Source organism: Pseudomonas sp. Q11 (assembly GCF_024494355.1).
Classification (GTDB): Bacteria; Pseudomonadota; Gammaproteobacteria; order Pseudomonadales; family Pseudomonadaceae; genus Aquipseudomonas; species Aquipseudomonas hefeiensis.
Genome location: NZ_JAKNQY010000017.1, coordinates 81,667 through 136,961 on the forward strand (window position 1 = coordinate 81,667; position 55,295 = coordinate 136,961).

56 protein-coding genes, 1 tRNA gene and 1 pseudogene (1 of these 58 running past the window's edge) are annotated in these 55,295 nt (G+C 60.2%); 30 read left to right on the forward strand and 28 right to left on the reverse strand.

Annotated elements, in window-relative coordinates; all coding sequences use genetic code 11:
- The 12 genes and pseudogenes from MA884_RS18255 to MA884_RS18310 form a co-directional block, all read left to right on the forward strand.
- On the forward strand, positions 1 to 588 hold the 3' portion of the coding sequence (locus tag MA884_RS18255; protein WP_256231814.1) for a putative urea ABC transporter substrate-binding protein. Its footprint begins 480 nt before the window's first position; only the last 588 of its 1,068 coding nucleotides appear in the window; its start codon lies off the left edge, out of view; it ends in the stop codon at positions 586 to 588.
- A 15-nt stretch (positions 589 to 603) separates the two neighbouring features.
- The gene (locus tag MA884_RS18260) at positions 604 to 1,419 is read left to right on the forward strand and encodes an ABC transporter permease (protein ID WP_256231815.1); all 816 of its coding nucleotides are present in this window, start codon (positions 604 to 606) and stop codon (positions 1,417 to 1,419) included.
- A complete protein-coding gene (locus MA884_RS18265) occupies positions 1,416 to 2,204 on the forward strand; it encodes an ABC transporter ATP-binding protein (RefSeq protein ID WP_256231816.1) in 789 nt (262 codons plus the stop codon). The genes MA884_RS18260 and MA884_RS18265 overlap by 4 nt, the downstream gene beginning before the upstream one ends.
- Positions 2,205 to 2,217: 13 nt before the next feature.
- Complete coding sequence (locus tag MA884_RS18270) at positions 2,218 to 2,943, forward strand: urea amidolyase associated protein UAAP1 (RefSeq protein ID WP_256231817.1); 726 nt, start codon at positions 2,218 to 2,220, stop codon at positions 2,941 to 2,943.
- Positions 2,944 to 2,954: 11 nt separating this feature from the next.
- On the forward strand, positions 2,955 to 3,596 hold the full coding sequence (locus MA884_RS18275) for an urea amidolyase associated protein UAAP2 (protein WP_256231818.1): 642 nt from the start codon (positions 2,955 to 2,957) through the stop codon (positions 3,594 to 3,596).
- Positions 3,597 to 3,894: 298 nt separating this feature from the next.
- Positions 3,895 to 7,575: an urea carboxylase gene (gene uca, locus MA884_RS18280; protein ID WP_256231819.1), complete on the forward strand. Its 3,681-nt coding sequence runs from the start codon at positions 3,895 to 3,897 to the stop codon at positions 7,573 to 7,575.
- Positions 7,576 to 7,597: 22 nt separating this feature from the next.
- A complete protein-coding gene (atzF, locus tag MA884_RS18285) occupies positions 7,598 to 9,382 on the forward strand; it encodes an allophanate hydrolase (RefSeq protein ID WP_256231820.1) in 1,785 nt (594 codons plus the stop codon).
- A 333-nt stretch (positions 9,383 to 9,715) separates the two neighbouring features.
- A pseudogene (locus MA884_RS18290) lies at positions 9,716 to 10,321 on the forward strand (GGDEF domain-containing protein); the annotation flags it as partial.
- Entirely contained in the window at positions 10,314 to 10,532 is a 219-nt protein-coding gene (locus MA884_RS18295) for a cysteine-rich CWC family protein (RefSeq protein WP_256231821.1), read from the forward strand. The pseudogene MA884_RS18290 and the gene MA884_RS18295, both read left to right, overlap by 8 nt.
- A 36-nt stretch (positions 10,533 to 10,568) precedes the next feature.
- A complete protein-coding gene (locus tag MA884_RS18300; RefSeq protein ID WP_256231822.1) occupies positions 10,569 to 11,261 on the forward strand; it encodes a pseudouridine synthase in 693 nt (230 codons plus the stop codon).
- Positions 11,262 to 11,570: 309 nt separating this feature from the next.
- Positions 11,571 to 12,455 carry an alpha/beta fold hydrolase gene (locus tag MA884_RS18305; protein WP_256231823.1) on the forward strand — a complete coding sequence of 295 codons (885 nt, stop codon included), beginning with the start codon at positions 11,571 to 11,573 and terminating at the stop codon, positions 12,453 to 12,455.
- A gap of 162 nt (positions 12,456 to 12,617) precedes the next feature.
- Positions 12,618 to 12,691: transfer RNA gene (locus MA884_RS18310), tRNA-Gly, on the forward strand.
- A gap of 209 nt (positions 12,692 to 12,900) precedes the next feature.
- On the opposite strand, the gene MA884_RS18315 is transcribed toward MA884_RS18310, so the two are convergent.
- Both MA884_RS18315 and MA884_RS18320 read right to left on the reverse strand, forming a co-directional pair.
- Positions 12,901 to 13,233 carry a type II toxin-antitoxin system HicB family antitoxin gene (locus MA884_RS18315; protein ID WP_256231824.1) on the reverse strand — a complete coding sequence of 111 codons (333 nt, stop codon included), beginning with the start codon at positions 13,231 to 13,233 and terminating at the stop codon, positions 12,901 to 12,903.
- Positions 13,230 to 13,484 carry a type II toxin-antitoxin system HicA family toxin gene (locus MA884_RS18320; protein ID WP_256231825.1) on the reverse strand — a complete coding sequence of 85 codons (255 nt, stop codon included), beginning with the start codon at positions 13,482 to 13,484 and terminating at the stop codon, positions 13,230 to 13,232. Before MA884_RS18320 ends, MA884_RS18315 begins: the two co-directional genes overlap by 4 nt.
- A 1,138-nt stretch (positions 13,485 to 14,622) precedes the next feature.
- Between MA884_RS18320 and MA884_RS18325 the strand changes: the two genes are divergently transcribed.
- Positions 14,623 to 14,985 carry a DUF6124 family protein gene (locus MA884_RS18325; protein ID WP_256231826.1) on the forward strand — a complete coding sequence of 121 codons (363 nt, stop codon included), beginning with the start codon at positions 14,623 to 14,625 and terminating at the stop codon, positions 14,983 to 14,985.
- A 46-nt stretch (positions 14,986 to 15,031) separates the two neighbouring features.
- Here the strand turns inward: MA884_RS18325 and MA884_RS18330 are convergent, their stop codons facing one another.
- The 5 genes from MA884_RS18330 to MA884_RS18350 form a co-directional block, all read right to left on the reverse strand.
- Positions 15,032 to 15,478: an NUDIX hydrolase gene (locus tag MA884_RS18330; RefSeq protein ID WP_256231827.1), complete on the reverse strand. Its 447-nt coding sequence runs from the start codon at positions 15,476 to 15,478 to the stop codon at positions 15,032 to 15,034.
- A 267-nt stretch (positions 15,479 to 15,745) separates the two neighbouring features.
- Positions 15,746 to 15,931, reverse strand: coding sequence for a hypothetical protein (locus MA884_RS18335; RefSeq protein WP_256231828.1), 186 nt, complete (start codon positions 15,929 to 15,931; stop codon positions 15,746 to 15,748).
- A 132-nt stretch (positions 15,932 to 16,063) separates the two neighbouring features.
- Complete coding sequence (locus tag MA884_RS18340) at positions 16,064 to 16,258, reverse strand: hypothetical protein (protein ID WP_256231829.1); 195 nt, start codon at positions 16,256 to 16,258, stop codon at positions 16,064 to 16,066.
- Between the two features lie 213 nt (positions 16,259 to 16,471).
- Complete coding sequence (locus MA884_RS28085) at positions 16,472 to 16,909, reverse strand: hypothetical protein (RefSeq protein ID WP_371134787.1); 438 nt, start codon at positions 16,907 to 16,909, stop codon at positions 16,472 to 16,474.
- 51 nt (positions 16,910 to 16,960) lie between these two features.
- Positions 16,961 to 17,437, reverse strand: a complete 477-nt coding sequence (locus MA884_RS18350) for an Lrp/AsnC family transcriptional regulator (RefSeq protein WP_188252090.1) — start codon at positions 17,435 to 17,437, stop codon at positions 16,961 to 16,963.
- A gap of 147 nt (positions 17,438 to 17,584) precedes the next feature.
- On the opposite strand from MA884_RS18350, the gene MA884_RS18355 reads away from it, so the two are divergent.
- The 3 genes from MA884_RS18355 to MA884_RS18365 all read left to right on the forward strand — a co-directional run bounded on the left by MA884_RS18355 (position 17,585) and on the right by MA884_RS18365 (position 19,095).
- A complete protein-coding gene (locus MA884_RS18355) occupies positions 17,585 to 18,214 on the forward strand; it encodes a LysE family translocator (RefSeq protein WP_256231830.1) in 630 nt (209 codons plus the stop codon).
- A gap of 253 nt (positions 18,215 to 18,467) precedes the next feature.
- A complete protein-coding gene (locus MA884_RS18360; RefSeq protein ID WP_256231831.1) occupies positions 18,468 to 18,683 on the forward strand; it encodes a type II toxin-antitoxin system HicA family toxin in 216 nt (71 codons plus the stop codon).
- Position 18,684: 1 nt separating this feature from the next.
- Entirely contained in the window at positions 18,685 to 19,095 is a 411-nt protein-coding gene (locus tag MA884_RS18365; RefSeq protein WP_256231832.1) for a type II toxin-antitoxin system HicB family antitoxin, read from the forward strand.
- Between the two features lie 143 nt (positions 19,096 to 19,238).
- Here the strand turns inward: MA884_RS18365 and MA884_RS18370 are convergent, their stop codons facing one another.
- Positions 19,239 to 19,385, reverse strand: coding sequence for a hypothetical protein (locus MA884_RS18370; RefSeq protein ID WP_177193336.1), 147 nt, complete (start codon positions 19,383 to 19,385; stop codon positions 19,239 to 19,241).
- Positions 19,386 to 19,551: 166 nt separating this feature from the next.
- On the opposite strand from MA884_RS18370, the gene MA884_RS18375 reads away from it, so the two are divergent.
- Positions 19,552 to 19,965, forward strand: coding sequence for a low affinity iron permease family protein (locus MA884_RS18375; protein WP_256231833.1), 414 nt, complete (start codon positions 19,552 to 19,554; stop codon positions 19,963 to 19,965).
- Positions 19,966 to 20,014: 49 nt separating this feature from the next.
- Here the strand turns inward: MA884_RS18375 and MA884_RS18380 are convergent, their stop codons facing one another.
- From MA884_RS18380 to fos, 5 genes are all read right to left on the reverse strand, one after another.
- Positions 20,015 to 20,923, reverse strand: a complete 909-nt coding sequence (locus tag MA884_RS18380; RefSeq protein ID WP_256231834.1) for an SDR family oxidoreductase — start codon at positions 20,921 to 20,923, stop codon at positions 20,015 to 20,017.
- 76 nt (positions 20,924 to 20,999) lie between these two features.
- Positions 21,000 to 21,503, reverse strand: a complete 504-nt coding sequence (locus tag MA884_RS18385) for a DUF4142 domain-containing protein (RefSeq protein ID WP_256231835.1) — start codon at positions 21,501 to 21,503, stop codon at positions 21,000 to 21,002.
- 290 nt (positions 21,504 to 21,793) lie between these two features.
- Entirely contained in the window at positions 21,794 to 23,143 is a 1,350-nt protein-coding gene (locus tag MA884_RS18390) for a diguanylate cyclase domain-containing protein (protein WP_256231868.1), read from the reverse strand.
- A gap of 68 nt (positions 23,144 to 23,211) precedes the next feature.
- A complete protein-coding gene (locus MA884_RS18395; RefSeq protein ID WP_256231836.1) occupies positions 23,212 to 23,850 on the reverse strand; it encodes a LysE family translocator in 639 nt (212 codons plus the stop codon).
- A 58-nt stretch (positions 23,851 to 23,908) separates the two neighbouring features.
- Positions 23,909 to 24,325, reverse strand: a complete 417-nt coding sequence (fos, locus tag MA884_RS18400) for a fosfomycin resistance glutathione transferase (RefSeq protein ID WP_256231837.1) — start codon at positions 24,323 to 24,325, stop codon at positions 23,909 to 23,911.
- A 267-nt stretch (positions 24,326 to 24,592) separates the two neighbouring features.
- Here fos and MA884_RS18405 point away from each other — a divergent pair, with 267 nt between their 5' ends.
- Positions 24,593 to 25,828, forward strand: coding sequence for an aminotransferase class I/II-fold pyridoxal phosphate-dependent enzyme (locus tag MA884_RS18405; RefSeq protein WP_256231838.1), 1,236 nt, complete (start codon positions 24,593 to 24,595; stop codon positions 25,826 to 25,828).
- Positions 25,829 to 25,840: 12 nt separating this feature from the next.
- Entirely contained in the window at positions 25,841 to 27,004 is a 1,164-nt protein-coding gene (locus MA884_RS18410; protein ID WP_256231839.1) for an MFS transporter, read from the forward strand.
- On the opposite strand, the gene yiaY is transcribed toward MA884_RS18410, so the two are convergent.
- The gene (gene yiaY / locus MA884_RS18415; protein WP_256231840.1) at positions 27,001 to 28,149 is read right to left on the reverse strand and encodes an L-threonine dehydrogenase; all 1,149 of its coding nucleotides are present in this window, start codon (positions 28,147 to 28,149) and stop codon (positions 27,001 to 27,003) included. The two genes, MA884_RS18410 and yiaY, sit on opposite strands and share 4 nt — an antisense overlap.
- Positions 28,150 to 28,290: 141 nt before the next feature.
- Here yiaY and MA884_RS18420 point away from each other — a divergent pair, with 141 nt between their 5' ends.
- Positions 28,291 to 29,310, forward strand: coding sequence for a DUF4917 family protein (locus tag MA884_RS18420; RefSeq protein ID WP_256231841.1), 1,020 nt, complete (start codon positions 28,291 to 28,293; stop codon positions 29,308 to 29,310).
- A gap of 178 nt (positions 29,311 to 29,488) precedes the next feature.
- Here the strand turns inward: MA884_RS18420 and MA884_RS18425 are convergent, their stop codons facing one another.
- The 6 genes from MA884_RS18425 to MA884_RS18450 form a co-directional block, all read right to left on the reverse strand.
- On the reverse strand, positions 29,489 to 29,833 hold the full coding sequence (locus MA884_RS18425) for a YegP family protein (protein WP_256231842.1): 345 nt from the start codon (positions 29,831 to 29,833) through the stop codon (positions 29,489 to 29,491).
- Between the two features lie 68 nt (positions 29,834 to 29,901).
- Positions 29,902 to 30,483: a DJ-1/PfpI family protein gene (locus MA884_RS18430; RefSeq protein ID WP_256231843.1), complete on the reverse strand. Its 582-nt coding sequence runs from the start codon at positions 30,481 to 30,483 to the stop codon at positions 29,902 to 29,904.
- A gap of 344 nt (positions 30,484 to 30,827) precedes the next feature.
- Positions 30,828 to 32,045: an SAM-dependent methyltransferase gene (locus MA884_RS18435; RefSeq protein WP_256231844.1), complete on the reverse strand. Its 1,218-nt coding sequence runs from the start codon at positions 32,043 to 32,045 to the stop codon at positions 30,828 to 30,830.
- Between the two features lie 214 nt (positions 32,046 to 32,259).
- Positions 32,260 to 32,877 (reverse strand): TPM domain-containing protein, encoded by a 618-nt coding sequence (locus tag MA884_RS18440; protein ID WP_256231845.1) that lies wholly within the window; start codon positions 32,875 to 32,877, stop codon positions 32,260 to 32,262.
- A gap of 28 nt (positions 32,878 to 32,905) precedes the next feature.
- Positions 32,906 to 33,625: a YgcG family protein gene (locus tag MA884_RS18445; protein WP_256231846.1), complete on the reverse strand. Its 720-nt coding sequence runs from the start codon at positions 33,623 to 33,625 to the stop codon at positions 32,906 to 32,908.
- 95 nt (positions 33,626 to 33,720) lie between these two features.
- Positions 33,721 to 34,329, reverse strand: coding sequence for a LemA family protein (locus MA884_RS18450; protein WP_256231848.1), 609 nt, complete (start codon positions 34,327 to 34,329; stop codon positions 33,721 to 33,723).
- Positions 34,330 to 34,591: 262 nt separating this feature from the next.
- On the opposite strand from MA884_RS18450, the gene bglX reads away from it, so the two are divergent.
- Complete coding sequence (gene bglX, locus MA884_RS18455) at positions 34,592 to 36,883, forward strand: beta-glucosidase BglX (RefSeq protein WP_256231849.1); 2,292 nt, start codon at positions 34,592 to 34,594, stop codon at positions 36,881 to 36,883.
- Between the two features lie 127 nt (positions 36,884 to 37,010).
- Here bglX and MA884_RS18460 read toward each other — a convergent pair whose 3' ends face one another.
- The 5 genes from MA884_RS18460 to MA884_RS18480 form a co-directional block, all read right to left on the reverse strand.
- Positions 37,011 to 38,168: a phosphatidylserine/phosphatidylglycerophosphate/cardiolipin synthase family protein gene (locus MA884_RS18460; RefSeq protein WP_256231850.1), complete on the reverse strand. Its 1,158-nt coding sequence runs from the start codon at positions 38,166 to 38,168 to the stop codon at positions 37,011 to 37,013.
- A gap of 1 nt (position 38,169) precedes the next feature.
- Complete coding sequence (locus tag MA884_RS18465) at positions 38,170 to 38,760, reverse strand: YceI family protein (RefSeq protein WP_256231851.1); 591 nt, start codon at positions 38,758 to 38,760, stop codon at positions 38,170 to 38,172.
- Positions 38,761 to 39,010: 250 nt separating this feature from the next.
- Complete coding sequence (locus tag MA884_RS18470) at positions 39,011 to 39,322, reverse strand: amidase (RefSeq protein WP_256231852.1); 312 nt, start codon at positions 39,320 to 39,322, stop codon at positions 39,011 to 39,013.
- A complete protein-coding gene (locus MA884_RS18475; RefSeq protein WP_256231853.1) occupies positions 39,319 to 40,413 on the reverse strand; it encodes a serine hydrolase in 1,095 nt (364 codons plus the stop codon). Before MA884_RS18475 ends, MA884_RS18470 begins: the two co-directional genes overlap by 4 nt.
- A gap of 173 nt (positions 40,414 to 40,586) precedes the next feature.
- The gene (locus MA884_RS18480) at positions 40,587 to 41,471 is read right to left on the reverse strand and encodes an acyl-CoA dehydrogenase family protein (protein ID WP_256231854.1); all 885 of its coding nucleotides are present in this window, start codon (positions 41,469 to 41,471) and stop codon (positions 40,587 to 40,589) included.
- Positions 41,472 to 41,616: 145 nt separating this feature from the next.
- On the opposite strand from MA884_RS18480, the gene olsB reads away from it, so the two are divergent.
- Together olsB and MA884_RS18490 are read left to right on the forward strand one after the other, a co-directional pair.
- A complete protein-coding gene (gene olsB, locus MA884_RS18485) occupies positions 41,617 to 42,372 on the forward strand; it encodes an L-ornithine N(alpha)-acyltransferase (protein ID WP_256231855.1) in 756 nt (251 codons plus the stop codon).
- The gene (locus tag MA884_RS18490; protein WP_256231856.1) at positions 42,372 to 43,163 is read left to right on the forward strand and encodes a lysophospholipid acyltransferase family protein; all 792 of its coding nucleotides are present in this window, start codon (positions 42,372 to 42,374) and stop codon (positions 43,161 to 43,163) included. Before olsB ends, MA884_RS18490 begins: the two co-directional genes overlap by 1 nt.
- Positions 43,164 to 43,312: 149 nt before the next feature.
- Here the strand turns inward: MA884_RS18490 and MA884_RS18495 are convergent, their stop codons facing one another.
- Entirely contained in the window at positions 43,313 to 43,897 is a 585-nt protein-coding gene (locus MA884_RS18495; protein WP_256231857.1) for an ACP phosphodiesterase, read from the reverse strand.
- A 156-nt stretch (positions 43,898 to 44,053) separates the two neighbouring features.
- Here MA884_RS18495 and MA884_RS18500 point away from each other — a divergent pair, with 156 nt between their 5' ends.
- From MA884_RS18500 to MA884_RS18515, 4 genes are all read left to right on the forward strand, one after another.
- On the forward strand, positions 44,054 to 44,356 hold the full coding sequence (locus tag MA884_RS18500) for a helix-turn-helix transcriptional regulator (protein ID WP_256231858.1): 303 nt from the start codon (positions 44,054 to 44,056) through the stop codon (positions 44,354 to 44,356).
- A gap of 17 nt (positions 44,357 to 44,373) precedes the next feature.
- A complete protein-coding gene (locus tag MA884_RS18505; protein ID WP_256231859.1) occupies positions 44,374 to 45,540 on the forward strand; it encodes an MFS transporter in 1,167 nt (388 codons plus the stop codon).
- A 33-nt stretch (positions 45,541 to 45,573) separates the two neighbouring features.
- On the forward strand, positions 45,574 to 46,623 hold the full coding sequence (locus MA884_RS18510) for an alkene reductase (RefSeq protein WP_256231860.1): 1,050 nt from the start codon (positions 45,574 to 45,576) through the stop codon (positions 46,621 to 46,623).
- 329 nt (positions 46,624 to 46,952) lie between these two features.
- Positions 46,953 to 47,459, forward strand: a complete 507-nt coding sequence (locus tag MA884_RS18515) for a hypothetical protein (RefSeq protein WP_256231861.1) — start codon at positions 46,953 to 46,955, stop codon at positions 47,457 to 47,459.
- Positions 47,460 to 47,670: 211 nt separating this feature from the next.
- On the opposite strand, the gene MA884_RS18520 is transcribed toward MA884_RS18515, so the two are convergent.
- Positions 47,671 to 48,303: a TetR family transcriptional regulator gene (locus MA884_RS18520; protein WP_256231863.1), complete on the reverse strand. Its 633-nt coding sequence runs from the start codon at positions 48,301 to 48,303 to the stop codon at positions 47,671 to 47,673.
- Between the two features lie 264 nt (positions 48,304 to 48,567).
- Between MA884_RS18520 and MA884_RS18525 the strand changes: the two genes are divergently transcribed.
- The 3 genes from MA884_RS18525 to adeC are packed head-to-tail and all read left to right on the forward strand — an operon-like array spanning position 48,568 to position 54,347.
- Positions 48,568 to 49,725, forward strand: a complete 1,158-nt coding sequence (locus MA884_RS18525; RefSeq protein ID WP_256231864.1) for an efflux RND transporter periplasmic adaptor subunit — start codon at positions 48,568 to 48,570, stop codon at positions 49,723 to 49,725.
- A gap of 3 nt (positions 49,726 to 49,728) precedes the next feature.
- Positions 49,729 to 52,893, forward strand: coding sequence for an efflux RND transporter permease subunit EmhB (emhB, locus tag MA884_RS18530; protein ID WP_256231865.1), 3,165 nt, complete (start codon positions 49,729 to 49,731; stop codon positions 52,891 to 52,893).
- Complete coding sequence (adeC, locus tag MA884_RS18535) at positions 52,890 to 54,347, forward strand: AdeC/AdeK/OprM family multidrug efflux complex outer membrane factor (RefSeq protein ID WP_256231866.1); 1,458 nt, start codon at positions 52,890 to 52,892, stop codon at positions 54,345 to 54,347. Before emhB ends, adeC begins: the two co-directional genes overlap by 4 nt.
- A 191-nt stretch (positions 54,348 to 54,538) precedes the next feature.
- Here adeC and MA884_RS18540 read toward each other — a convergent pair whose 3' ends face one another.
- Complete coding sequence (locus MA884_RS18540; RefSeq protein WP_256231867.1) at positions 54,539 to 54,892, reverse strand: DUF6124 family protein; 354 nt, start codon at positions 54,890 to 54,892, stop codon at positions 54,539 to 54,541.
- Positions 54,893 to 55,295: the final 403 nt, after the last annotated feature.

Genomic DNA, 55,295 nt, shown 5'->3' on the forward strand with positions numbered 1-55,295 from the left:
GACCTCAAAGTCGTCAACACCTCCGATGCCGATATCTCCGCGGCCTTCAATACCGATCAGGTCAAGGCCGTCACCACCTGGAACCCGATGCTCTCGGACATTAAGGCCCAGCCCGGTGTGAGCGAGGTGTTCAATTCCAGCCAGATCCCGGGGGAGATCATGGACATGATGGTGGTCAACACCCGGACCCTTCAGGACAACCCGGCCCTGGGCAAAGCGTTGACCGGTGCCTGGTTTGAAGTGGTGGCGCTGATGAACGCAAAAAACGCCGCCAGCAAGACGGCACTGGAACATATGGCCAAAGCGTCGGGCACCGATCTCAAAGGTTTCCAGGCGCAACTGGACACCACCAAATTGTTCGCCACTCCCAAGGAAGCGCTCAACTTCGCCACCAGCGAGCAACTGCCCGCCACCATGCGCAAGGTCGCCGAGTTCTCGTTCCAGCACGGTTTGCTCGGCGAAGGCGCCAAGGACACCGATGCGGTCGGCATGGCGTTCGCCAATGGCGTGACCCGCGGCGACAAGGCCAACCTCAAGCTGCGCTTTGACCCGACCTACGTGCAACTGGCCGCCGACGCCAAGTTGTAAACCTGAGGAGCTGGCATGCGCCTGATCAACCGCTACCCGGATCGTCCCAGTCGCCTGTTGTTGGTGATCCTGCCCTTCGCACTGGTGCTGTTCGCCTACTTCATGGGCTCGGCCGAACGGTTGACGGACAACCCCAACGACAAGCTGCTGCCCAGCGCGGTGCAGATGGCCGATGCGGTGAAACGCCTGGCCTTCACCGCTGACGTGCGCAGTGGCGATTACCTGCTCTGGCAAGACACCGCGTCGAGCCTGCGCAGACTGGCAATCGGCCTGGGCATCAGCGCCTTGGCCGGCCTGTGCCTGGGCATTGCCGCCGGTACGTTGCCGCTGTTCGGCGCGCCGCTGTCGCCTTTGCTCACCGTGCTGTCGATGGTGCCGCCGCTGGCGATCCTGCCGATTCTGTTCATCGTCTTCGGCCTGGGGGAATTGTCGAAAGTCATGCTGATCGTCATTGGCATCACCCCGTGCCTGGCCCGGGACCTGGAACAACGCGCCCGGGAAATTCCGGTCGAACTGCTGATCAAGGCCCAGACCCTCGGCGCTTCGACCTGGACCCTGATGCTGCGGGTGGTGCTGCCGCAATTGCTGCCACGCCTGTTGATTTCCCTGCGGCTGATGCTCGGTTCGGCCTGGCTGTTTCTGATCGCCGCCGAAGCCATCGCCTCCACCGATGGCCTGGGCTATCGGATTTTCCTGGTGCGGCGTTACCTGGCGATGGACGTGATCCTGCCGTACGTGGTGTGGATCACCTTGCTCGCCTGGCTGATGGACTGGGGTCTCAAGCGCCTGACCCGCCAGGCGTTCCCCTGGTATGAGGGGGCGAAGGCATGAGCTTCATTACAGTGAACAACGTCTGGCAACAGTATGGCGATCAGGTGGTGCTCGAACGCTTGAACCTGAGCGTCGCCGAAGGCGATTTCTGTACGCTGGTGGGGGCGTCGGGTTGTGGCAAGTCGACCTTCCTGCGCTTGCTGCTGGGCCAGGAGCGCGCCAGTCGCGGACAGATTCTGCTGGATGGCGAGCCCCTGGCCGGCGAGCCGGATGCCAGCCGCGGTGTGGTGTTCCAGCGCTACTCGGTGTTCCCGCATCTGACGGTGCTGAACAACGTAGCCCTGGGCCTGGAACTGCCGCGCTCGCCGCTGCTGGGACGTCTGTTCGGCAGCGCCAAACGCCAGGCCCGCGAAGAGGCCGCGCACCTGCTGAACAAGGTCGGCCTCGGCCACGCGCTGGACAAATACCCGGCGCAGTTGTCCGGGGGCATGCAACAGCGGCTGGCCATCGCCCAGGCGCTGATCATGAAACCCCGTGTCCTGCTGCTGGACGAACCCTTCGGCGCCCTCGACCCGGGCATTCGCAAAGACATGCACGGCCTGTTGCTGGAGCTATGGCGCGAAACCCGCTTGACGGTGTTCATGGTCACCCATGACCTGTCCGAAGGATTCAGCCTCGGCACACGCCTGCTGGTGTTCGACAAGGTTCGCGTCGACCCTCATGCCCCCGGCGCCTATGGCGCGCGCATCACCTACGACATTCCACTGAACAGCGACCGTCGCACCGCCCGTGCCGCCGTCGACGCCCTGCCCGCCGAACTGGCCGGCACGTTGCGTATCGCTTGAAAGGAGTTTTCCCATGACCGATTCGACCCCATTGTTTCCGCCCTTCGCCGAAGAACTGCTGCCCGGTGGCGGCCACCGTTCCTTCGTGCTCAAGCGCGGCCAACTGCTGCGTCTTACCGACCTGCGCGGCGGGGCCAACGTGAGCCTGACGCTGCTCAATGCCAACGAAAAAACCGAGCGCCTGAACCTGCCCGACAGCCTCAAATGCCAACACACCGCCAAACTCACCACCGGCCATTGCCTGTACTCAGACATGGGCCGGGTGCTGGCGGCCATCACCGCCGACACGTGCGGCTGGAGCGATAGCCTTGGCGGTGTGCTCTGCGCCGAAGAAGTTGCCGAAAAATACGGCCAGGGCCGCTATCAGGAACTGCGCAACGGGTTCTTTCGCAACGGCACTGACAACCTGTTGGTGGAACTGGGCAAATGGGGGTTGGGCCTGTCGGACTTGCTGATGACCCTCAACCTGTTCAGCCGGGTCGATGTCGATGAAGCCGGCAACTTTCACTTCGTTGAAGGCCATTCCAAGGCCGGCGATTACATCGAGCTGTACGCGCCGATGGATACCCTGGTGGTCCTGACCGCGCTGCAACACCCGATGGACCCGAACCCGCAATACGCCCCGCAACCGCTCAAGCTCAGCTGGATGAACGCCGAGCCCAGCGTCGCTGAGCACTGTCGCAACTCGCGCCCGGAAAACCAGCGCGGCTTCATCAACACCGACCGCCTGTTCGCCTGAGGATCGCTGCCATGTCATTTGCCATCGCCACCCTGCAAAAGCTGCCTGACACCGCCATCTACCGCGCCACCATTCCCGCCGGGGAACCCTGGCTGGTGGAGGTCAAGGCCGGCCAGACCCTGCGCATCCTCGACCTGGAAGGCAACCAGGCGGTCGATACGCTGTTCTACAGCCTGGCCAATCCCAAGGAACGCTACGACGTGCAGCGCACCCTGCGCCGGCAGAACAGCGTGTACCTGGGCACCGGCAGCGTGCTGTATTCCAACCTCGGCCAGCCCATGCTGACCATCGTTGAAGACACCTGCGGGCGCCACGACACCCTCGGTGGCGCCTGCGCCCAGGAAAGCAACACCGTGCGCTACGCCCTGGAAAAACGCTACATGCACAGTTGCCGCGACAACTACCTGCGGGCCTGCGCCCACGATGGCCGTCTGGGCAAAGGCGACATCGGGCCGAACATCAACTTCTTCATGAACGTGCCGGTCACCGCCGACGGCGGCCTGACCTTCGAAGACGGGATCTCGGCCCCGGGCAAATACGTCGACCTGCGGGCCGAAATGGACGTGATCGTGCTGATCTCCAACTGCCCGCAACTGAACAACCCGTGCAACGCCTACAACCCCACGCCAGCGGAGCTTTTGATATGGAACTGAAACTCGCCCGCTTGCGCCGCTGGCTGTTTGCGTTGTGCCAGAGCCGGTCGGGGCAGTGCATTAAATAATTATATGAACACCTATGCCCTCCTGTGGGAGCGAGCCTGCTCGCGATGGCGTCGGATCAGCCAGCACTCTCGTGACTGACATACCGCTATCGCGAGCAGGCTCGCTCCCACAGAGGTTGCGTAGTGTTCGCAGACTTCTTGCTCACGGGGACGACCCCGGCGGCCATCGAAAACTGCGGGACGGCCCGCATCCCAGTTCAGGCAGCACGCATGCCTGAGGGGGCAATGCCATGTTCAAAAAAATCCTCATCGCCAACCGTGGCGCCATCGCCTGCCGGATCCTGCGGACCCTGCGCGAGCTGAAGGTCGAAGGCGTCGCGGTGTATTCCCAGGCCGATGCGGCCAGCTTGCATATTCAGCAGGCCGACGAAGCCCACTGCCTGGGCGAAGGCGCGGCAGCCAATACCTACCTGGCGGTGGACAAACTTTTGGCGATTGCTAAAAGCAGCGGCGCGACGGCGATTCATCCCGGCTACGGTTTTCTCTCGGAAAACGCCGCCTTCGCGCAGGCCTGCGAAGCCGCCGGCATCGCTTTCATCGGCCCGACGCCGGAGCAACTGCGCGTGTTCGGCCTCAAGCACACCGCCCGCGACCTGGCGCGCCGGCACGGCGTGCCACTGCTCGAAGGCAGCGAACTGCTCGACAGCGTCGACGCCGCGCTACTGGCCGCAACCCAGATTGGCTATCCGGTCATGCTCAAAAGCACCGCCGGGGGCGGTGGCATCGGTATGCGTGTCTGTCGCAATGCCGCCGAGTTGAGCGAATCCTTCGAAGCGGTCAAGCGCTTGGGCCAGAACAACTTCAGCGATGCCGGCGTGTTCATCGAGAAGTACATCGAGCGGGCTCGACATCTTGAGGTTCAGGTATTCGGCGACGGCCAGGGCCAGGTGATCGCACTGGGCGTGCGCGACTGCTCGGTGCAGCGGCGCAACCAGAAAGTCCTCGAAGAAACCCCGGCGCCGAACCTGCCCGAAGGCATGGCCGACGAGCTCTGCGCCGCGGCGATCCAACTGGCTCAGGCGGTGAACTACCGCAGCGCCGGCACCGTGGAGTTCGTCTTTGACAGTGACGCCGGGCGCTTTTACTTTCTGGAAGTGAACACCCGCCTGCAAGTGGAGCACGGTGTCACCGAACAAGTGTGGAACGTCGACCTGGTGCGCTGGATGGTGCAATTGGCCGCCGGAGACCTGCCGCCACTGAGCGAATTACGCCAGGGTTTGCAAGCCCAGGGCCACGCGATTCAGGCACGGTTGTACGCCGAGGATCCAGGCCGGGATTTCCAGCCAAGCCCTGGATTGCTGACCGCTGTGCAATTCCCGAAGGCCGACGGCAAACAACTGCGCATCGACACCTGGGTCGAGGCCGGTTGCCAGATTCCGCCCTACTTCGACCCGATGATCGCCAAAGTCATCCGTTGGGCGCCGACCCGCGAACAGGCACGCCTGGGTTTGCATCAAGCGCTGAATGAAAGCCTGCTGTACGGCGTGGAAACCAACCGCGACTACCTGCAACAGATTCTCCTCGATGCACCCTTTGCCAGCGGCCAGCCCTGGACTCGCTGCCTTGAGGCGCTGGTCTATCGCGCCAATACGTTTGAGGTGCTCAGCCCCGGCACCCAGACCAGCATTCAGGACTACCCCGGCCGACTCGGCTATTGGGCGGTGGGTGTTCCGCCATCGGGACCGATGGACAGCCGCTCGCTGCGCCTGGGCAATCGCCTGCTGGGCAATGCAGAAGGCGCCGCGGCGCTGGAAATCACCATGAGCGGGCCGTTGCTGCGTTTCAACTGCGCTGCCAGGGTGGCTGTGACCGGCGCGGTCATTGCACTGACCCTCGATGGCGAAGCTGTGCCGATGAACACTGCCCTCTCGATTCCTGCCGGTTCCACGTTGGCGATCGGCACCATCGCCGGCGCCGGGGCGCGCAGTTACTTGTGCCTGCAAGGCGGCGTGCAAGTGCCGGATTACCTGGGCAGCAAAAGCACCTTCACCCTCGGCCAGTTCGGCGGTCATGGCGGGCGGGCCTTGTGTACCGGCGACGTGTTGCACCTGACGCCCCTGGATGAGCGCGTGGCATTGCCGCAAACGAGCGAACCTACTCTGGAACTGCCCGACGTGCGGCAGATCCGCGTGATCTATGGCCCTCACGGCGCGCCGGAATACTTCACCGAGCGCTACATCCAGACCTTCTTCGATACGTCCTGGGAAGTGCATTTCAATTCCAGCCGCACCGGTGTGCGCCTGATCGGGCCGAAACCCGAATGGGTGCGCGCCGACGGTGGCGAGGCGGGGTTGCACCCTTCCAACATCCATGACAACCCCTACGCCATCGGCGCCGTGGACTTCACCGGCGACATGCCCGTCATCCTCGGCCCCGACGGCCCGAGCCTGGGGGGGTTCGTCTGCCCGGTGACGGTGATCGAGGCGGATCTTTGGCAACTGGGACAACTCAAGGCCGGGGACAGGGTGCGGTTTGTGCCGGTGGATGTATCGACCGCCCGATCATTGGCGACACACTTCCCTTGTGGCGAGGGAGCTTGCTCCCGCTCGAGTGCGCAGCGCTCGCCAGACAATGATCTTGTCCCTGAAGGGTTGGGGCCGCTGCGCGACCCAGCGCGAGCAAGCTCGCTCGCCACAGGTTTTGGGGATACACAAACATTGATGTCGCCTGTGGTGTTGGATATCGGTCAGGACGATACCCGGCTGGTGGCGAGATTGGCCGGCGACACCCACCTGCTACTGGAGATAGGTGCTCCTGAACTGGATCTGGTGCTGCGCTTTCGCGCCCACGCCTTGATGCAGGCGTTGGAACACAAACAGTTGCACGGCGTAATCGACCTGACGCCGGGCATTCGCTCGTTGCAAGTGCACTACCAACCCGAACAACTGCCGCTGGCCGAGCTACTGCAGATCGTCATCGGTGAATGGGACGCGGTATGCGCCGCACAGGATCTGCAAGTGCCGTCACGCATCGTGCACCTGCCGCTGTCCTGGGACGATCCGGCCTGCCAGTTGGCCATCGAAAAATACATGACCACGGTGCGCAAGGACGCGCCCTGGTGCCCGAGCAACCTGGAGTTCATCCGGCGCATCAACGACCTGCCCGACCTCGACGCAGTGCAACGCACGGTGTTCGACGCCAGCTACCTGGTGATGGGTCTTGGGGATGTCTACCTCGGCGCGCCGGTCGCCACGCCCCTGGACCCTCGGCATCGACTGGTGACCACCAAATACAATCCGGCCCGCACCTGGACGGCGGAAAATTCGGTGGGCATCGGCGGCGCGTACATGTGCGTGTACGGCATGGAGGGCCCAGGTGGGTATCAGTTCGTCGGGCGCACGTTGCAGATGTGGAATCGTTATCGCGAGGTCGCCGCATTCGACGGCAAACCCTGGCTGCTGCGGTTCTTCGACCAGATCCGCTTCTACCCGGTCAGCGCCGATGAACTGCTGCGCATCCGCCGGGACTTCCCGCTGGGCCGCTTCGACCTGAACATCGAACACAGCCAGCTCAATCTTGCCGATTATCAGCGCTTCCTGGCCCAGGAGGCGGACAGCATCGCGGCGTTTCGGGCGCAGCAACAAGGCGCCTTCAACGCCGAGCGCGAGCGCTGGATCGCCAGTGGCCAGGCGCACTTCGACAGCGAAGAACCAGCACCCGCACCCAATGAAGATTCGCTGCTGAGCGAGGATCAACTCAGCGTCGACAGCCACATCGCTGGCAATCTCTGGCAGGTCCAGGTGCAGGTGGGTGCTCGGGTCAGCGCGGGTGAGGTATTGGTAATTCTGGAGTCGATGAAGATGGAAATCCCGGTGCTCGCTCCCGTGTCCGGAGTGGTACGCGAGATTCGTGTACAGCCCGGCTCGGCGGTGCGCGCCGGACAACGTGTGGTGGTGCTGGAACGTGACTGAACTCAATCAAAGGATTAATGCCATGAACCTGTCTTTACGCCTGGACGATCTGCGCGACGCCTACCGCAGCGGCGAACTTACACCTCGGAATTTACTGTTGAGCCTGCGGGAAAAAGCCGCGGCGCTGAACCCGGACTACCACCTGTTCATCCACCTGCTGACGCCCGGGGAACTGGAACCCTACCTCGCCGCGCTGGAGGGTCAGGACCTGGAAAGCCTGCCGTTGTATGGCGTGCCGTTCGCGATCAAGGACAACATCGACCTGGCTGGCATTCCCACCACGGCCGCCTGCCCGGCGTTCAGCTACGTGCCGCAACGTTCGGCCACCCTTGTCGAGCAGCTACTGGCCCTGGGCGCGATTCCCCTGGGCAAGACCAATCTCGACCAGTTCGCCACCGGGCTCAACGGCACCCGCTCGCCTTACGGTGCCTGTCGCAACAGCGTGCTGCCCGACTATCCGGCCGGCGGTTCAAGCGCCGGCTCGTCGCTGGCGGTGGCCCTGGGTGTAGCAAGTTTTGCCCTGGGCACCGACACCGCAGGTTCGGGTCGGGTGCCGGCGGCGCTGAACAATCTGCTGGGATTGAAGGCCACCAAGGGATTGATCTCCACGGCGGGTGTGGTGCCGGCCTGTCGCACCCTGGACTGCGTCACGACCTTTACCGCAACGGCGCGGGAAGCCAGCCAATTACTGGCGCTGACCGCCCGCCTCGACCCTCGTGATGAGTACAGCCGCCGCAACCCGCTGTGGAACGACGGCTCAGCGTTCGGCGCGCCGCGAAGCTTTCGCTTCGGCGTGCCTCGTGGGCAAGACCTGGCTTTTTTCGGCTGCAACGAAGGTCCACGACTGTTTCAAGAAGCCATTGAGCGACTCAAGGGCCTGGGCGGTGAAGCAGTGGAACTGGACCTGTCTCCGTTTCTGGAAGCCGCCCGGCTACTGTATGAAGGGCCGTGGGTGGCCGAGCGCTACAGTGTTGCCGGGGAGCTGACGGAGCGCGAGCCCGACGCCGTACTGCCGGTTATCCGCGCCGTATTGGCGAAAGCGCCTACCGTGGATGGCGTACAAACCTTCCGTGCCCAGTACCGTTTGCAAGCGCTCAAAGCCCAGTGCGACCGCGTCATGGAAACGCTCGATTGCGTCCTCACCCCGACCATCGGTCGCCCGGTGACTCTCGCCGAACTGGTCGCCGAACCGGTGCTGCGCAACTCGGAGCTGGGTTACTACACCAACTTCATGAACCTGCTGGACTACGCTGCCGTCGCTGTTCCCAGCGCATTCATGACCAACGGCTTGCCCTGGGGCGTGACGCTGTTCGGTCGGGCCTTCACCGATCAATACCTGTTAAGCGTCGCCGATGCCTTGCAGCGTCAGCAAGACCCGGCCGTGCCAGCGCCCGCCAACCCGGCTCGCCATGACCGGGCGCGGCTGGTGGTGTGCGGGGCGCATCTGGACGGATTGGCGCTGAACTGGCAGCTCAAGCAACGCGGTGCCCGTCTGATCGAGGCCACCCACAGCTCAGCCGATTACCGTCTCTACGCCCTGGCCGGCGGCCCGCCTCTGCGCCCCGGCATGCTTCGGGTCAGTGAAGGCGGCGTGGCCATCGAGGTGGAGGTTTGGGAATTGCCGAGCAGCGAACTCGGCTCGTTCCTCACCGGCATCCCCGCGCCGCTTGGGCTGGGCAAGGTACAACTGGCCGATGGCCGCTGGGAAAGCGGATTCATTTGTGAGCCGTATGGTTTGGCAGGCGCGCAGGACATCAGTCATTTGGGCGGATGGCGGGCCTATTTACAGGGTCTGAAACCGCTGTGATTTTGTGGCGAGGGAGCTTGCTCCCGCTTGGCTGCGAAGCAGACGCTTTTGCGGCCGCTGCACAGCCCAGCGGGGCGGTGCGACGTTTCGCTAAATCCCCTCGCCACAATTTTTACAAACCTGCAAATCCGAGCACCTTTTCCTGCAAGGCCACTAAACTGACTTCATTGGGTCTGCGCCAAGGAAATCGCCATGTCGCTCCGTTCGCCGTTGTATTCCCAGCGCAAGCCGCTCCTGCTCGTGGTGGGGCTGCTAGGTGCAGGCTTTCTGATCATTTCATTGTTGGGCTACCACGCTGCCAATACCTCGGTACGGGACCACACGCTCAGGATGCTGTACCTGAACCTGCTGATCGGCCTGCTCGTGACGCTGGCCGTGTTGGCAATCCTTTATCAATTGATCAACAGCTATCAACGCCGCATCGACGCCCAGAGCACCCTCGACAGCCTGACCGAACTGCCCAACCGCCGTGGCTTCGACCTGCTGGCGGTGCAGGCCCTGCACGAAGCCCAACGTGAGCCAAAACCCCTGGCGGCGCTGCTGCTGGAGCTGGACGAGTTCAAGCGACTGGACACCACCCATGGTCATATCGCCAGCGACCAACTGTTGACCGGGTTCGCTCGCGACCTGACCGACAGCCTGCGGCATTCGGACATTGTGTGTCGCTGGAGTGGCGAGACGTTTATTGTGCTGCTCAAGGACACCGACGGTCAGAACGGTCTGAAGATTGCCGAGAAAATTCGTCAACGGATCGAACAACAGCGTTATTTCTGCAGTGGGAAAGAGCTGCGGGTCACCATCAGCATCGGCCTCACCACCTTGCAGGACGAAGATACCTTGCACAGCCTGCTGTCGCGGACCGATCATGCGCTGCAACGCGCCCGGCAAACCGGGAACAACCGAACCTGTGTACAGATGCCTCACTCCAGCTATGAATAAACCTGACCGGTGCCCGGCCTGTGGCGCCAGCAACGACTGCACCCTGGCCAACCCGCGAACCGCCGACCGTGCCTGCTGGTGTTACGGCGTGAGCATCGACCCGGCCGTGCTGGAAGCATTGCCGGCCGAGCTGCGAGACCAGTCCTGCCTGTGCCCGCGCTGCGCCCAGGTCGAAGCCCAGTTGCGGGCCAAGCCGCAGCCGATCGCGTAAGATGCCCGCCCTCCGTTCTCTTGCCTGACCTGCCCCATGCGCCTTGACCGCTTCCTCAGTAATCTGCCGCGCTTCAATCGCCAACAGGTTCGGCTGCTATTGGTGGAACGCCGGGTGCGGATCGACGGCCAGATCGTCAGCGACCCTCACGCACAGGTGCGTGAATTCAGCCGGGTCGAAGTCGATGATCAGGTGCTGCAAGCCGGTCGCCTACCCCGGTATTTCATGCTGCACAAACCGCCCGGTTGCGTCAGCGCCACCCGCGACCCGCAGCACCCCACCGTGCTGGACCTGCTGGACGAGCCAGACAAGGACGACCTGCACATCGCCGGGCGACTGGACTTCAACACCACCGGGCTGATGCTGATCACCAATGACGGCAGTTGGTCGCGGCGCCTGACCCAACCGCAGACCAAACTGCCCAAGGTCTATTACGTCGAGACCGAACAACTCATCACCGCCGAATACGCCGTCACCTTCGCACGCGGGCTGTACTTCGCTTTCGAAAACCTCACCACCCAGCCTGCGGATTTAATACTGCTGGGGCCAAGATCGGCGCGACTGAGCATCGTTGAGGGCCGCTATCACCAGGTCAAACGTATGTTCGGCCACTTCGATAACAAGGTGCTGCGCCTGCACCGCGAACGCATGGGACCGCTGCTGCTGGACGCCGAGCTTGAGCCGGGCCAATACCGCGCCCTGAGCCCTGAAGAGATCCGCCTGATCTGATCCCATGACCGCTCGGCAGAAGTGTCGGGCAATTTCCAAACAACACTTGCGCGACGGCCGGTCCACTGCTTGAATCAAACCGTCGGCCGAAATGTGACCGATGAGTCACCACATACTTCCAAGAAACTTTTTGCCGGCCGGAGCCTCCTCGGGTTCCTTCTTAACTCCGGCAAACTGCCCGCCATAACAACACCCGTCGACCGGCTTTCGTGGATCGACATGGGCCTTATCTTTCAGGCGTATGCCTACCTGTCACATTGCTCGTGCAATCTCATTGCGCGCATACCCGCTTGCCAGGAGTCTTATGACATGAGGCCAGAAATCGCTGTGCTGGATATACAGGGTCAGTATCGGGTTTACACGGAGTTCTATCGCGCAGACGCCGCGCAAAAGACCATTATCCTGGTCAACGGCTCGATGGCCACCACTGCGTCGTTTGCACAGACCGCCAAAAACCTCTACCCGCAATTCAACGTCGTGCTGTACGACCAACCCTATGCGGGCAAGTCCAAGCCCCACAATCGCCACGAAAAAATGCTGACCAAAGAGATCGAAGGCCAGATTCTCCTGGAGTTGATCGATCACTTCGCCGCCGAGCATGTGCTGTCTTTTTCCTGGGGCGGCGCCGCCACCCTCACTGCCTTGGCCCAGCGCCCACGGCGCATCGAAAAAGCCGTGATCAGCTCGTTCTCCCCAGTGCTCAATGCACCGATGCGCGATTATCTGGAGCGCGGCGTGGATTACCTGGGCAGCCTGGACGGCGATCGCGTGGGACACCTGGTCAACAGCACCATCGGCAAACACTTGCCGCCGCTGTTCAAGCGTTTCAACTATCGCCACGTCAGCAGCCTGGCCGAGCATGAATACGGACAGATGCATTTCCACATCAGCGATGTGCTCCACAGCGACCGGATGTGTTACGTCAACGCGGCGAAAAAAATCAACGTGCCGGTGCTGTTCCTGAACGGCGAATGGGACGAATACACCTCCGCCACCGACGCCAAGGTTTTCGCCGACCACGTGCAACACAGCACCTTCAGCACGCTGCAAGCCACCGGGCATTTCCTGGACATGGAACACAAAGCCGCCTGCCGCGACAGCCGCGACGCCCTGCTGGGTTTCCTCAAGTCGACCCATCAAGAAAGTCGACCGCGCTACAACTACGTGCAGGACTACCATGCCCTGGCTATGTGAAACCGAGTCCTCGCGAGCAAGCCCCGCCCTGCCCCGACAGACACGGGGCTTGCCCGCGAACGACCGCTCTGGTTTGAGGCTTGCGTAGACGCGTCATCTCTGCGCCCGTAAAGAAAAACTTCAAATCCGCGCCCACATCTGGTACAAAGTCAGCCGCTCTGAGCGGGTGTCGTATAATGGCATTACTCCAGCTTCCCAAGCTGATAACGAGGGTTCGATTCCCTTCACCCGCTCCAATCGAATTCTGGTCTCACGCCGTGTGGTTTTGGCGGGGGATATGAAAAAAACCGGCTCTTGGTGGCCGGTTTTTTTATGGCTGATGTTTGGGGAAGTGTGAGGTGATCTTCGAGCGTAGGTAGATGGCTCCCCGTGTCCGGCCAAAATAAATACGTCGCCATTTCCACGCCCATTTCCAATGAGATCTGGCTTCCTGCCGCAGCCTGTCTCAGGCGTGCACCTCACGATCAAGTACATCAGCCACCCATTGGTTGATGCTTTTGTGGGCAAGCTGAGCTTTTACGGCGACTGTGGCATGGAGCGCGGGGGCGAGGCGCAGACTGAGATTGCCAGAATAGGGCTTCTGCGGTGCTCGCCCCAGTTTGGCACACGTCTCCAGATAATCAGTTACCGCCTCCTCAAACGCCGCTCGAAGCTCGGTGACAGATTCGCCGTGAAACCCGACGACATCCTTAATACCAGCGATGTGGCCTACAAAGAGGCCGTCCTCATCGCTGTAGTCAATTCGGGCAGCGTAGCCTTGATAATTCATAACGTTCACGGGGTAACTCCTGCTTGTTCAAGGAAGGCCCGAGCATCACGTACCTGGTAGGGCTTTGCTTCTTTGTCCGGATGGGGCCGGTGGAACGTTGCGACCACACCGTTCAATTCGAAACGTACACGCGACCCGCTACCTTCGATGGTCTTGGCACCCGCTGCGCCAAGCAGTGACTCGATACGAGCCCATTCCAGTATGTAAGGTGTCGGCCTAGAAAATATGGCGCTGAGTGTGCTGAGCTGCTTATTGTTCATGGTATTACACCGTGATACCAAAAAAAAGATCTATCATCTGCGCCTGACGTCGCCTACGTACGAGCAGCACCGATTAATAAAGTCAAAATGCGGACATGGTCATCCTTTCGGTTTTAACCTGCCCTCCCCCTTCAGTGGCACTTTCTGCGAAACCGGCAATTTTTCGGAAGCCAATCGCTTATCACCAATCGTGCAGTCCGTTCTGCCGGGCACTATTTCCTATCCGCCCAGCTGTGGATAGCGGGTAGTTCCCGCTTCGTTTGATAGTGGACTCAGAACCCCCGTCTTTTCGACGAGCGAACAGGGCGCTCCGCCCGATGTTTGATGGCGCTGTGCTGTACGCCGGGCCCCAAGGCTTTCTGGCGATGCCCAGTTCTCCGGTCTACTCCGGAGTGCAGTGGCCATCTTCTTAGCAACCCGGCTACCTATGGTGGCTGTGCGAGTGTTCAGCCGACTGCGTCGATTAGCAACCTCTATGCCAGTAACATCGCACAGCTACCTCCCCGCGCAAAGCATCATTCAATGCCCATCAAGGGAAGTCGAAAGCGGCAGCCAGTCGCCCAAGTGAAAATCCACTTCCCGCCTCAAATCTCACCCAGGAAACGCGTCACTGCCGTGAGCAAATCTCGGTAAGTCCTTCAAACCTTCCGCCTGGTGTTATCTGCGGCATGATCTTGTTTAAGAATCGATGAGCCTGCAACTTCGCGTAAAGCACAGTGCTTGCAGTAATACCGACCCAAGATGAGAACGAAGAAAACCCGACCTGTTTAATTATCGTAAACATATCCAGCGAAGACACGTTTAAATACATTCCACGTTACGCCCTAGAGGCTACGAGACCTTGCGTCCTTACTTACGTGTGCGTCAGAATCCGCCGGCTTGTGCGCTTTGCCCCCGGCCTCTATCGTTTACCTGCCACTGCCCATCAGTGGTCGGGTTTAGTAGCCCGGACGGTGTTAGTAAGGTGCATAAGTACCATTCAGTCAGGGCATTATATGCCTGCACTTGATGGTGGTTGTGCGCAGGGCGCCCTTGGGCGCGCCGGGTTTACTAATTCCACCGGTCTACTAACCTGCGCACAGCCGCCACCCTTCTTTTAGTAGAGAACGGTTGCGGCCCCAACTCTGGAATTAGACATATGTTCAAGGTTACTCCCAACCCCCCAGATATTGATTCGGTACTCTACGGCGACTCTCTCGACCCTGAAAAGTTGAAAGAGGTGGCAGACCGCGCGCTCAAGCACTACCTGAACCCCGGGGCAACGAAAACGCAGATACAGCCCCGCAAGCCCAGCACGATCTTCACCATCGACGCAGCGGTGGATGACGAAACGTTGCTCGTTGAGGCGTGTGAATCCCTGGCATCCGCCAGCGTGATGGTCAGCGACCTCACCGACTTGACGGACGGCCCAAGGCGCCAAACGATGCTGGTGCTGCAACGGGTCATCATGTTGGGTGAGTTAGCGGTCAATCGAGTACTGGATAACCACAAGCCTGGCTAGTCGCCAGGTAGTGTTGTGGGGGCGCTTGCGCCCCCACAACTGCCATTCAGTCCAATAACGAAGCCTGTTTGAGCAGTTCGAAAAGTCCTTCAGGGACTAGCGTAGACGTAGCGGCGAAGCTGGAACCCTGGCACCACGTGGCTTTGAACGAAGCACCGTTGCTTTCACGACCGTCTAACCAAGATCGCTCATAGACGTCTACATCATCAAACCTTGCATCGTAGACCTGAACGATTTCATGTCCTGGCTTGCCTGCGTAGGTGAAAATGCTTTCCAACGTGCCAATCAATCGAACATCGCTGATCGAAAGAGCCAGTTCTTCCTGCACTTCACGGACGATGGCATCGATACCTCGTTCGCCGAACTCAATGCCGCCGCCAATAGGTCGAAAAAGGGTTCGCTGTTCAACGGCGTCATAGAATTGGTTAACCAGTATTTTTCCGTGATGATGAAAGATACAGAGCGCGAGGGCACGAATGCGTGGTTCTGACATGAGTAAAATTCCCTTTTGACTTGATGAACTGACGGCACTGGATTCCCCCAACGTGAGGCATGAAATCCAGTAGCGATCAGATCGCGGATCCACAATACTCAATGTGCGAACAGACATTCCAAGCGGAGCCTGGCTGCCAATTATGCGGCCTTGTACAGCTGCGTCGCCAGTACAAGGCGGTGGGAACGAAGGACACTGCGATCGGCAAGCGTGCAGACCAATCCGAATTGGGCTGGGCCGAAAACAAGGTATCTGAGCGATAGAGAATCAAACATGCTTTGCGACAAAAGCGACGACGGCAAACAGGGTCAGAGCGAACGCTGCACCGATGCTGAACGGCAACAACGTAACGCGCATTGTGGTCGGGGTCGGGCGCCTCATCTCTTCAGCTAACGCCTCTACCTCTTGATGCAATTGCTCGATGCTTGCTTGATAACTACGATGCGTAGGCATGTCTCATTTTCCTCCCAGGCCGCGGGCCGTGCTGAGTCTGTGAACCATCTCGAGCAAGGTGAGCCGTGTGTTTGTAAAGCTCAAGTACCAGTAATGTAGGGCGGGGATTGGCGCATTGTGGCGAACCAGCGCTCAAATTTTAATCCCAAAACCAGCAACGGCGACTATGGCGGTCGCTACCTCTGCCCCTACTGCGTATGGATACCAGAAGGCTTCGTGCTTCAGCTTCGTTTCCTCGGCCGTGAGCTTGCGAGTCTCAGCCAGCAATTTTCGGGTTTCGACCATTAGTTTATCGAGCTCTAAATTATCGCGGTCGTTCTGAAGCATTGATAATCCTTCCAGGGTTTGAGCCACCGCCCTCAGCGTCGCTTTCTGCGAAGCCGGCAAAACCTATCGGTCGTCAATCACTCATTGCCAATCGTGCAGTCCGTCTGCGGAGCACTATTTCCTATCTGCGCAGTGGTGGATAGCGGGTGGCTCCCGCTTGGTTTGTAGGCAAAATCAGAGAATTGCGTACGACAGAGAATCAACTGTTTTCGATCAGTTGATCGTCTTGTTGACAGCCCCGTGTGCAATGCACTGGATCGGCACAGAAGTCCAAGCCATCACTTGATCGTTCGTGTAAGCAGTCATGCACTGGTGCTGTATTGCTTGAAGGCGGATATCAAAAGCAACCTGCGCGTCACCTCGTTTGGCTGGACGAATTTGCAGCATTTTCACGCTCCTTTCCTTGGCGACTATGGACGGTAAATCAAGCAAACAAGCCCTCGATCCGGACACCACCGACACCGCCGCCCCCGAACTTGATTGCAAGGCAGACACTCGACCCTTCGGGTTGATCAATAAATATTCGGGTGTCTGGGTCCCGCTGCCTTTGAGTGCAGAACGTAATTCCAATTCGAAGGGCAGCCCGAACTCTTCTAAGATTATATGGGCCGCCAACGAACAGGCGCCGGGAGAATAGTAAAGCCGATACATATACATTCCTTGGATATCCTTATCGAGGCACAGATTAGCCGCCGTAACTATTCACCCCCCCGGCAAATGCCCCAACGGCAACGCCCCCGGCGTCTTCACCGTATGAATCGCAAAATTACTCCGGATGTCACTCACCCCCGGCAACTTCAGCAGCCGGCCAGTGAGAAAACGGTCGTAGGCGCGCAAGTCCGGCACCACCACTTGCAACAGAAAGTCCGATTCGCCTGACACCAGAAACGCCGAAATCACCTCCGGCAATGCCGTGACCGCTTGGCGAAAGGCTTCGGCCTGTTCGTCGTTGTGCCGTTCAACCTTGACGCCGACAAAGATCGTCAACCCGAGCCCCACTTCATCACGGTCTAGGATGGCTTGGTAGCCGCGAATGACGCCGGCTTCTTCCAGCATCCGCACGCGGCGCAGGCAGGGTGAGGCGGACAAACCGATTTCTTCGGCCAGTTGCACGTTGCTGAGGCGGCCGTCGCGTTGCAGCGCGGCGAGGATTTTGCGGTCGAAGGCATCCAGTTTCATGAATTGGCATTTTCCGATTGAACATCGTGATTACTTAGCAGGTTATGCCAATTTAAGAAGCTTTAGAAGCTGACTTCGCAACCACCTGCTCTGCCCCTCAGCCCTAGACTGGCACTACCGAAATCGTCGATATGCAGGAGGTGTGGTGTGGCAGAGCTCTGGTTGTTTTTTATGGCGTTAGTGGTGGTGTATCTGTTGCCCGGCCCGGACATGATCCTGCTGCTGCAAACCGGCGCCCGTCAGGGTAAGGGCGCGGCGCTGGCGACCGCAGTGGGTCTGGGGATCGCTCGGGGGTGTCATGTCGCGCTGGCAGCGTTGGGGCTTTCGGCGTTGTTCAAGACCGCGCCCTGGACCTTTGACGCGGTGCGCCTGGCCGGCGCCGCTTATTTGTTATGGATTGGCTTTCAGTGCCTGCGAACCACGTTGTTGCCGAATTTTGAAAGTGCCGGCGTTGAGGCTGGAAAGCGGCATTGGCGCCAGGCGATTCGGCGCGGGTTGTTGACCAACCTGCTCAATCCCAAGGCGCTGCTGTTTTGCTCGGTACTCTTGCCGCAGTTCATCGACCCACAGGGCGGGTCGGTGCTTGGGCAGTTCGCGACCCTCGGTGTGGTGTTGGTCAGCATCGGCTTTTTGTTTGATAGCGCCTATGCACTGATGGGCGTGGCGCTCGGGCGCTGGCTCCAGCGGTCCCCTTCGGCCCAACGCATGCAGCAGTGGTTGTTTGGGAGTCTTTTGATTGGGTTTGCGGTGCGGCTGACGTTTGTGCAGCAGTCATAGTGCTTATGGGTTCGCGAAACGGCTTTGGTCCGTGCCGTAGCTCCAGCCCTGCTGGAGCAAGCTCTCTCTACACGGTCGCACTTCACATCCAGAAATAACCCCACCGACCTCGCCACCGCCCCTGTGCCGCGCGGCTTCTAGACTTTCCTGCAACGACGCCAACCACCCCAACAAGGCCATATCGGTGGTTATAGTGTTGATCATCAAATTCAAGTAGGTATAGTAACCACCAAGCACACCACACGGAGGTGATGTGAATAGCCGATTTTTGATAAGCCAAATTGTTGCGGACGGTTGGTATCTGGTGCGGGTTCGAGGCAGTCATCATCACTTCAAACACCCGACCAAACCGGGGCTGGTCACGGTCCCTCATCCGAAGAAGGACCTGCTCAAAAAAACCGCCATCAGCATTTTGCAACAGGCCCTGCTACAAACGGCCAGTTGCCCTGAAATCCCGGAGAACGATTGACATGCTTTACCCGATTGCAATTTCCATGGGCGATGAGAAGCACGCCTGGGGTGTTGAAGTACCGGATATTCCCGGTTGTTTTTCTGCTGGCGATGACCTGGACGATGCCATGGCGATGGCCCGCGAGGCCATTGAGGGGCACTTCGAGATTCTGGCGGAGGACGGCTCGCCGATTCCATCGGCCAATACAGTCACCTTGCATGCAGCCAATCCTAAATACACCGGTTGCACCTGGGCGCTGGTGGACATTGATGTGACCAAGTATCTGGGCAAGGCGCAGAAGCTCAATATCACCTTGCCTGGCTATCTGCTGAACCGTATTGACGAGTACGTGTTGCACCATCCTGAAGAAAAGAGCCGTTCCGGGTTTCTGGCTTCGGCGGCGCTGAAGGTGTTACAGCAAGGACGTTGAAAACCAACCTGCCCCAAACTCCTGCCCTAACCCCTTGTGGGAGCGAGCCTGCAAGCGATGGCGCCATGTCAGCCAAGGAACAATCCTGCTGATCTGCCCATCGCGAGCAGGCTCGCTCCCACAGTTTTTTTGCAATAAGCCGGTTATTTTTTCTCCGAACCGGACTCCTGCATCTGCACCGACGACTTGGTGCCATCGGTATTGTCCTTGGTCTCGTTGTCCGAGTTGTCGAAGCAGCCCTGCAGGGCGAACAGGCAACAAGTGAGGCAGAAAGTGCGTGCGAGGTTCATGGTGTACTCCGATTGAGGGCTTTAAGGAGTGACCTCTGAATACGGTAAATGGTTGCGACGACCTTGCCGGCCAATGAACTTAAGGCAGCGCTGCAAATGTAAGTAGAATTTTCATTACCTCATTGCTGTCACACCAGACAGGTGCATCCCAGAAGGAAACGCAGCAATGAACTTCGCAAAAATCGCACAAAAACTGGCCCTATGGGCAGGGAGCCCCAAGACATTTTTGGGGGCGCTGGTGTTGTTGGTGCTCTGGGCAGTCAGCGGGCCGTTTTTCCAGTTCAACGACACCTGGCAACTGATCATCAACACCTCGACCACGATCATCACATTCCTGATGGTGTTCCTGATTCAGAACACGCAGAACCGTGATACCGACATCCTGCACCTGAAGGTCGACGAACTGATACGAGCGAACAAGAATGCGCACAATGCAATGCTCGGTCTGGAATCGCTGGACCTCAAGCAGTTGGAGGCAATGAGAAGGCACTACCAGGCCATGGGCGAGAAGGAGGCCAAGAATCTCGGCGCCGAGCAAGGCCTGGAGCCAAAAAACAAGATCGATCTGAATCAGTGCTGAGACTGGCGCACGCGAGCAGCGCTCGCTACTCGCGCGAACAAGCGTGAGGTCAGGGCAGCGGATTGCCGCCCGTCACACCGAACACTTCCCCGGTGATGTAGCTCGACTCCTGTGACGCCAGCAGCACATAAAGCGGTGCGCATTCGGCCGGTTGGCCTGGGCGCTTCATCGGCACCTGAGAGCCAAAGGTAGGAATTTTCTCCTGGGGTTGTCCGCCGCTGGGTTGCAGCACGGTCCAGATCGGCCCCGGTGCCACGGCATTGACCCGTATGCCCTTGCTGATTACTTGCCCTGCCAGCGCCTTGGTGAATGCGACGATGGCCGCTTTGGTGGTGGCGTAATCCAGCAGTGTTGCGGAAGGATCGTAAGACTGGATCGACGCGGTATTAATCACCGTCGCCCCAGCCGGCATCAGCGGCACTGCTGCCTTGCAGATCCAGAACATCGCATAGATGTTGGTTTTCATGGTGTCATCGAATTGCGCGGTGGTGATATCGGCAATGTCTTTCTGTGCCTCCTGCTTACCAGCAACATTCACCAGAATATCCAGGCCACCCAGTTGTTCATGGGCACTATTGACCAGTTGGACGCAGAATTTTTCATCCTTCAGATCGCCCGGGATTGCAATCGCCTTGCGACCCTCGGCCTCGATCAACTCAATGACTTGCCGGGCGTCACGCTCTTCGCTGGGTAGATAGTTGATCGCTACATCCGCGCCTTCCCGGGCGTAGGCGATGGCGGCGGCACGGCCGATGCCCGAGTCGCCACCAGTCACCAAAGCCTTGCGCCCTTCCAGGCGCCCAAAACCCTGGTAACTTTTTTCACCGTGATCGGGTCTTGGCACCATCTCCTGATCGATACCCGGCGGCGACTGTGGCTGGTCGGGGAAAGGCGGGCGGGGATATTGGGTCAGCGGGTTCTGCATCGCGTATTGGTTGGGTTCTCGGCGTGTGGACATCGAACTTCTCCTTTTCGGCGGGCAAGATGAGCCGGGGCGCTAACGTCCCGGTCCTGAAGGTAAATAATGCGGCGAATCAGCGACTGGCCTGGAGCGCCCGGGCCATTTCGAGATGGGTCTGCAACTTGGGCAGGGTTTCGTCGGCAAACGCCTTGATTTCCGGCACTTCGGTGGTCTTGGCCTGCTCCTGAATCTGCGCGATGGCTTCCTCGGTGGCCTTGACCTGGCTAGCGGCATAGGCAGCCTCGAACGATTCGCCTTCCGGCACTTGCGGCATCAGGGTTTTGGCTTTGTCGGCCACTTCTTCCCGGGGTGCGACTGGCAGGTCGAGCTTTTTCGCAATCTTGGCCAAATGCTGGTTGGCCGTGGTGCGGTCGTTGATCACCATGATGGTGTAATCCTTGACCTCCCTGGATTCAGCTTTCCCATGGGCCATACGGCTGGCCTCAATGTCGGCCATGCCTTTGGCCGAAGCATCGTTGATGAATTCGGCAGGCGATTGTGCCCAGGCACTGTTGGCACCCAGGCCCATCAGCACGACGAGACTGGTGGTGCGTAAAAAGGTGGCCATCCGGCTCATGGTCACGCCCTCCTCTAAAAAGTTGCGGCAGATTTCCCGCCACTGAATCAGAACCACCTCTAACGATCTGGACAAACGTCTGTCCCGAATACGGCCGATGCCGGCTTCAACGGGTGCACCTCGACGGACGATGAGGTTGGTGGTTCTCCCACATGTGCGACCCGATCCAGACGCCTTCGTTCGATCCAGGACAATGTTTCCGGCGAGCGGGCCCTACCTGATATTGGAAAGGGTTGCGGACTGAAAGGTTTGGAAAATCATGCCGCGCCACGACGAACGGTGGCCGCTGGTCAAATACCGAACGCCTTGTGATTTTGGCGTTTAGCGGCGTACATCGCCTCGTCGGCGTGGCGGAACAGCGCCACGTCTTCGGCGCCATGCTCGGGAAAACAGGCCACTCCGATGCTGGGTTCGATGCTCAGGCAGTGCCCGTCCAGGCGCAGCGGCTGGGTCAATGCATGACGGATTTTTTCCTGCACGCGATGGGCATCTTCCAAAGCCTGGACGCTGTGGAGCAGGACGACGAACTCATCACCGCCAATGCGCGCCACGGTATCGGTGTCGCGCACACAGCCCTGGAGCCGACTGGCCACCGCCTGCAACAACATGTCGCCCACCGCGTGGCCGTAGGTATCGTTGATCTGCTTGAAGCGATCCAGGTCGATATACAGCAACGCCATGCGCCCAGACGCGGCGCGGGCGGTGGCCAGTGCGGCCTTGAAGCGTTCGCGCAGCAATTCGCGGTTTGGCACCTGGGTCAACTGATCGTACTGGGCCATGCGCTGCAACCGGGCGTGCAATTGCTGGCGCTCGATGGCGATGGTCAGCTGTGCACAGACGTATTGCAGCAACTCCTTGTCTTGCTCGGTGTAGCGCTGGTTGTCTTGCGCGCTCTTGACGATCAACGCACCGATCGTGCCGTTCTGCGAGATCAGCGGCACACCCAGCCAGCAAGGCGCGTTCGGTTGCGCCACAAGGTCGCAAAACCCTAATGGCAACTGACTGCAACCGGGCGTCAGCAGGATCGGTTGGCCAGTGCGAATCACTTCGGCGCACAGGCGCTTGGTGACCGAGCCCGGCACATCGGGCTGTCGTTCCAGGTCATCGACGTGATAAGCAAAGTTCAGCTGCGCACACTGCTCGTCATACAGCGCCACCGAAAAATTCATCGCCGGCAGCCACTCGCCAATGATCAAGTGAATGCGCTTGAACAACGCCAGCATGTCCGCCGCGGTGTTGGCGGCCTCGGAAATCGCATACAACGCCGCCTGTCGGGACTCGGCCTGCTTGCGTTCAGTGATATCCCGGGCGACGGCGATCCGCAACTGGTCCGCCGGCGACCAACGCGCCGACCACAAAATATGCACCACCCGACCGTCCTTGCGCAGGTAGCGGTTCTCGAAATTGAGCTTGGGTTCGCCGTCCATGATCTCCCGCGCCGCTTCAAGAGTTCGCTGGCGGTCGGCAGGATGCACCAGGTCGATCATCGGCAGGCCGATCAATTCCTGCGGGGTATAACCGAAAATGCGCTCACAAGCGGCGCTGACAAACACGAAACGCCCCTGCCCGTCGACGGCGCACACGGCGTCCATCAAAAGGTCGATGTAACTGGCCAGCGGTGCGCCACTGCGAGTGTCCATGGGGCTGGTGGTCATCCGATAATGCAGCGTGGAGAAAAACCTTAGGTACGGCAGTGGGTACGTCGGCCTTACGTCCTGCTGGTCAACAGGCCCGGCACTGCATGCCACAAGGCGTTGATGGCAAACCCTATGAACATCACACCGCACAACCGGGTGATTGTCAGTTCGTGACGCTGATACAACGTGCGTATCCGACTCGCGCCCACAATACCAATGAGGATAGCGTAAGCAATCAGACCGCCGAGGAAACTGAGTGTGATCAGCCAGGGCAACATCGACCAATGCAGCAGCTCGGCACGGCTGGACAGCAAAGCGGTGAAGGTCGCCACCGCCACCGGATATGCCTTGGGATTGGTCAGGCCGAATATCACACCGTGCCAGAACGGCTGACGCGCCGGGCCTTGCGGTGCATCGGCGCTGCCCGCGCGAGCACGAACGGCCCGCAATCCCAACCAGAACAGATAAAGCCCGCTGACCACCCCCAAGGCATCAAAAGCCGTGCTGCCTATCTCACGCGCTCCGACAATCGCTGCCAGCGCGGTGCCACACCAGACCACATCCCCCAAAAGATGCCCGCAGAGAAACCCCGCCCCGGCCCGCCGCCCTCGCGCCGCGCCAATGCCGAACACCGCCAGCACCCCGGGTCCTGGTGTGATGCCATAGATGAAGCCGGAGGCAACGATGGTGAATAGTAGCGAGGGAGTCATGACGGACGGTCCTGTCGGAATTGGGCATCGTGCAGTTTATCCGGCCCTGGATGAAGGATCACGGCGCCGTAAAAAATTCCATAGCGACATAAGGCGCCTGCCGACAGGCCTGCAGGCGGGACGCCAGGTCCCCCACGTGAACTTCGAGTTTGTGCCCGTCCGGGTCGAGAAAATAAAACGAGTCACCTTCGCTGCGATTGTCTCGCCAAGGTGTCACCTGGGCTGCGTGCAAGCGCGCCAGCAATAGCGGGAAATTTTCGGCACTGATGCTGAATGCGTAATGGGTGTAGTCCGCCGCCGGCTCGGGATTACGCAACGGATCAAGGGACAGGCACAACCACAACCCAGGCAACGACAAATAAGCCCCGCTGGCCCACTTGGCCTCAAGGCGAAGCTGCAACAGCTCGCTATAAAAAACCACACTTCGGTCCAGATCCGTGACGGCAAGTGTCAAATGATTGAGGCCTGAGAGCATCGACGAGCAACCTTTGGAAAGAATATTGATGAACCAAACCCAGCGGACATAGGGGGAAAAACAGCGCCTTACCACGCTCCGACAGCGTAAATGGATTCCCCGCCCAGCCCCTTAGGCAAGATCCTACACAGAAGTCTCCGGTAACACTCAAACACGCCGGAAACGGCCGATTCAAAGCCCCGCATAACGATCTGTAAAGTCTGGAAACACACAAATATCGATACCACTCACGGACAGCACCACTCAACCAAGGAATGTAATCGCGCCATGAACCAGACTGCACAGCCGACCCATCGCTTCACCAACTACCGTAAGGTCATTTCCCTGGCGGACCAGGACTGGCGGAGCGCAGAAGTCGGAAAAACCTCAGGGCTGAACGTCGAGGTCAAGACACCCAACGTCCTGATCGACCAGTACGGCCGAACCTTGCATCACTTCTGCACAACTTCCTACCTGGGCCTGGATCACCATCCGGCGTTGCTGGACGGTGCCATGACAGCCCTGTGGGAAACCGGGACCTTGCGCGTCGCCGACTCGAAAACCCGCTGCAAGCTGGCGATCCTGGACCGATACGAAACCCAATTGTCGGAGTTGTTTGGCGCCAGCTGTCTCAGCGCCCTGTCATGCAGTGCCGCGAGCGCCGGGATCCTGCCATTGCTGGCCAGCGGCGCGCTCACGGACAACCGGCCGCCGGTCATGGTGTTTGACAAGCAGGCCCATTACTCGATGAATCACCTCAAGGCTGCTTGCGCCGATGAAACCCAGGTCATCACCGGGCCGCACAACGACATGGATTTCCTTGAAGACGTGTGCAAACGGCAGCGCAACGTGGCGTATGTGGCCGACGGTGCCTACAGCATGGGTGGGGTGGCGGATCTGGATAGCCTGTTGTATCTCAAACGACGCTATGGCCTGTTTCTCTATCTGGACGACTCCCACGCGCTGTCCACCGTAGGACAATGCGGGGCTGGTCTGGTCCGTTCACGCTTCCACGCCGTAGACGAGCGCACGCTGATTGTCGCCTCTCTGGCCAAATCATTCGGGGCCAGTGGCGGCCTGGCGATGTTTGGCAGTGAACGGCACAAAGCACTGGTGCAGCGCTATGGAGGGCCGAGCAATTGGTCCCAGAGCCTGAACGCAGCGGCCATTGGTGCCGGCATGGCCTCGATCCGCCTGCACAGAAGTCGAGAATTCAGCGCTTTGCAGGAGCGTTTGCAGGCTAATATCCGCTTCTTCGACAGCCTCATTCGCACCGAACAGCACGGCAGTGCCATGGCGATCCGTCTGGTAACTTGCGGTGAAGCAGCCCAGGCCAACAGCCTGGCGGTCGAACTGGCCGACCTGGGGTATTTCACTTCAGCGGTCTTTTTCCCGGTTGTGCCGCAAGACAAGGCCGCAATCCGCATCACCCTGCGCGCCGACATGGAGACGAACGTGATTCGCTCGTTCTGCGAACGAATCACCGATCTGCTGCTGGCACGCGGGCGTGACATCCGTCCTTGAACGAGCGCCTTGATGAAGAACCGCACGACCCTGATCATCACCTGCACCACCGTCTTCCTGGCACAACTGGGCATGAGCATCTACTTGCCGGCCCTGCCTGACATCGCTCGGGATCTGGGGGCCGATGCGTCCCGGGTTTCCTGGGGCTTGTCGGTTTACCTGATCGGCATGGCGCTGCCGATGTTGCTGTGGGGCAGCGTGAGCCAGCGTCTGGGACGCAAACCGGTGTTACTGGCGGCATTGGGGCTGTACGGCCTGAGCAACCTGGCCTTACCGCTGGGCTCGACAGTGGAGGCGTTCCTGACGCTCAGGTTGATTCAGGGCATCGGCGCCAGCGGTATCTCAGTGATGGCCCGGGTATTGATCCGTGACAGTTTCAGCGGCGATCTACTGGCCAAGGCCCTGTCATGGATCTCGATAGCCTTCGTGATTGCCCTTGGCATCGGTCAGTATCTGGGCTCTTTGATCCAGGTTGCCTTCGGCTGGGAAGCGATCTTCTACGGGTTGGGTGCGGTCAGCCTGGCCATGGCGGTCGCAGTGTCCCGGGTCGGGTTTCCCGTGCTGACAGAAAGCAGCAACGGGCAATCGGCGTGGCGCGTGTACGGCAGGATACTCAGATATCGAGGTTTTTTACTGCCGGCATTGGCCGGTGGCCTGGGTTACGGCGTGATCGTCGCGTTCAACACCGCAGCGCCGCTGATTTTGCAGGAAAGCTTTCATTGGTCAGCGATTGAGTACGGCCTGCTGGGCTGGCCGATCAGTGCGGCGTACCTGTTCGGCGCACTGGCGGTAAATGCCTTTGTACTTCGCACCGGCCAGCGACGGCTGATGAGCTGGGGCATTGCGCTGGTGCTGGGTGGCAGCGCGACCATGCTGCTGGGGAGCGTCGCACTGAGCAGCGTCGCGTTGCTGTTCTGGTTGCCATACTGCTTCGCGGTGTTCGGTCAATCGTTGAATTACCCCATCAGCCTGTCCCTGGCCAACGAGGGTTCACCGGTGACCGGGGCTTATGCCATGGCGTTGAGCGGTTTCCTGCATCAACTGATGGCATCGGCGATCGGCGCCATGGCCAGCCTGTTGTTGAGCCAACAGGCCTGGCCGCTGGCGGCGTTGTGCACGCTGTTGGCAGTGGCGGCACTGCTGTGCGGGCGGTTCATGCCGCCACGGGTCGCTTAAAATGCACTGCGGAAAATCTCCTCGATCTGTCGTTGATCCCCCGCCCGCGGGTTGGTCAGGCCGCAAGCGTCTTTCAAGGCGTTGGCCGCCAGCACCGGCACGTCGTTGAGGCGCACACCCAACTCCCGCAGGCCGGCTGGAATGTCTATGTCCAGAGCCAGGCTGCGGATCGCGGCGATGGCCACGCGTGCGCCCTCCTCCGGGCTGAGCTCGCGCGTATCGGCGCCCATGGCATGGGCCACGTCGGTCAGTCGAGAGGCACATACCGAGGCGTTGAAACTCTGTACATGGGGCAACAACACGGCGTTGCATACGCCATGGGGCAAGTCATAAAAGCCGCCCAGTTGATGGGCCATGGCATGCACGAAACCCAGCGAAGCATTGTTAAACGCCATCCCTGCGAGGAACTGCGCATAGGCCATGTTCTCCCGCGCCGTCAGATCGTTGCCGTCGCGCACGGCCTGGCGCAGATTGTTGCTGATCAACGTGACCGCTTTCAGCGCGCAGGCATCGGTGATCGGATTGGCGGCGGTGGATACGTAAGCCTCGATTGCATGAGTCAGCGCATCCATGCCGGTGGCGGCCGTCAATCCCTTGGGCATCGCCACCATCAACGCCGGATCGTTGACCGACATGAGCGGCGTCACGTTGCGGTCGACAATTGCCATTTTCACGTGGCGGGTCTCGTCGGTGATGATGCAAAAACGGGTCATCTCGCTGGCAGTACCTGCCGTGGTGTTGATGGCGATCAGCGGCAACTGCGGTTTACTCGAGCGGTCAACGCCTTCGTAGTCACTAATCTGCCCACCGTTGGTGGCGCACAAGGCGATGCCCTTGGCGCAATCGTGGGGCGAGCCGCCACCCAGCGACACCACGAAATCGCAATGGCTTTCCTTCAACAACCCCAGCCCGCGCTCGACATTGGCGATGCTGGGATTGGGCTTGGCACCGTCGAAAATCACCGAGTCAATGTCCTGTCGCGCCAGCAACTCGGCCACCTTGCTGGCGACGCCGGCCTTGGCCAACCCTGTGTCAGTGACAATCAGGGCCTTGCGAAAGCCGTAGTTGCCGATAGCGGTCATGGCCTCGTCGAGGCAACCCAGACCCATGACGTTCACGGCGGGAATGAAAAAAGTGCTGCTCATGGGAGATGTCTCCTGGAAGAGGCCGGGATTGGCAGGGCTACCAGAATGACCGACTGGTCACGACGCATCTTGATCTGGCTCAAGACTGGGTCGTGATAAAGTCGCGACCTGCCTTAACCACGTTTTGAGATAATTTTCGCAATGACCGACTTCCTGGAATACGACGCCCGGCTCGAAGACTGGAGTGCCTTGCGCGCCAGCACCGCCTTCAGCGGCTTGCTGGTGGGGAACGGTGCCAGTCGCGCCGTGTGGGACGATTTCGGCTATGACTCGCTGTTCGAAAACGCTCGCACCGTCGAGGAAAAGCCCCTGAGCCCGTCGGAACTGAGCGTGTTCGACGCGATGCAGACCCGCAGTTTCGAACAGGTGCTCGGCGCCCTGAAAACCACCAGCCGGGTCAACAAGGCGCTGGCCGTCAGTTCCGCGGCCCCACGCAATCGTTACTACGCAATCAAGGAAGCGCTGATCAACACCGTGCACGCGGTGCATATCCCGTGGCGACTGGTACAACCCTCGACCCTGGCGACGCTTAGCCAGGAGCTGAGCCGCTATCGCACGGTATTCACCACCAACTACGATCTGCTCAACTACTGGGCGATCCAGCATGCGCCCGAGACCGTCACCGACCTGTTCCTGGGCAGCGACCACAGTTTCGATCTGAGCCAGGTGGCCACGGACAAACCGCGCCTGCTGTACCTGCACGGTGGTCTGCACCTGGTGCGCAACCAGGACGGCACGGCGCGCAAACTCACGTCCACCGAAGGTACGCTGCTGGGCAATTTCGCCATCAACAATACGATCAAGACCCTCGACGACGTGCCGTTGTTCGTCAATGAAGGGCCGAGCCAGGACAAGCTCAAGACCATCCGCAGTTCTGACTACCTATCGTTCTGCTACGAACAGTTGCTGCACCACGGCGACAGCCTGTGCCTGTTTGGCCATGCCTTGGGCGAGCAGGACGGTCACATCGTCCATGCCCTGCGCCAGGCCGCGCCGAAAACCGTGGCGATCTCGATCTACCCCCGCAGCCAGGCGTTCATCCAGCACCAGAAACGGCATTTCGCCAAGGTGTTCCAGGGGTTGGCGGTTGAATTGCAGTTCTTCGATGCCAAGACTCATCCGCTGGGCGACCCGCAGTTGTCGGTGCCGGTGGAGGTTTAGAGCAAAGGTCGGCCCGGACAGTAACGTGGGGCGAGAGCATTTATCTGTGGGAGAATTTATCTGTGGGAGCAAAGCTTGCTCGCGATCAACGATGACTCGGTGTTTCCCGCACAATCGCAGCACCTGCACCACTGGCAAGCCTTGCTCCCAACATTGACCTTCGACTTTTGACGTCCTGTCAAAGCGCCGCCAGCGTCTTGTCCTTGATCACCGTCGTCGGTCCGTTGGCCATGACGCTGGCAATGCCCTTGTCCCGGGCGGCGTCAGAGGAATAGCTTTCGCTGCTGCCAATCACTTCGTGATTGCCAGCCTTGAGGTTGAAGTAAGGATGACCGTCCTTGGTGCTCTTGAGTTCATAACGTTCGGCCAGGGGGCTGTTCTTCTGCACCGAAGCGATGCCACCGTCGGCACTGCTGCGGGTCGTATACAGCTCACTGGTCAAAATCGTTTCGGCGTTGGCCGCCTTTAGCACAAACTTGAACTGGCCGTTACTGCTTTTGCTGACTTCGTACCATCCCGACATGTTCGTTCTCCTGGGCGGTTGAGACATCCCCGAGAGTAAAGACCCGCTGCGCTTGTTCTGCCAGTGCCTTACAAGGTGATGGCCGTGCCCAGCAGTGTCAGGAACCCCGCCAGCCAGTTCGGGTGCGCCGGCCAGGCTGGCGCGGTGGCCAGATTGCCTTGAACGTGGCCTTCAGTGACCGCGCGGTCGATAAAGGTCCCGCCCGCCAGGCGTATCTCCGGGGCGCATGCGGGATAGGCACTGCATTCGCGCCCTTCCAGGATGCCCGCCGCGGCCAGCAATTGCGCACCATGGCATACCGCCGCAATCGGCTTGCCCGCCTGGTCGAAATCACGCACCAGTTGCAGCACTTTCTCATTCAGGCGCAGATATTCCGGCGCACGTCCGCCCGGCACCAGCAACGCATCGTAATCAGCGGCCTCAACACCGACGAAATCATGATTCAGCGCGAACAGATGTCCCGGTTTTTCGCTGTAGGTCTGGTCGCCCTCGAAGTCGTGGATCGCCGTGCGTACGGTTTGCCCGGCGCTTTTGTCCGGGCACACGGCATGCACGGTGTGGCCGATCATCTGCAAGGCCTGGAACGGCACCATCACTTCATAGTCTTCGACGTAATCGCCGACCAGCATGAGGATCTTCTTAGCGGCCATGGGGTGGGCTCCTTTGGGGATGCGTTAGGGGGTGAACGCATTAAAGGTAGACCGATACGTCGGTAGATGAGGGATAAGCGGCGATTACCTGACGGGCTGCACATCTCTGGGTGCTGAATGCAACTTGTGGGAGCGAGCCTGCTCGCGATTCAGGCGACGCGGTTTTTCAGGTGCACCGCGTCATCGTTCATCGCGAGCAAGCTTTGCTCCCACAGGTTTGCTCCCACAGGTTTGCTCCTACAGGTTTGCTCCTACAGATTTGCTCCCACAGATTTGCTCCTACAGGTTTGCTCCCACAGGTTTGCTTCTACAGGCTCGCTCCCACAGGGTAATGTGCCAGTCGCTCAGGCGAGGTAACCGTCGGCGCGCAGCAGGGTTTCGAGGCAGTGCTCGGTGATGTGGTAGAACGCCTTGAGTTCCTGGATCTTCGCCAGCAGCTCTGCCGGGGCCACCGGTTCGGCGCGCTTGACCGCCAGGATCATCTTGTTCTTGTTGGTGTGGTCCAGGGAAATGAACTCGAACACCTTGGTTTCGTAGCCACAGGCCTCCAGAAACAGCGCCCGCAGACTGTCAGTGACCATTTCTGCCTGCTGGCCCAGGTGCAGGCCATATTGCAGCATCGGCTTGAGCAACGCCGGACTCTGGATTTGCAAGCGGATCTGCTTGTGGCAGCACGGCGAGCACATGATGATCGAAGCGCCCGAGCGAATGCCCATGTGGATCGCGTAGTCGGTGGCGATATCACAGGCGTGCAAGGCAATCATCACATCCACCGCAGCCGGCGCGACGCTGCGCACATCGCCGTGCTGGAAGCTCAGGCCCGGGTGCTCCAGCCGCGCGGCGGCTGCGTTGCACAGCTTGACCATGTCCTCTCGCAGTTCGACGCCGGTCACGATCCCTTCAGCCTGCAAGGTGTTGCGCAGGTAGTCATGGATGGCGAACGTCAGGTAGCCCTTGCCCGAGCCAAAGTCCGACACCCGCACCGGTTGATCCAGGGCCAGCGGCGAAGACGTCAGCGCATGGCTGAAGACTTCGATGAACTTGTTGATTTGCTTCCACTTGCGCGACATCGCCGGGATCAGCTCGTGCTTGTGGTTGGTCACGCCCAAATCCGCCAGGAACGGTCGGTTCAGGTCGAGGAAGCGATTTTTCTCGCGATTGTGCTCAGCCGATGGCACTTCTCGCAGCTGCTGGGGCTTGCTCTTGAACAGCGAGCTTTTGCCTTTTTTGCTGTACTCCAGTTGCGCTTCATCGGTGACAGCCAGCAGATGCGCATTCTTGAACGACACCGGCAAGAGCGCGGCGATGGTCGCCACGCCTTCGGCCAGCGGGAAATTCTTGGTGATGTCACGGGTTTTGTAGCGGTAAACGAAGGACAGGCATGGCTGATCCTTGACCGTCAACTGCTTGATGATCAGCCGTTGCAAGTCCGCTTCGTCACCGGCGTACTTGGCCAGCACCAGTTTGATGAAGGCGTTTTGCTCAAGACTGGTTTGCAGCAGCTCGATGAACTGGGCGTGGTGATCCGGCGCAGGACGGGCGGGGGTAGCAGTGACAGACATGGAAAAAGCGGCCTCGGGGCGGGCGGATCGGGAATGGCGGTTATTTTAGGGGGGATGGGCAGCGAGGGCACGGAAAAGTTCGTGTGGCGAGCGGTAGCCTCTGTAGGAGCAAGGCTTGCCCACGATGAACACGCCGCGACTCAGCAGGCCAAACCGAGTCATCGGTCATCGCGAGCAAGCTTTGCTCCCACTGGCTTGTGCTGGCAGAAACTTTTCAGCCCAGCACCACCAACCGATTCGGCAATTCATTGCGTGCGTGAGTCACCGGGACGTGTTCCTTGAGCAATTCGCCGCAGGCCTCGATGCAGGTGACGAAGCCCTGCAACGTCTGTCCCTGGCGGACCTGTTGGGTGAACGCCGCGACAATGGCCTCCCAGTGCTTGTTGTCGAGTCGATTGGAAATGCCTTCGTCAACCAGGATTTCCACATACCGCTCGGCCTCGCAAACGAAGATCAACATCCCGGTGCTGCCCACAGTGTGGTGCAAGTTTTGCTCGAGAAATTGCCGGCGCGCCAGATTGGAGGCGCGCCAGTGACGCACGGAACGAGGAATCAGGTGAGTGGTGATTGCAGGAATGCGAAACGCCAGGCACAGCACGATAAACAGGACCCACTGCACCAGCAGCAGACCGTGCGTGGTCAGCCAGCCCGTGAGGTAATGCACCACGCCGGGCACCACCAGGGCGAGCAGGCTGGCCCACAGCAGCGGGATATAGGCGTAGTCGTCGGCGCGGGCGGCGAGCACGGTGACCAGCTCGGCGTCGGTATCGCGCTCCACCCGGGCGATGGCCTCGGCGACCTTGCGTTGTTCGTGTTCAGTCAGTAATGCCATGGTTATAAGTGCCTGCTCATTATTATTGTCACCAGCCGCCCGACGAACCGCCGCCCCCGAAACTGCCTCCACCGCCGCTGAAGCCGCCGCCCCCACCGCCGAAACCACCGCCACCGCCATAGCCGCCCCCGGAACCACCGCGTCCGGCCGGCAGGATACCGAGCATCTGGCACACGAACACCGTCACGATGAAGAGCAGCACCAACAACACAAACAGCCCCGGATGACGTCCGACGAAATCGCCCTCCTCCTGGCCATCGGCACCGTACGCGGCAGCCGGCTCATCCAGCGCATTGCCGCCCAGCACCACCAGCATCGCCGCCACGCCGTCGCTGATACCCTTGTTGAAATTGCCGGCCTTGAACGCCGGGGTGATCACCTGGTTGATAATCACCGAACTTTGGGCGTCAGTCAGGCGGTCTTCCAGGCCGTAGCCCACTTCGATCCGCAGTTTACGGTCATCCCGGGCCACGATCAGTAGCGCGCCGTTGTTTTTATCTTTCTGCCCGATGCCCCAGTGACGACCCAGTTGATAGCCGAAGTCTTCGATGCTGGTGCCTTGCAGGTCCGCCAGCGTGACAACGACCACCTGTTCACCGGTGGCCTGTTCATGGGCCTTGAGCTGCGCATCCAGTTGCGTGCGCACCGACGGTTCAAGCATCTGGGCAGTGTCCACGATCCGCCCGGTCAGTGTCGGAAACTTCAGCTCGGCCTGGGCCGTGATGGCAAAGACCCAGAGCAACAGCAAGGCGCAGCTGCAAGCTGCAAGCTTCAAGCTATAAGCAAAAGCTGTGCGTATTGACTGTGCTTGAGGCTTGTAGCTTGAAGCTTGCAACTGATCCATCAAAACTTCACCTCAGGTGCTTTTTCGGCGTTGGGGCTGGTGGCCTCAAAGGTTTCGCGAATCGGCAGATCGCTGTACATCACGCTGTGCCATAGCCGGCCGGGGAAGGTGCGGATTTCGGTGTTGTAGTTCTGCACCGCCAGGATGAAGTCGCGGCGAGCCACGGCGATGCGGTTCTCGGTGCCTTCGAGTTGTGATTGCAAGGCCAGGAAATTCTGGTTGGCCTTGAGGTCCGGATAGCGCTCGACCACCACCATCAGGCGGCTCAACGCACCACTCAACTGGTCCTGGGCCTGCTGGAACTGCTTGAGTTTTTCCGGATTGTCCAGGGTACTGGCATCGACCTGGATGGACGTGGCCTTGGCCCGCGCCTCGACCACCGCCGTCAGGGTTTCCTGTTCGTGCTGGGCATAGCCCTTGACGGTTTCCACCAGGTTGGGGATCAGGTCGGCACGGCGCTGGTACTGGTTCTGCACCTGTCCCCAGGCCGCCTTGGCCTGTTCGTCCAGGGTTGGAATGTTGTTGATGCCGCAACCGGCCAGCAGCGTGGAGAACAACATCAGCGCCAGCATTTGCAGGCCGCAACGGTGGTTCAGTCGTAGGTTCATCGAGTGAAGCTCCCCTATACAGTCCATTGAAAAAAACACAGCCACCTATCGCACCAGTGTCTGGGGCATAATCTGCCGCCGCCACGGGATTGAATCGGGTCGATGGGCTAAAAGATGCCCTGTGCGAAACTAAGTTCATCCGCGTGCGTTCGAAAACAGTGCTGCTCTTATTCAGACAATACTCGAACAACAATAGCCGCTCCTCACATTTTGCTGACCGGCGTGTCCTGATTACCGCCCTTAGGCTTGCGAGAAACCATTCATGAAGAAGCTGTGTTTGCTGGGCCTGTTTGTCACACTGGCCAGTCAATCCGTATTAGCCGACAACCTGCCAGCCCCCATAGAGAACAAGGATGCCTTCATCAGCAACCTGATGAAGCAGATGACTCTTGAGGAAAAGATCGGCCAGTTGCGCCTGATCAGCATCGGTCCCGAGATGCCTCGGGAGATGATTCGCAAGGAAATCGCCGCCGGCAACATCGGCGGAACGTTCAACTCCATCACCCGGGCTGAAAACCGCCCGATGCAGGACGCGGCCATGCGCAGCCGGTTGAAGATCCCGATGTTCTTCGCCTATGACGTGATCCACGGCCATCGCACGATATTCCCGATCCCCCTGGCCCTGGCCTCTAGCTGGGACATGGACGCCATCTACCGCTCCGGCCGCGTCGCCGCCCAGGAAGCGGCGGCCGACAGCCTGGACATCACCTTCGCGCCGATGGTGGATATTTCCCGCGACCCACGCTGGGGCCGGACCTCCGAGGGCTTTGGCGAGGACACCTACCTGGTATCGCGCATCGCCGGGGTGATGGTCAAAGCATTCCAGGGCAGTGGCGCCAACGCGGCCGACAGCATCATGGCCAGCGTCAAGCACTTCGCCCTGTACGGCGCGGTGGAAGGTGGCCGGGACTACAACATCGTGGACATGAGCCCGGTGAAGATGTACCAGGACTACCTGCCACCCTACCGCGCCGCCATCGATGCGGGTGCCGGCGGGGTGATGGTCGCGCTGAACTCCATCAACGGCGTGCCTGCCACCGCCAACACCTGGCTGATGCACGACCTGTTGCGCAAGGAATGGGGGTTCAAGGGCCTGGCGGTCAGTGACCACGGCGCCATCTTCGAACTGATCAAACATGGCGTGGCCCGGGACGGTCGCGAAGCGGCGAAGCTGGCGATCAAGGCCGGCATCGACATGAGCATGAACGACTCGCTGTACGGCAAGGAGCTGCCTGGACTGCTCAAGGCCGGTGAAATCGAGCAGAGCGACATCGACAATGCGGTGCGCGAAGTCCTCGCCGCCAAATACGACATGGGCCTGTTCAAGGATCCGTACCTGCGCATCGGCAAGGCCGAGGACGACCCGGCCGACACCTACGCCGAAAGCCGCCTGCACCGCGACGATGCCCGTGACGTGGCCCGCCGCAGCCTGGTCCTGCTGGAAAACCGCAACCAGACCCTGCCCTTGAAGAAGAGCGCAAAAATCGCCCTGGTCGGCCCGCTGGCCAAGGCACCGATCGACATGATGGGCAGTTGGGCCGCTGCCGGTCGCCCTGCGCAATCGGTGACCTTGTTCGACGGCATGACCCGTGCCCTGGGCGCAGAATCGAAGCTGGTCTACGCCCGTGGCGCCAACATCACCGGCGACAAGAAGGTGCTCGACTACCTGAACTTCCTCAACTTCGACGCCCCGGAAGTGGTGGATGACCCACGTCCTGCCCAAGTGCTGATCGACGAAGCCGTGAAGGCCGCCAGGCAAGCCGATGTAGTGGTGGCTGCCGTGGGCGAGTCCCGTGGCATGTCCCACGAGTCCTCGAGCCGCACTGAACTGAGCATCCCCGCCAGCCAGCGCGAGCTGATCAAGGCCCTGAAGGCTACCGGCAAACCCCTGGTGCTGGTGCTGATGAACGGCCGTCCGCTGGCGCTGGTGGATGAAAAGCAACAAGCCGATGCGATCCTGGAAACCTGGTTCAGCGGCACCGAAGGCGGCAACGCCATCGCCGACGTATTGTTCGGCGACTACAACCCGTCGGGCAAACTGCCGATCTCCTTCCCTCGCTCGGTGGGACAGATTCCGACCTACTACAACCACCTGAGCATTGGCCGGCCATTCACGCCGGGCAAACCGGGCAACTACACCTCGCAATACTTCGATGACACCACCGGTCCGCTCTATCCGTTCGGCTACGGCCTGAGCTACACCGAATTCAGCCTGACGGACATGGCCCTGTCGTCCACCACGCTGAACAAGACCGGCAAGCTCGATGCCAGCGTGACCCTGGAAAACACCGGCGAGCGTGACGGCGAAACCGTGGTGCAACTCTATATCCAGGATGTGACCGGCTCGATCATCCGCCCAGTGAAGGAGCTGAAGAACTTCCGCAAGGTGACGCTCAAGGCTGGCGAGAAGAAAGTCATTCACTTCACTATCACCGAAGACGACTTGAAGTTCTACAACGCCCAGCTCAAATATGCTGCTGAACCGGGCAAGTTCAACGTCCAGATCGGCCTGGATTCCCAAGCGGTGAAGCAACAGAGGTTCGAATTGCTCTGATTCGCCAACAGCGCAAAAACCTGTGGGAGCGAGCCTGCTCGCGATGAGGGCCTACCAGTCACCGCATCATTGACTGTCAGGCCCTCATCGCGAGCAGGCTCGCTCCCACATTGTTTTTTGGTGAACCTTACCCCCGCCGCCCCAGCACATTCACCACCAACCGATCCACCAACCCCCACACCCGCTGCTTGACCCGTTTCCACAACGGTCGACGTTGCCAGGCCTCAAGGCTGACTTCCAGGCTCTGGGTGAAGTCGCGTTCGAAGCTCGCCGCCACCGCAGTGCTGAGCGTCGAGTCGAGGGCTTCAAGATTGGCTTCCAGGTTGAAGCGCAGGTTCCAGTGATCGAAATTGCAGGAGCCGATGCTGACCCAGTCGTCCACCAGCACCATCTTCAGGTGCAGGAAACACGGCTGGTATTCGAAGATTTTCACCCCGGCCTTGAGCAGACGCGGGTAGTAACGGTGCCCGGCGTAACGCACGGACGGGTGATCGGTGCGCGGGCCGGTGAGCAGCAGGCGCACATCGATGCCCCGGGTGGCAGCCTTGCGCAAGGAACGGCGCACGTTCCAGGTGGGCAAAAAGTACGGGGTCGCCATCCAGATCCGCTTTTGACCGCTGTTCAGGGCCCGGGACAACGATTGCAGAATGTCGCGATTCTGGCGGGCATCGGCATAAGCCACCCGCCCCATGCCCTCACCCATCGGCGGAACCCGGGGCAAGCGCGGCAAGCCGAAGTTGGACGCTGGCTTCCAGGCACGGCGATGACGGTTGGCGAGCCATTGGCGGTCAAACAGCAACTGCCAGTCCAGCACTAAGGGGCCGACGATTTCCACCATGACCTCGTGCCACTCGCAGCGGTCATCCAGCGGGCTCCAGAACTCATCGGTCACCCCGGTGCCGCCAACCACCGCCAGGCGCTGGTCCACCAACAGCAGCTTGCGGTGGTCGCGGTATAAATTGCGTACCCAGCGGCGCCAACTCAGGCGATTGTAAAAACGCAACTCCACGCCCGCCTCGATCAGGCGGTTGCGCAGGCCCAGGGTAAACGCCAGGCTGCCGTAGTCATCGAACAGGCAACGCACGCGAACACCGCGCTCGGCAGCCTGGACGAGTGCCTGGACCATCGCCTCGGCGCATGTCCCCGCTTCCACCAGGTACAGCTCCAGTTCGACCTGTTCCTGGGCGCGGGCGATTTCCACCAGCATGCGTGGAAAAAACTGCGGGCCGTCGATCAACAGCTCGAAGCGATTGCCTTCGCGCCACGGAAATACCGGGCCGCTCATGTCAGCGCGCCGTGAAAATCAGCACCGCATTCACCGGCACCGCGAGGCTGATGGCCGACAGCCCGGCTTGCTTGCGCAACGTCTCCAATCCCGGCGCCAGGTCGAAATCCGCCGCGTTGAGCACCACCGGCTCCAGGGTCACGACCTGGAACCGTCGTTCATCCAGGCGCGTTGCCAGCAGTTCGGCCTGATACACCTGTTGCTTGCCGTGCAGGTCGACGGTCAGCGGCAAGCGCAGTTCCAGTTGGGCGCCGTTGGCCAGGTCCTGGATCGGCAGCAGGTCGAGCTGCGCGGTAATGGTGGCGTCGGCAAATTGTTTGATCTCAAACAACTCGGCGCGCATGCGCTCGTCACGCAGGGGGATACCGCTGTTGACCGACTCCAGCTCCACTTCCAGCCGGACCATTCCCTTGGGCTGGACCTGGCCATGAAGCACCAGGAAGCGCTGGACTTCGGAAACGTTGCCGTTTTTGCTGCTGATAAACGACAGCCGCGACGATTCGCCGTCCAGGTACCAATTGGCCTGGGCCGGCAGCGCGGCGCAGGCCAGCAGCAAGGTCGCGACAGCGTGAGAAAAAGACCGCTTGAACATACACACTCGGAGGGCAGATAAACCTGTGGCGAACCTTAACCGGGCCGAGGGCGCTTGCAAACTGTCCGTTTCAACAACGACCCAGGAATACAGAGAACCTGAGGTGATGGGTTTTATCTGTGGGAGCACGGCTTGCCCGCGATGGCGTTCTCGGAATCGCCATCGCGGGCAGCCTTGCTCCCACACTAGGATCGGCGTCAGGCCTTGCTCCATACCAGGATCGGCGTCAGCTTTGTTCCTAAAGGTTAGTTCAGGGTTCCAACCGACACCCCTGCCGCTTCCCCTGCCATCGTGCGCTATTACTGCGCCCCAGCCCGGCGACGGTGATGCGTTTCGCTTCAGGCGTCTCGAGAAAATCGCTGATGGGCACCCACTGCTTTACATAGCCATGGCAATAGTCAGCCGGTTGCTCCATCACGTAACGACACGAGCAATACTCCTTGGCGGTGTAGGCGCTGATGATGTCGGGGAAGGCCCGCAGCGCCACCCGTTCGAGCCAGACCCAGCCGAGCAGCGCTACAACAAGCACCGACATCAACGTGAGCAGCGGTCTGCGCCTCATGGTTGCACCGTCCCGGCGAACGCGGCCATGGCCCGCTTGAGTAATTCGTTGTGGCGGTAGCTGCCGTCGCGGTCATCAGCGTAGCGCACGATCACCAGCCCGGCGCTGGGGATCACGTACAACGCCTGGCCCCAATGGCCCAGCGCGGCAAACGTATCCGGCGGCGCATCGGGCCACGGGTGGATGATCGGGTCGGCAGCGCGGTTGAGCCACCAATGTCCGCCGGGCACCGCTTCGTCCTGGCCGGCCTGGAAGCGGGCGAAGGGCTCGCGATTGAATGCCACCCAGGCTTGAGGGATCAGTTGCCGCTCGCCCCACCGCCCCTCCCGTTGCATCAACAGTCCCACGCGCGCCAGGTCCCGCGCCGTGAGGTAGGCGTAGGACGACCCGACAAAAGTGCCGGTGGCGTCGGTTTCCCAGGTAGCGTGGTGGATGCCCAGCGGCTCGAACAGGGCCGTCCAGGGATAATCGGGATACCGCGCCGGGCCAACGATATTTTTCAATGCCGCCGCCAGCAGGTTGCTGTCGCCGCTGGAGTAACGAAACACCTGCCCCGACGGGCTGTCGCGTTCATGCTGCGCGGTGAACGCCGCCATGTCATGACGCCCCCGGGTATAAAGCATCGCCACCACCGAGGACTTGAGCGGTGCGTATTCGTAATCTTCCTGCCAGTCCAGACCCGAGGCCCAATGGAACAGATCAGCCAAGGTCATGTCCGGATACTTGCTCAACGCCGGGTAATACCTCGCGGCAGGATCCTGCAGACTGAACAGCTTTTGCCCATAGGCCACGCCAAACACCGTCGCCATCAGGCTTTTGCTGATCGACCAGGTCAGGTGCGCAGTGTCGGCGCTGGTGGGCCCGGCATAACGTTCGTAGACCAGCCGACCGTCCTGGATCACCAGCAGCGCATCGGTACGGATGCCCTGGCGTGTGGCATCGTCGCGAGGTGGAAAGGCGTATTGCTCCAGGGCTTCGATGGCCGGCCCGGTGGGGGGCGGGCCACTAGGCCATTGCTCGCCGGGCCAGTCTTCGGCCTGAGCGCACAGGTTGAGCAATAGCAGCGGGATCAGGAACCAGCCTTTGGACATGCTTGGGGCTCGCAGGATTGAACCTTCGGAGCCTATTCAGACTTGATGACAATTTGGGTATTTGTGTCGACAGTACTGGCGCCATCGCGGGCAAGCCTTGCTCCCACAGGTCTACGGCAGACTGTCATTTGGCGCTGACCTGTGGGAGCAAGGCTTGCCCGCGATGAGGCCCTTCAACCCAATGAAGATCCCAACGCCTTGGCCAACCGCTTGGCCCGCGCACCCGCCGCCATGTCCATCACGGCTTTATCCCGCGTCCACATTTCGCGCCACACCGCCGGACCGACGGCCAGGGCGTCGTTCAGTTCGCCATCGAGCCCGTTGAACTGGGCGAACAACCCACCCAGCAACACATGCCCGGCCGCGCTGGACGGGTTGTGCCGGCTCACTTCAGCGCAACCGGCCAGCAACCCCAGCAAGCGCAGCTGCAGGGCTTGGGGCCACGCGCACTCCTGCCCCACGCCATACAGCCAGGCGGCCATGGCACTGAGCACATAAAGGTCTTCCAGGGTGCGGAACGGTTTGACGTAGGCGTCCCAGCCATCCCCGGCCAACAACTCGCACAGCGCGCCATCAAGCACTACCCGTCCATGGCTGATGTCGGGCATCAGGGCGATGGCCGGGAGTTTTTCCAGGGTCACACCCGGCTCTCCAGGATAAACCACCGCAAGATTCAACTGCGGCGGCTCGCCGAACGCTTCGCCGCGGGCGGCGACCAGCAGCCACTCAGCGGCATCGCCCGTGGTAACAAAATCTTTGCGCCCGTTCAAACGCAGGTCGGTGACGCGAGTCTGCATGTCCGCCGGACGCAGGCTGCGCTGCTCGGTGGCGCACAAGGCGCCCAGGCTCTGCGGCGCGCTCGGCCAGAGCACTCGCAGCGCCGCCTGATACCCCACCAGAAAAGCCAACCCCGGTGTTGCCATCAATCGCGCGCCCATTACGGCCAGTTCAAACGGCGTCACCGGCCCCAGGCGTTGCAGCAAGGATGCATAACCCTCGGCCAGATCCGGATGGGCGGGCAGTCGTTCGCCGCGTTCGATCAGGTTTTGCCAGGGCATAAGAGGCTCCTCAATGGGCTGTCACATAAGCATCACCAAAGCTTCATGGCGATGACACCGGGGCTACATAGCCTGACTTTGCACAACATGGCTGCATAAAGAAAGTCGATCGGCTGCAACTGAACAGCCCGCACGGAGATTCGCTATGACTCAGATCGCCCGCATCAGCGACACTGGCAATGAACGCCGCCTGCAAGCCGAACGCCTGATTGGCGCCAAGGCTTTGCAAGAAGCCCAGGCCCTGCGCTTCAACGTCTTCAGCGGCGAGTTCAACGCCAAGCTCAAAGGCGCGGAAATGGGTCTGGACATGGATGACTATGATGTTCACTGCGCCCACATCGGCGTACGCGACCTGAACACCGGCCGCCTCGTGGCGACGACGCGTCTGCTCGATCACCACGCCGCCAGCAGCCTGGGCCGGTTCTACAGTGAAGAAGAGTTCAGCCTTCACGGCCTGGTCCATCTCAAGGGTCCGATCCTGGAAATCGGTCGCACCTGCGTCGACCCGGCCTACCGCAACGGCGGCACCATCGCGGTACTTTGGGGCGAACTGGCCGAGGTGCTGAACGAGGGCGGCTACAGCTACCTGATGGGATGCGCGAGCATTCCAATGCAGGACGGTGGCGTCCAGGCCCAAGCGATCATGCAGCGTCTGCGCGAACGGTATCTGTGCACCGAACACCTGCGGGCGGTGCCGAAAAAACCATTGCCGGCCCTGGACGTGCCGTCCAACGTCATTGCCGAAATGCCACCTCTGCTCAAGGCTTATATGCGCCTGGGCGCGAAGATTTGCGGTGAGCCGTGCTGGGATGAGGATTTCCAGGTGGCCGACGTGTTCATCCTGCTCAAGCGCGACGAACTCTGCCCACGCTACGCCCGCCACTTCAAGGCAGCGGTGTGATGAGTCGGTTGCGGGTGTACGCGCGAATCGCGCGAGTGTTGCTGGTGGTGACGCTGGGCCTGAGCATGGCCAGCGTGTTCGGGCTGTTTGAACGGCTGGGTGTGGCCAATTCCATGGTGCGCCGCCAGCGCTGGTCGCGATTTTTCATGGCGCGCCTGAGCCACGCCCTGCCCTTCTCCATGACGGTGCACGGGCAAATGCCACAACAGCCCATGCTGTGGGTCAGCAACCATGTGTCCTGGACCGATATCCCGCTGCTGGGCATGCTGACGCCAATGTCGTTCCTGTCCAAGGCCGAAGTGCGCACCTGGCCCGTGGCGGGATGGTTGGCGGCCAAGGCCGGCAGCTTGTTCATCCGTCGCGGCTCGGGCGACAGCCAGTTGATTCGCAAACAGATGAGTCGACACCTGGAACAGGCCCATCCGCTGCTGATGTTTCCCGAAGGCACCACCACCGATGGCCGCTCCCTGCGCACCTTCCATGGTCGTTTACTGTCGGCGGCCATCGATGCTGACGTGGCGCTGCAACCGGTGGCAATCCGTTATCTGCGCAACGGCGAGCCTGACTCACTGGCACCGTTCATTGGCGATGATGATCTGCTGTCGCACCTGATGCGGTTGTTTGCCAATGACCGGGGCGACGTGCATATCCATCTGCTGGAGCCGATCGCCTGCCACGGCCAGGAACGCGCGGCATTGGCGTTCCAGGCTCAGCAGGCGGTGCATAAGGCGTTGTTTGGCGAAATCCCACAAAAGCAGCAAGTGCCGATGCGGCCTGCGATCGCGGCCTGATCCGGCGGCCCTGTGCAGAGCCCTTGTGGGAGCGAGCCTGCTCGCGATAGCGGTCAGTCAGTCAACTGATTCTTGACTGCCAGGCCCTCATCGCGAGCAGGCTCGCTCCCACATTTGATCTTCAGTGACTGCAATAGCCGGCTCCAACATCACCCCTGCGGTGTTGTCTGGCTCAACGCAAAATCCTGCAACTGCGGGTAGAACAACCGAAAATCTTCGCTCAACGGCTCATAGAGTTTGATCAATTCTTCCATGGCCCCGGCCAGTTCCTCCGGCCGGGACAGGCGTCGGGAAATGCCTCGCAGCACCTGCCCCATCACCTCAAATTCCCGGTAAGACCCCAGCCAGTCATCCGCCGCCATATAAGGCGCGATTTGCGCCAAACGCCCAGGCAACTGCGGCTCGGCGGCGAGCACTCGATAGACCTGGGAGGTGAAGTCCAGCAACGGCCCTTCGCCATACAGCGTCCAGTCCCGGGCCAGGCAATGATCGAAAAATACGTCGAGCACAATTCCGGCATAGCGCCGCCGTACGGTGGAAAAACGCGACAGAGCGATATCCACCACGGGGTGGCGATCGGTGTACATGTCGATGCGCCGATGCAGGGCAATCGCCGCTTCGATCTGCGGATCGTATAACCCTTGCAGCGGCCCTTTGACGAAGTCGCCGTAGAGGCTGCCGAGCAGTTGTTCCCGGCCGGGGCCGCCAAGGTGCAGGTGTGCGAGATAGTTCATGGCGCCAAGCTTAGCACCGTGGCACCCATATCGTTATAACCCGATATAGCGATTTATTCAGTTTTCAGATCAAATTCATATTGGTGTATCGCGAAATAACGATTTAAGGTTCGCCTCATCGCGATATAGCGTTTTACTCATCCCGAGCTGCCAACCATGAACCTCGACCTCGACGAAATAATAAAAGCCCTGGCGCACCCAGTACGGCGAGACATTCTCAACTGGCTCAAAGACCCCAAGGTCCAGTTCCCCGAACAGTTGCACAACCACGAATTCGGCATTTGCGCCGGACAGATCGACCAGCGTTGCGGCCTGTCGCAGTCCACTGTGTCCGCCCATCTGGCGGTGTTGCAACGGGCGGGGCTGATCACCAGCCAGAAGGTCGGTCAATGGCATTTCTTCAAACGCAACGAGGACGTGATCCAGCAGTTCCTCAAGCAAATGAGCCAAGAGCTCTGACCCGACAAGGATCCACCATGCCCCTCTCACTTCTCATCCTGGCCCTGAGCGCCTTCGCCATCGGCACCACCGAGTTCGTCATCATGGGCCTGTTGCCTGAGGTGGCGGCCGACCTGGGTGTATCGATTCCCGGCGCCGGCTGGCTGGTGACCGGCTATGCCCTGGGCGTGGCCATCGGTGCACCGTTCATGGCCCTGGCCACCGCGCGGTTGCCGCGCAAGGCCGCCCTGGTAGCGCTGATGGGGATCTTCATCATCGGCAACCTGCTCTGCGCCATCGCCAGTGACTACAACGTGCTGATGTTCGCCAGGGTCGTCACCGCCCTGTGCCACGGTGCGTTCTTCGGCATCGGTTCGGTGGTGGCCGCCGGCCTGGTGGCACCCAACAAGCGCGCCTCGGCCGTGGCCCTGATGTTCACCGGCCTGACCCTGGCCAACGTGCTCGGCGTACCGCTGGGCACCGCCCTGGGTCAGGAAGCCGGCTGGCGCTCGACTTTCTGGGCCGTGACCGTCATCGGCGTGATTGCGCTGATCGGCCTGATCCGTTTTCTGCCGGCCAAGCGCGATGAAGAAAAACTCGACATGCGCTCGGAGCTCGTCGCCCTCAAGGGCGCAGGCCTGTGGCTGTCCCTGAGCATGACCGCGCTGTTCTCCGCCTCGGTGTTCACCCTGTTCACTTACGTCGCCCCGCTGCTGGGAGAAGTCACTGGCGTATCGCCCCGCGGCGTGACCTGGACCCTGGTGCTGATCGGCCTGGGCCTGACCCTGGGCAACATCATCGGCGGCAAGCTGGCGGACAAGAGTCTGGCGAACACGCTGATGGGGGTTTTCACCATCATGGCTGTGGTGTCCACCGTATTGAGCTGGACCAGCGTCGCGCTGATCCCCACTGAAATCACCCTGTTCCTCTGGGCCACCGCTTGCTTTGCCGCCGTGCCGGCCCTGCAAGTCAACGTGGTGACCTTCGGCAAAGCCGCCCCAAACCTGGTTTCCACCCTGAACATCGGCGCCTTCAACATCGGTAACGCCTTGGGCGCCTGGGTCGGCGGCAGTGTCATCGACCACGGCCTGGGCCTGACCAGCGTGCCCCTGGCCGCCGGCGCGCTGGCCGTGCTGGCGCTGCTGGTCACCCTGATCACTTTCCGCCAGGGCGCCAATGCCGACCTGGCCCCAGCGACTCACTGACTTTTGACCACTCTACTTTTGAGGTTGTAATTGATGACGACTATTTTCGATCCAATCAAACTCGGCGATATCGAACTGAAAAACCGCATCATCATGGCGCCGCTCACCCGCTGCCGCGCCGACGCGGGTCGTGTACCCAACGCGCTGATGGCCGAGTACTACGTGCAGCGTGCCTCCGCCGGCCTGATTCTCAGCGAAGCCACCTCTGTCACCCCCATGGGCGTGGGCTATCCGGACACCCCCGGTATCTGGTCCAACGACCAGGTGCGCGGCTGGAGCAACGTGACCAAGGCCATCCACGGCGCAGGTGGCAAGATTTTCCTGCAACTGTGGCACGTAGGCCGGATCTCTCATCCGTCTTACCTGAACGGCGAAATGCCGGTAGCACCGAGCGCCATCCAGCCCAAAGGCCATGTCAGCCTGGTGCGTCCGTTGGCCGAATACCCGACGCCACGCGCGCTGGAAAACGCTGAGATCGCCGACATCATCGATGCCTACCGCGTAGGCGCCGAGAACGCCAAGGCCGCTGGTTTCGACGGCGTGGAAATCCATGGCGCCAACGGTTACCTGCTCGACCAGTTCCTGCAAAGCAGCACCAACCAGCGCACCGACAACTATGGCGGTTCCCTGGAAAACCGTGCCCGCCTGCTGTTGGAAGTGACCGACGCGGCTATCGAAATTTGGGGCGCCGGCCGGGTTGGCGTGCACCTGGCACCGCGCGCCGATTCCCATGACATGGGCGACGAAAATCGTCTGGAAACCTTCAGCTACGTGGCTCGCGAACTGGGCAAGCGTGGCATCGCCTTCATCTGCTCCCGCGAGAAGGAAGGCGAAGACAGCATCGGTCCGCAGCTCAAACAAGCTTTCGGCGGCCCGTACATTGCCAACGAACGTTTCACCAAGGACAGCGCCAACGCCTGGCTAGCCGAGGGTAAGGCTGACGCCGTTGCGTTCGGTGTGCCGTTCATCGCCAACCCAGACCTGCCAGCACGCTTGAAAGCTGACGCACCGCTGAACGAGCCGCATCCGGAAACGTTCTATGGGAAAGGCCCGGTGGGTTACATCGATTACCCCGTGATGTAAATAAAAAACGGCCCTACAAAAAAAGCCCCGACTCGAAAGAGCCGGGGCTTTTTTACATCGGTTGACTGCTGACGCAATCAAACTCTTCAGGCATCGAAACATCGAATAACAACACCACACTTACTCACTATGGATTAACACACCCGACCACGCTAATAATAAGCCCGAACAACAACCCACTCACCCAACGGATTCAATCAACACTTATCAACCTTTAATAAGCAACTTTAATTCTTGTAAAAACAACATCAAACCCAGCAACTTAAATTACGCGCAATCCTCTGACGCAGGCTTTCGCGAGCCTCGTAATACCTGAGAGACACATTACAATGAACATGATGAAAAACTTAATCCTCGCCCTGCTACTGGGACCGGTAGCCGTCGCCACTAGTCTGGCCAACACCCGCATCACCGTGGAGCTCGTAAACAAAACTTCTCACGCGTTGGAAATGACCAACATTTCAAGTGAGCAACCCACGCCCCCGGACATGTCCTTGAGCGTTTATGATGTGCCCGCCAAAACAACCCGCGAATTCTATTTCGTCCATAACAGGAGATTCTCTTATCCCGCTACTGGCTGGCAACCAACGTTGAGAAAAATCAAACCGATTGAATTAGTTCTCTCTTACCAAATGAGCACTTTCAACTTCGACTGCCAAATGCAAACCCGCCTTGAAGTCCCCATCGGCTTTGGTGTCTTGGAAGCCAGTTACAAGCCAAGCAGGAAAAGCAGAACCGCGTATACTGGTAATGGCGAATACACTTGCCGCTCGGAGATCTTTCAAAAAATGCTCGAACCCCCTTTCAACTATTCCGTGCGCCTGATTGTTGAATAAACCAGAGGGTCGTTAACAGGCCGCTACGACAAGTACAGGCGCCTCAATGGCGCCTGTACATCAACACGCCATAATCCTTCTGCATGCTAGCGGCTAGCGCGCTATCAACGTGTCTGTAGTTCGTCTATAAATGACTGCGCCGGAATCAAGGCCCGGCGGGGTCCTCACCGTTCAGCTATTGACACAAACTGATGAAATTGAGCATTTTGCTTCATTTGCGCAGGCTGGGGCTAAGGTGCAGCATGTCCAGCCCGATCTCCACCCAGCGCTCGGCCTCAGCCGCCAGTGCGAAGCTGTCGGGGGCCAGTAGCCACTGGTATAAAATGCCGTCGATATAAGCATGAATGGCGACCGCCGCTCTTACGGGATCCAGATCGTCCGGCAACTGGCCGCGATTCATCGCATTGCGCAACGACAACGCGATACGCACATTGCAGTCGAGACTGACCTGGCGCCGCTGCTGGCGCAAATCGCACATTTCATCGGTGAATTCGCACTTATGAAACAGAATCTCATTAATGCGGCGGGTTTTAGGATCCAGGGCCACCTGTTGAAACAATCGCACCAGCAGCTTGCGAACACAGCCCAGGGGGTCAAGCTCCTCTTCACGCTCACTGGCGCGGGCCAGATCGTCGAGCGGCTCATGCAAAGTATCGAGCATGGCCTGGAGCAGGTCAGCCTTGTTGCTGAAATGCCAGTAGATGGCGCCGCGCGTTACCCCGGCCAGCGTCGCGATGTCAGCCAGTGTCGTGCGGGCCACACCGCGCTCGAAAAAGGCTTTCTCGGCCGCTTCGAGTATCTGGCTGCGAGTCTCCAGGGCTTCCTCTTTGGTACGACGAACCATGGCAGTAAACACCTCAATCAGGATGCGTAAGCAATGCGTAAGAATCAGCTGAGCAAAATGTGAAGCGGCGTGTTCCGGAACGCGTCCCCGTCATGCTCAGGCCTTTTGTCAGGCTTTTGTAAATACGGATGGTACGCAATTTGGGTGTTTACAAACAACCGTGTACGTAAGTATATTTCTTAGCATCCTACTAATTGTTTATCTCGCTCTTTTCACTTTCCACTTTCGAGTGCGCCTGTTACGCACCTGGACCCGAGGATTTCCATGCAATTCAAGCCAGCTGTTACCGCTCTGGTTACCGCCATCGCCCTGGCATCGCTGCTCAGCGGATGTAAAGAGGAAGAGGCTGCACCTGCCGCACCAGCCCCTCAGGTCGGCGTCGTAACCCTCAAGACTCAGCCTTTCACCCTGACGTCAGAACTTCCCGGCCGCACCAGCGCGTTCCGCATCGCGGAAGTTCGTCCGCAAGTCAACGGCATCATCCTCAAGCGTCTGTTCAAGGAAGGTGCCGACGTCAAGGCCGGCCAGCAGCTGTATCAGATTGACCCGGCCATGTACGAGGCGACCCTCAAAAGCGCCGAGGCCAACCTGCGCTCCACCAAGTCCATTTCCGATCGCTACAAGCAATTGGTGGACGAACAGGCCGTCAGCCGCCAGGAATATGACACCGCCGTGGCCAACCGCCTGGAGTCGGAAGCCAACCTGCAAACCGCGCGGATCAACGTGCGCTACACCAAGGTCTACGCACCGATTTCCGGTCGCATCGGTCGTTCCTCGGTGACCGAAGGTGCGCTGGTGAGCAACGGTCAGGCCGATGCCATGGCGACCATCCAGCAACTGGACCCGATCTACGTCGACGTGACGCAGAGCTCTGTGGAACTGCTGCAATTGCGCCGCGAACTGGAAAGCGGCCGCCTGCAGAAGGCTGGCGACAACGCCGCCATGGTCAAACTGACCCTGGAAGACGGCAGCGAGTATGCCCATGAGGGCAAGCTGGAGTTCTCCGAAGTATCGGTAGACCAAACCACCGGTTCGGTGACCTTGCGCGCAGTGTTCCCCAACCCTGACCACACGCTGCTGCCAGGCATGTTCGTTCACGCCCAGTTGAAGGCCGGGGTCAACAGCGCGGCGATTCTTGCGCCGCAGCAAGGTGTCACCCGCGACCTCAAAGGCATGCCGACCGCTCTGGTGGTGGGCCCGGACAACAAGGTCGAGCTGCGTCAGCTCAAGGCCAGCCGCACCGTCGGTAGCCAGTGGCTGATCGAAGACGGGCTCAAGGCTGGCGATCGCCTGATCACCGAAGGGTTGCAGTACGTACGGCCGGGGGTGGAAGTCAAAGCCACTGAGGCCACCAACGTTGGCGAAAAGAACCCGGCCCCCGCACAGGCAGCTGACAAAGCCGCCGGCGGCAAAGGGGAGTAAACCATGTCGAAATTTTTTATCGACCGTCCGATTTTCGCCTGGGTGATCGCCCTGGTGATCATGTTGGTCGGGGCTCTATCGATCCTCAAGTTGCCAATCAACCAGTACCCCAGCATCGCGCCGCCGGCCATTGCGATCCAGGTAACCTACCCGGGCGCGTCCGCGCAAACCGTGCAGGACACCGTGGTGCAGGTCATCGAGCAACAGCTCAACGGTATCGACAACCTGCGTTACGTCTCCTCGGAAAGTAACTCCGACGGCAGCATGACCATTACGGCGACCTTCGAACAAGGCACCAACTCCGATACCGCACAGGTCCAGGTCCAGAACAAGTTGAACCTGGCGACCCCGCTGCTGCCGCAAGAAGTGCAGCAACAGGGTATCCGCGTGACCAAGTCAGTGAGAAACTTCCTGATGGTGATCGGCGTGGTGTCGCGCGACGGCAGCATGACCCGGGAAGACCTGTCCAACTACATCGTGTCCAACATGCAGGACCCGATCTCGCGGACTGCCGGTGTCGGTGACTTCCAGGTCTTCGGTGCCCAGTACGCAATGCGAATCTGGCTCGACCCGGCCAAGCTGAATAACTACAACCTGACCCCGGTGGATGTAACGACCGCCATTTCCGCGCAGAACGTCCAGATCGCGTCCGGCCAACTCGGCGGCCTGCCTGCCCTGCCCGGTCAGCAACTGAACGCCACCATTATTGGCAAGACCCGCCTGCAGACCGCCGAACAGTTCAAGGCCATCTTGCTCAAGGTCAATCCGGACGGCTCGCAAGTGCGCGTCGGCGACGTGGCGGATGTCGCCCTGGGCGGCGAGAGCTACAGCATCAATGCCCAGTTCAACGGCGCCCCGGCCTCCGGTCTGGCTGTGAGACTGGCCACCGGTGCCAACGCCCTCGACACGGCCAAAGCCCTGCGCCAGACCGTCGAAGATCTCAAGCCGTTCTTCCCGCAAGGCCTGGAAGTGGTGTTTCCCTACGACACCACACCGGTGGTGAGCGAGTCGATCAAGGGTGTGGTTGAAACCCTGATCGAAGCGGTCGCACTGGTGTTCCTGGTGATGTTCCTGTTCCTGCAAAACTTCCGCGCCACCATCATCACCACGATGACGGTGCCGGTGGTACTGCTCGGCACTTTCGGGATCCTCGCGGCATTCGGCTTCAGCATCAACACCCTGACCATGTTCGGCATGGTGCTGGCCATCGGTTTGCTGGTGGACGATGCCATCGTCGTGGTGGAGAACGTCGAACGGGTCATGAGCGAAGAGGGCCTGTCACCCAAGGAAGCCACCAAGAAATCCATGGGCCAGATCCAGGGCGCCCTGGTGGGTATCGCCCTGGTGCTGTCGGCGGTGCTGCTGCCGATGGCGTTTTTTGGCGGCTCCACCGGCGTGATCTACAAGCAGTTCTCCATCACCATCGTCTCGGCCATGACCCTGTCGGTACTGGTGGCCCTGATTTTCACTCCGGCCCTGTGCGCCACCATGCTCAAGCCCATTCCCAAGGGTGAACACGGCACGCCGAAACGCGGTTTCTTCGGCTGGTTCAACCGTTCCTTCGACCGCGGCGTCAGAAGCTACGAGCGCGGTGTGAGCAACATGCTCAAGCACAAGGCGCCGTACCTGCTGGCCTATGTGATCATCGTGGTCGGCATGGTCTGGCTGTTCACCCGCATCCCGACGGCGTTCCTGCCGGAAGAAGACCAGGGCGTGCTGTTTGCCCAAGTACAGACACCGGCCGGTTCCAGCGCCGAGCGGACCCAGGTGGTGGTGGACAATATGCGCGAGTTCCTGCTGCGTCCAAGCAAGGATGGCGGTGAAGGCGATGGCGTGGCCTCCGTGTTCACCGTGACCGGCTTCAACTTCGCCGGTCGTGGCCAGAGCTCCGGCCTGGCGTTCATCATGCTCAAGCCGTGGGAAGAGCGTGACGCCGAGAACACCGTGTTCAAAATCGCTGGTCGCGCCCAGCAACACTTCTTCACCTTCCGCGACGCAATGGTGTTCGCCTTCGCTCCGCCGGCGGTGATGGAACTGGGTAACGCCACCGGTTTCGACGTGTTCCTGCAGGATCGCGCCGGCATCGGCCATGAGAAGTTGATGGAAGCCCGTAACCAGTTCCTCGGCATGGCTGCCCAGAGCAAGATTCTGTCCCAGGTGCGTCCGAACGGCCTGAACGACGAGCCGCAGTACCAGTTGGAAATCGATGACGAGAAGGCCAGCGCCCTGGGCATCACCCTTTCGGACATCAACAGCACCCTCTCGGTTGCCCTAGGCAGTAGCTACGTGAACGACTTCATCGACCGTGGTCGGGTGAAGCGGGTGTACGTCCAGGGTCAGCCGAACGCGCGCATGAGCCCCGAAGACCTGCAGAAGTGGTATGTGCGCAACAGCGCCGGGACCATGGTGCCGTTCAGCGCATTCGCCAAAGGCGAGTGGGTCTACGGCTCGCCGAAACTGGCCCGTTACAACGGTGTGGAAGCGATGGAAATTCTGGGGGCGCCGGCTCCGGGTTACTCCACCGGTGAAGCCATGGCCGAAGTCGAGGCCATCGCCCAGAAGCTGCCGGCCGGCGTCGGTATTTCCTGGACGGGCCTGTCCTACGAGGAACGTCTGTCCGGCTCCCAGGCACCAGCGTTGTATGCCTTGTCACTGTTAATGGTATTCCTCTGCCTGGCGGCGCTGTATGAAAGCTGGTCGATTCCGATCGCGGTCATGCTTGTGGTGCCATTGGGGATCATCGGTGCCTTGATGGCGACCAGCCTGCGCGGCCTGTCCAACGACGTGTACTTCCAGGTGGGCTTGTTGACGACCATCGGTCTGGCGGCGAAAAACGCCATTCTGATCGTGGAGTTCGCCAAGGAACTCCACGAACAGGGCCGCACACTGGTGGAAGCCGCCATTGAAGCCTGTAGGATGCGTCTAAGGCCGATCATCATGACGTCCCTGGCGTTCGTCCTCGGCGTGGTGCCGTTGGCGATTTCCACCGGCGCAGGCTCAGGCAGCCAGCACGCCATCGGCACCGGTGTGATCGGCGGTATGTTGACCGCCACCATCCTGGCGATTTTCTGGGTGCCATTGTTCTTCGTGACCGTGTCGTCGATAGGCCGTCGCAAAAATATCGACCAGGACGACACTCCTGAAACTTCTAAAGAGGCTGGCCAATGAGCAAGTCGCTCCTCTCTCTGACCATCGCTGCCGTCGTGCTCAGCGGCTGCTCGCTGATCCCCGATTATCAGCAGCCCGAAGCACCGGTCGCCACGCAATACCCGCAAGGTCCGGCCTACGAGCCGGCCAAGGCGGCCAGCCAGGCCGCCGCCGAACAGGGCTGGAAACAGTTTTTCCATGATCCGGCCCTGCAACAGCTGATCCAGGTTGCCCTGGAAAACAACCGCGACCTGCGCGTCGCGGCGCTGAATATCGATGCCTACGCCGCGCAATACCGCATCCAGCGGGCGGACCTGTTCCCGGCGGTCTCGGCCACCGGCTCCGGCAGCCGCCAGCGAGTGCCGGCACGGGCGTCGCAAACCGGTGAAGCGGGCATCACCAGTTCCTATTCGGCAACCTTGGGCATCAGTGCCTATGAACTGGACCTGTTCGGCCGGGTGCGCAGCCTGAGCGAGCAAGCGCTGCAAAGCTACTTCGCCACCGAAGAGGCTCGTCGCAGTACCCAGATCAGCCTGGTGGCCAGCGTTGCCAACGCCTACCTGACCTGGCAGGCCGACAAGGAGCTGCTCAAGCTGACCCAGGAAACCCTGGGCACCTATGAGCAAAGCCTCAAGCTGACCTCCCGTAGCGCCGAAGTCGGTGTGGCCTCGGCCTTGGACCTGAGCCAGGCACGCACGGCGGTGGAAAACGCCCGCGTACAACTGGCGCGCTACACCCGCCAGGTGGCCCAGGACGAAAACAGCCTGACCCTGCTGCTGGGCACCGGTCTGCCATCCAACCTGAGCACCCAACCGCTGAGTGATGACTTGCTGAGTGAAGTGCCGGCCGGGTTGCCGTCGGACCTGTTACAGCGTCGCCCGGACATCCTCCAGGCCGAACGCAACCTGCTGGCCGCCAACGCCAACATCGGTGCCGCGCGGGCCGCGTTCTTCCCAAGCATCAGCCTGACGGCCAACGCCGGCACTTTGAGCCCGGACCTGTCTGGTCTGTTCAAGGGCGGTTCGGGTACCTGGACCTTCGCCCCGCAAATCAACCTGCCGATCTTCAACGCCGGCAGCCTGCGGGCAAGCCTGGATTACGCCAAAATCCAGAAAGACATCAACGTCGCCAATTACGAGAAGTCGATTCAGACCGCGTTCCAGGAAGTCTCCGACGGCCTGGCCGCACGCCGGACCTACAATGAACAGTTGCAGGCCCAGACCGCCTTCGTCGCCGCCAACCAGGATTACTACCGCCTGGCCGAGCGTCGCTATCGCATCGGTGTCGACAGCAACCTGACCTTCCTCGACGCCCAACGTCAGTTGTTCAGCGCCCAACAATCGCTGATCACTGACCGCCTGGCGCAACTGACCAGCGAGGTCAATTTGTACAGAGCGTTGGGTGGCGGCTGGAATGCCGAGACCGGCAAGAACGAACCGGTGGCGGAGAAAGCGCCGCCGCTGAAATTGTTCTGACTGGATGCCTGAACGCTGAAACACGAAGCCCACCGAAAGGTGGGCTTTTTGTTTGTGCGTGTTTTAACGCCAGCCTGTGTGGGAGCAAGGCTTGCCCGCGATGCAGGCGATGCGCTCTTTCAGAAATCGAGGCGCCTGTTTCGCGAGCAAGCTTTGCTCCCACAACTCAGCATGGGATAAATCCCAATTGGCTAACGCGGGTCGACGATATCCAGCGCTCGATTGGCCAACAACTCACTCAATTCAATCATCTGTACTACGCCGAGCGCGACATGGCGCCGCGAGCCTTCCAGATCGAACGCCAGCTCGCTGACCATGGCATTGGCCGAGGCCAGGGTTTCGCTGAGATTGGCCAGTAGACACTCGGTGTCGAGGGTATCGATGACGGTGAAAACTCGAGTGGATGAGGTTCGGGGTTTGGGGCCGGGAGTGGTGCCCAGATGGTAATCGAGTGCTCGGTCTGCGGCCTCTTGGAGCTTTTCTGGGTCGGGGTCGTTGTAGGGGAAGGTGCTCTCTGATGGCGAAGACGGATGATGTTTTTTCATAACGGCGCTCCTGCATCAATTGGAGCCCGAGACGCTGGGTCCGGGGCGTTGGCGCCTAACGAATTCAGCGGGCTTGCAGTCCCGGTCGCTGGATGGGCGGCGACACGAACAAGCTAGAGATACCGCTTCCGAGCAGCAACCTTAAAACCTCGTCGGAAAAGTCGTCGCGTCTGTCAGACCGGCCCACAAATTCTGTGGGAGCAAGGCTTGCCCGCGATGGCGGCCTGACAGCCGGCCAGGGTTTTGTTGATCGGGTACGTATCCATTGCTGCGGTAACGGCCACTTAGGGTTCCGCCCTGACGGCGGCTCACTTTTGAAAAGCGCAAAAGTAAGCAAAACGCTTCTGCCGGTATGACTCACCCACATGGGTTACAAATCAGTTCACGCACATAGGTAACAGTT

Bases quoted from the DNA above. Each gene is read 5' to 3' on its own strand.
- MA884_RS18450 (WP_256231848.1), bottom strand. From the start codon at position 34,329: ATGAACCTACGACTGAACCACCGTTGCGGCCTGCAAATGCTGGCGCTG.
- fos (WP_256231837.1), bottom strand. From the start codon at position 24,325: ATGCTCTCAGGCCTCAATCATTTGACACTTGCCGTCACGGATCTGGAC.
- MA884_RS18505 (WP_256231859.1), top strand. From the start codon at position 44,374: ATGCCCCTCTCACTTCTCATCCTGGCCCTGAGCGCCTTCGCCATCGGC.
- MA884_RS18275 (WP_256231818.1), top strand. From the start codon at position 2,955: ATGTCATTTGCCATCGCCACCCTGCAAAAGCTGCCTGACACCGCCATC.
- adeC (WP_256231866.1), top strand. From the start codon at position 52,890: ATGAGCAAGTCGCTCCTCTCTCTGACCATCGCTGCCGTCGTGCTCAGC.
- MA884_RS18295 (WP_256231821.1), top strand. From the start codon at position 10,314: ATGAATAAACCTGACCGGTGCCCGGCCTGTGGCGCCAGCAACGACTGC.
- bglX (WP_256231849.1), top strand. From the start codon at position 34,592: ATGAAGAAGCTGTGTTTGCTGGGCCTGTTTGTCACACTGGCCAGTCAA.
- MA884_RS18350 (WP_188252090.1), bottom strand. From the start codon at position 17,437: ATGAAACTGGATGCCTTCGACCGCAAAATCCTCGCCGCGCTGCAACGC.
- MA884_RS18500 (WP_256231858.1), top strand. From the start codon at position 44,054: ATGAACCTCGACCTCGACGAAATAATAAAAGCCCTGGCGCACCCAGTA.
- MA884_RS18390 (WP_256231868.1), bottom strand. From the start codon at position 23,143: ATGGACACTCGCAGTGGCGCACCGCTGGCCAGTTACATCGACCTTTTG.
- MA884_RS18320 (WP_256231825.1), bottom strand. From the start codon at position 13,484: ATGAACAATAAGCAGCTCAGCACACTCAGCGCCATATTTTCTAGGCCG.
- MA884_RS18325 (WP_256231826.1), top strand. From the start codon at position 14,623: ATGTTCAAGGTTACTCCCAACCCCCCAGATATTGATTCGGTACTCTAC.
- MA884_RS18370 (WP_177193336.1), bottom strand. From the start codon at position 19,385: ATGAACCTCGCACGCACTTTCTGCCTCACTTGTTGCCTGTTCGCCCTG.
- MA884_RS18470 (WP_256231852.1), bottom strand. From the start codon at position 39,322: ATGAGGCGCAGACCGCTGCTCACGTTGATGTCGGTGCTTGTTGTAGCG.
- MA884_RS18405 (WP_256231838.1), top strand. From the start codon at position 24,593: ATGAACCAGACTGCACAGCCGACCCATCGCTTCACCAACTACCGTAAG.
- MA884_RS18420 (WP_256231841.1), top strand. From the start codon at position 28,291: ATGACCGACTTCCTGGAATACGACGCCCGGCTCGAAGACTGGAGTGCC.
- MA884_RS18340 (WP_256231829.1), bottom strand. From the start codon at position 16,258: ATGCTTCAGAACGACCGCGATAATTTAGAGCTCGATAAACTAATGGTC.
- olsB (WP_256231855.1), top strand. From the start codon at position 41,617: ATGACTCAGATCGCCCGCATCAGCGACACTGGCAATGAACGCCGCCTG.
- MA884_RS18520 (WP_256231863.1), bottom strand. From the start codon at position 48,303: ATGGTTCGTCGTACCAAAGAGGAAGCCCTGGAGACTCGCAGCCAGATA.
- MA884_RS18460 (WP_256231850.1), bottom strand. From the start codon at position 38,168: ATGAGCGGCCCGGTATTTCCGTGGCGCGAAGGCAATCGCTTCGAGCTG.
- MA884_RS18395 (WP_256231836.1), bottom strand. From the start codon at position 23,850: ATGACTCCCTCGCTACTATTCACCATCGTTGCCTCCGGCTTCATCTAT.
- MA884_RS18365 (WP_256231832.1), top strand. From the start codon at position 18,685: ATGCTTTACCCGATTGCAATTTCCATGGGCGATGAGAAGCACGCCTGG.
- MA884_RS18305 (WP_256231823.1), top strand. From the start codon at position 11,571: ATGAGGCCAGAAATCGCTGTGCTGGATATACAGGGTCAGTATCGGGTT.
- MA884_RS18335 (WP_256231828.1), bottom strand. From the start codon at position 15,931: ATGCCTACGCATCGTAGTTATCAAGCAAGCATCGAGCAATTGCATCAA.
- MA884_RS18270 (WP_256231817.1), top strand. From the start codon at position 2,218: ATGACCGATTCGACCCCATTGTTTCCGCCCTTCGCCGAAGAACTGCTG.
- MA884_RS18525 (WP_256231864.1), top strand. From the start codon at position 48,568: ATGCAATTCAAGCCAGCTGTTACCGCTCTGGTTACCGCCATCGCCCTG.
- MA884_RS18385 (WP_256231835.1), bottom strand. From the start codon at position 21,503: ATGAGCCGGATGGCCACCTTTTTACGCACCACCAGTCTCGTCGTGCTG.
- MA884_RS18300 (WP_256231822.1), top strand. From the start codon at position 10,569: ATGCGCCTTGACCGCTTCCTCAGTAATCTGCCGCGCTTCAATCGCCAA.
- MA884_RS18540 (WP_256231867.1), bottom strand. From the start codon at position 54,892: ATGAAAAAACATCATCCGTCTTCGCCATCAGAGAGCACCTTCCCCTAC.
- MA884_RS18490 (WP_256231856.1), top strand. From the start codon at position 42,372: ATGAGTCGGTTGCGGGTGTACGCGCGAATCGCGCGAGTGTTGCTGGTG.
- MA884_RS18430 (WP_256231843.1), bottom strand. From the start codon at position 30,483: ATGGCCGCTAAGAAGATCCTCATGCTGGTCGGCGATTACGTCGAAGAC.
- MA884_RS18515 (WP_256231861.1), top strand. From the start codon at position 46,953: ATGAACATGATGAAAAACTTAATCCTCGCCCTGCTACTGGGACCGGTA.
- MA884_RS18475 (WP_256231853.1), bottom strand. From the start codon at position 40,413: ATGTCCAAAGGCTGGTTCCTGATCCCGCTGCTATTGCTCAACCTGTGC.
- MA884_RS18440 (WP_256231845.1), bottom strand. From the start codon at position 32,877: ATGGCATTACTGACTGAACACGAACAACGCAAGGTCGCCGAGGCCATC.
- MA884_RS18265 (WP_256231816.1), top strand. From the start codon at position 1,416: ATGAGCTTCATTACAGTGAACAACGTCTGGCAACAGTATGGCGATCAG.
- MA884_RS18495 (WP_256231857.1), bottom strand. From the start codon at position 43,897: ATGAACTATCTCGCACACCTGCACCTTGGCGGCCCCGGCCGGGAACAA.
- emhB (WP_256231865.1), top strand. From the start codon at position 49,729: ATGTCGAAATTTTTTATCGACCGTCCGATTTTCGCCTGGGTGATCGCC.
- MA884_RS18465 (WP_256231851.1), bottom strand. From the start codon at position 38,760: ATGTTCAAGCGGTCTTTTTCTCACGCTGTCGCGACCTTGCTGCTGGCC.
- uca (WP_256231819.1), top strand. From the start codon at position 3,895: ATGTTCAAAAAAATCCTCATCGCCAACCGTGGCGCCATCGCCTGCCGG.
- yiaY (WP_256231840.1), bottom strand. From the start codon at position 28,149: ATGAGCAGCACTTTTTTCATTCCCGCCGTGAACGTCATGGGTCTGGGT.
- MA884_RS28085 (WP_371134787.1), bottom strand. From the start codon at position 16,909: ATGTATCGGCTTTACTATTCTCCCGGCGCCTGTTCGTTGGCGGCCCAT.
- atzF (WP_256231820.1), top strand. From the start codon at position 7,598: ATGAACCTGTCTTTACGCCTGGACGATCTGCGCGACGCCTACCGCAGC.
- MA884_RS18260 (WP_256231815.1), top strand. From the start codon at position 604: ATGCGCCTGATCAACCGCTACCCGGATCGTCCCAGTCGCCTGTTGTTG.
- MA884_RS18410 (WP_256231839.1), top strand. From the start codon at position 25,841: ATGAAGAACCGCACGACCCTGATCATCACCTGCACCACCGTCTTCCTG.
- MA884_RS18425 (WP_256231842.1), bottom strand. From the start codon at position 29,833: ATGTCGGGATGGTACGAAGTCAGCAAAAGCAGTAACGGCCAGTTCAAG.
- MA884_RS18375 (WP_256231833.1), top strand. From the start codon at position 19,552: ATGAACTTCGCAAAAATCGCACAAAAACTGGCCCTATGGGCAGGGAGC.
- MA884_RS18435 (WP_256231844.1), bottom strand. From the start codon at position 32,045: ATGTCTGTCACTGCTACCCCCGCCCGTCCTGCGCCGGATCACCACGCC.
- MA884_RS18510 (WP_256231860.1), top strand. From the start codon at position 45,574: ATGACGACTATTTTCGATCCAATCAAACTCGGCGATATCGAACTGAAA.
- MA884_RS18330 (WP_256231827.1), bottom strand. From the start codon at position 15,478: ATGTCAGAACCACGCATTCGTGCCCTCGCGCTCTGTATCTTTCATCAT.
- MA884_RS18380 (WP_256231834.1), bottom strand. From the start codon at position 20,923: ATGTCCACACGCCGAGAACCCAACCAATACGCGATGCAGAACCCGCTG.
- MA884_RS18480 (WP_256231854.1), bottom strand. From the start codon at position 41,471: ATGCCCTGGCAAAACCTGATCGAACGCGGCGAACGACTGCCCGCCCAT.